Genomic DNA, 55,900 nt, shown 5'->3' with positions numbered 1-55,900 from the left:
GCGGCGCCCTGGGACGATGTCCGTGACATCCGCATCTCGGCGCCGGTTCGGTTTCGCACCAACGGCGGGGCCAAGGTCTTTGTCTCTCCGCAACTGCGGTGGGATTATGAGAACGACGCCTCGGCCTCGGATGGATTCACCTATGGTGTGTTTGCAGGCGTAACATGGCAGGTCTCGCCCAATCTGGAAATCGGTCCGGCCTTTGGTGCCTTTTCCGAACTGGAAAGCAATGACATCGATCTCTTCCCTGCGCTTCTGGTGAACTGGCAGATGACGGATCAGTGGTCGCTCGGCACCAGCACCGCTGCCGGTGCCTCTCAAGGTCCCGGCGTCTCGCTCAGGTATCAGGCGTCGCGCAGCACCAGCCTGTCGCTTTCAACGCGCTACGAACGCACCCGGTTTCGGCTGGACAACACTGGGCTGGCCCCGGGCGGCATTGGACAGGATTCCAGTGTCCCCGTTGTCCTGTCCGTGGACTACAAACCCAACCCGGGCCTGTCATTCAATGCCTTTGTTGGCATGGAGTTTGATGGCGAATTGAAGCTCGAGGAGTCATCAGGTGCAACCGTGAGCCGGCAAAGCTATGACGACGCCCTGATTGCCGGTCTGGCCTTTCGGGTCTTGTTCTGACGCTGCTTTGGCCCGCAACTTTCCAGCCTTGCTGGGGATTACGACAAAACCTGTCGCTTTCTGCCAAGTATCGCCTATCAGGCAGTTGCACTTTCCTCGCAAGCCGGGTTTCATCGTTCCCGGTCTGATGGGAGTGCAAGATGCGATTTTCGAGTTGGAAGGTTTTCACCGAAGGGCTGTCCGGGAACAAGGGTTGGAGCGCGCATTGGCGCGACGCCCAGCCCAAATCGGAATACGACTACATTATCATCGGTGGTGGCGGCCACGGGCTGTCGACCGCCTATTACCTTGCCAAGAACCACGGCATCACCAACGTTGCGGTGCTGGAAAAGGGCTATCTTGGCGGCGGCAATGTCGGACGGAACACCACCATCGTGCGCGCCAACTATTTCCTGCAGGGCAACTCTGAATTCTATTCCCACTCGCTGAAACTCTGGGAAACCCTCGAAGAAGACCTGAACTACAACGTCATGCATTCCCAGCGTGGGCTCATCAACCTGTTCCATTCGGACGGGCAACGCGATGCCTTTGCCCGGCGCGGCAACATGATGATCAACCAGGGTGACGACGCGATCCTTCTGGACCGCGAGGGCGTGCGCAAAGAGCTGCCTTATCTCGACTTCGAACAGACCCGGTTCCCGATCTACGGCGGCCTGTTCCACAAACGTGGCGGGACGGCGCGCCATGACGCCGTGGCCTGGGGCTATGCGCGCGGCGCCTCTGATCGTGGCGTGGATCTGATCCAGAATTGCGAAGTCACCGGGATCGATATCGTCGATGGCGTCGTCAAAGGCGTGCAGACCACCAGGGGACCGATCAAGGGCAATAAGGTCGCGATTATCGTCGCGGGCCGCTCCGGTCAGGTGGCCGCCATGGCCGGACGCCGCTTGCCAATCGAAAGCCACGTCCTGCAAGCCTTTGTGACCGAAGGGCTGAAGCCGGTGATCGACCACGTGATCAGCTTTGGCATGGGCCACTTCTACATGAGCCAGTCCGACAAGGGTGGTCTGGTCTTTGGCGGCGATCTGGATTTCTACGCCTCTTACGCGTCACGCGGTAACCTGCCGATGAAAGAACACGTGATGGAGGCGGGCATGACGCTGATGCCGATGATCGGCAAGGCCAAGGTGCTGCGGTCCTGGGGCGGGATCATGGATATGACGCCCGATGGCTCGCCCATCATTGACAAGATGGAGGGCATCGACGGGCTCTATATCGACTGCGGCTGGAACTATGGCGGTTTCAAGGCCGTGCCCGCGTCAGGCTGGTGCATGGCGCATCTGATGGCGACAGACACTCCCCATGACGTCGCGGCCAAGTATCGCCTCGACCGGTTTCGGACCGGCATTGGCATCATGGATGAAGAGGGCACCGGCTCTCAGCATAACCTGCACTGAGGAGAAGATAGATGCGTATTACATGTCCTCTTTGCGGCGAACGAGATCGACGCGAGTTTTATTATGTGGGTGATGCGGTGGCGCTGGAGCGCCCCGACCCGGATGCAGGCGACGTGGTCTGGGATGACTACGTGCACAACCGCGACAACCCCGCGGGCGTGACCCGCGATCTGTGGTACCACGAAAGCGGTTGCGCAGCCTGGGTGGTGATCACCCGCAACACGGTGACCCATGAGATTCTCAGCACCGAGCTGGCGTCAAAAGTGAAGGAGGCGCAGTCATGAGGGTGAATGGCAAAGGCCTTGTCGACCGCTCCGCGCCGTTGAGCTTTACTTTTGACGGCAAATCGGTCGAGGCTTACGCAGGCGACACCGTGGCCTCGGCGCTTCTGGCTGCCGAGATCAAGATGATCGCGCGGTCCTTTAAATATCACCGCCCCCGTGGCGTGATCGGCGCAGGCAGCGAAGATCCTGGCGCCCTGATCACCGTGGGCAGCGGCGCGGTGCAGGACCCCAACGTGCGCGCCACCGTGCAAGAGGTCTATGCCGGGCTGGAAACACGCTCGCAGAACTGCTGGCCATCGCTGAACGTCGATCTGCTCAGCCTCAATGACCTTGCCGCGCCTTTCCTTGGGGCCGGCTTCTACTACAAGACCTTCATGTGGCCCAAAGCTTTTTGGGAAAAGCTCTATGAACCGGTGATCCGTCGCTCTGCCGGGATTGGCGCGCTGAGTGGCAAGCACAATCCCGATACTTACGAGAAAGCCTTTGCTTTCTGTGATCTACTGGTCATTGGCGCAGGCCCCGCCGGGCTGATGGCAGCGCTGACCGCCGGCCGCGCGGGCGCCGAGGTGATCCTATGTGACGAAGACAGCGTCATGGGCGGGCGGCTCAACGGGGAGACCTATGAAATCGGCGGCCAGTCGGGTCAGGACTGGGCGGCGCGGGCCGTGGCCGAATTGTCGGCAATGGACAACGTGCGCCTGATGACCCGCACCACCGTAACCGGGGCCTACGACCAGGGCACCTATGGCGCGCTGGAGCGGGTCGGACATCATCTGGGCGGACTTGGCGACACACCGCTCGAGTGTTTCTGGCGCATCGTCGCCAAGCGGTCGATCCTCGCGGCTGGGGCCATCGAGCGCCCGGTTGCCTTCCGCAACAACGACCGTCCGGGCATCATGACCGCGAGCGCCGTGCGCACCTATCTCAACCGATATGGTGTAGCGCCGGGCAAGAAGGTGACGATTTTTGCCAACAACGACGATGCCCACCGGACTGCGCGCGATCTGGTTGCAGCCGGTGTGCACGTGGCCGGGGTCATAGACACACGACAGGACGCGCCGGATGGCGAGGGCTACGAGGTCTACAAAGGCGCCGAAGTCTGCAACTCCGAAGGCCGCAAGGCCCTGGAGGCGGTGACTTTCCGCTATCCGGATGGGCGCGAGGACAAGCTGCAAACCGATTGTCTGGCGATGTCCGGCGGCTGGAACCCCAGCGTGCACATGACCTGCCACATGAACGGTCGACCCACCTGGAACGAAGACATCCTGTCCTTTGTCCCCACCGACGGGACCGTCCCCGGTATGGTCACGGCGGGGGCCTGCAACGGGGCGTTTTCGACCCACGCGGCCTTGGCTCAGGGTGCGGCTGGTGCCGAGGCGGCGCTGGGCGACCTCGGGATCAAGATGACCAAGGCGGACCTGCCCGAGGCCGAAGATGCGCCTTATCGTCTGAAACCGCTCTGGGCGGTTGCGGGCAAGGGGCGCGCTTGGCTCGATTTCCAGAATGATGTCACCGTCAAGGACGTGAAACTGGCAGCTGCCGAGAACTTCCGCTCGGTCGAACACATGAAGCGCTATACCACCCAAGGCATGGCGCCGGATCAGGGCAAGAACTCGAACGTGGCCGCACTCGCCGTGCTGGCGGACGCCACTGGACGGGGCATTCCTGAAACCGGCACGACGACCTTCCGTCCGCCTTATGTGCCGGTGTCGATCGCCGCACTGGGGGCCGGGGCGCAGGGGGATGGCTTTGCGCCGCAACGCTTTACCACCAGCCACAAGGCCAGCGTCGATGCCGGCGCGCCGATGATCGAGGCAGGCCTCTGGTATCGCCCCAGCTATTTCCCCGCACCGGGCGAGCGCACCTGGCGGCAATCCTGTGACCGCGAGGTCAACATGGTGCGTAACGCCGTGGGCATCTGCGACGTCTCAACCCTGGGCAAGATTGATCTGCAAGGGCCGGACGTGGGCGAATTCCTCGATTTCGTCTACACCAACATGTTCTCGACCCTGAAGGTGGGCAAAACCCGTTACGGCCTGATGCTGCGCGAAGACGGCACCGTCATGGACGACGGCACCACCGCACGGCTGGGGGAAAACCACTTTGTCATGACCACCACGACGGCAGCGGCCGGGCCGGTGATGCGGCATCTTGAGTATGTGCATCAGTGCCTGCGTCCGGATCTGGATGTCTCGATGATCTCGGTGACCGAGCAGTGGGCGCAGTTTGCTGTCGCGGGACCCAAATCCCGCGAACTTCTGAACGGGCTTCTGGACGTGGAAATCGACGATGCGAGCTGGCCCTTCATGGCCTGCGGCGAAGTCACTTTGCAGGGCATCAAAGGCCGCCTGTTCCGCATCTCTTTCTCCGGCGAACATGCCTATGAGGTTGCCGTGCCTTCGCGCTATGGCGACAGCCTGTTCCGCCTGTTGGTGGCCCGCGCCGAAGCGATGGGCGGTGGGGCCTATGGCATGGAGGCGCTGAACGTGCTGCGGATCGAAAAGGGTCATATCACCCACGCTGAGATCCATGGCCGCACCAACGCCTTTGACATCGGTTTTGCCAGGATGGTCAGCGCCAAGAAAGACTGTATCGGCAAGACCATGAGCGAGCGTCCGGGGCTCGTGGGGGAAGAGCGTGCGCAGCTCGTGGGTTTGAAACCCGTGGGCGTTGTCCAGCAGATCACCGCTGGCGCGCACCTGTTCAATGCGGATGATGACCCGGTGCGAGAAAACGAACAGGGCTACACCACCTCGGTCGGCTTCTCACCGACGCTCGAGAGCTACCTGGGGCTTGCCTTTCTGCGCAATGGGCGCGCGCGCCATGGTGAAGAGATAAAGATGGTCGATCACCTGCGAGGCATCACCACCCGTTGCGTGGTGTGTGATCCGGTGTTCTTTGACCCCGAAGGAGGGCGTGTCCGTGGCTGATCTGATTGCAAAATCCCCCTGCGCGGGCCTGCTGCCTGTGACCCATGGCACCACCTCGCTCAGCGAAGTTGAGATGACCACACTGACCTCGGTCGCGCCTTACAAAGGGCAGGAGACAGGCCTGTCGGACGCATTGAAAGCGGCGCATGGCATGGCCTTGCCGGACATCAACCGCGCCACTGGCAAAGAGGGCGCGCGCGCCGTCTGGTTCGGGCAGGGGCAGGTGATGCTCATCGGGCCGTCACCGGCCTCTTCGCTGGCGGACCATGCTGCCGTGACCGATCAATCCGATGCCTGGGCCCTTGTGCGTCTCGAAGGTGAGGCCGCCGAGGATGTTCTCGCCCGGCTTGTGCCTGTCGATCTGCGCCGGGCGCAGTTCAAACGCGGGCACACGGTGCGCAGCCAGCTCCAGCACATGATGGTCTCGATCACCCGCACCGGCGACAATGCGTTCCTCATCATGGCGTTCCGGTCGATGGCAAAAACTCTGGTGCACGATCTGGAAACTGCCATGCGGGGGGTTGCAGCACGCGGCAGCGCCTGACACAAATGGGGCCTGCCAAATCGCTGCTATGGGGTGAACATATGCGTCTTTTCTATGCTGCCGGCCTTGCCACGGCCCTTTTGACCACGCCAGTTCTGGCCGACAAGAAGGCCGAATGTCAGATGCAGGCCGATATCGTGACCCGCGCGACCGAGCTGCGCCTGGACCGCACGAGCGAGAAAAAGGCACTGGAAATCATGTCCTCTGGTGAGGACGAAGCCGTGGCCGAGAAATACCTGCCTGCGGTTCCGGCATTGGTGGCCTGGGTCTACAACGACCTCAAGCGCAAGCAGCTCAGCGTTGAACCAAGCCCCGGAGAGGCCTATTTCACGGCCTGCGCCGGTCAGTAGTGGACTTAACACAACCACACCCCCATATTTAACCCATGAGCCTGCCACCCGGATTTCTGGACGAACTGCGCACGCGCACCAGCCTGACACAGGTGGTGGGCCGCAAGGTCATGTGGGACGCGCGCAAGTCCAATCAGGGCAAGGGTGACATGTGGGCGCCATGCCCCTTCCACCAGGAAAAAACCGCGTCTTTTCATGTGGATGACCGCAAGGGTTTCTATTACTGCTTTGGCTGTCACGCCAAGGGGGATGCGATTTCCTTTGTGCAGGAAACCGAAAACGTCGGCTTTATGGAGGCGATCCGCATCCTGGCTGACGAGGCCGGTATGCAGATGCCCGAGCGCGACCCCCGCGCGCAGGAAAAGGCCGACAAACGCACACAGCTCGTCGATGTGATGGAGCAGGCGGTGCAGTTCTTCCGCCTGCAACTGAAAACCGGGGCAGGGGCGGCGGCGCGTGACTATCTGGAGGGGCGCGGCCTGGGTGAGGCCGCACGAGACCGCTGGGAAATCGGCTTTGCGCCGGACAGTTGGGAGGCGCTCACTGAGCACCTAAAGGGCAAGAATGTCTCCCCCGACCTGATCCTTGCCTGTGGTCTGTCGCGTCCCTCGACACGCGGCGGCAACCCATACGACACGTTTCGAAACCGTATCATCTTTCCCATCCGCGACGCCCGTGGGCGTTGCATCGCCTTTGGCGGCCGCGCGATGGACCCCAATGACAACGCCAAATACCTGAACTCGCCCGAGACCGAGCTGTTCGACAAAAGCCGCAGCCTGTTCAACCACGGCCCCGCACGTGAGGCAGCAGGCAAGGGCCAGCCCTTGATTGTTGCCGAGGGCTACATGGATGTGATCGCGCTGGCCGAAGGGGGCTTTGGCGCTGCGGTCGCGCCGCTTGGCACCGCCATCACCGAAAACCAGCTGCAGCTCTTGTGGCGCATTGCGCCCGAGCCGATCATCGCGCTGGATGGGGACAAGGCGGGCCTGCGCGCGGCCATGCGGGTGATCGATAGCGCCCTGCCGATGCTCGAGGCCGGAAAATCCCTGCGTTTTGCCCTGATGCCCGAGGGACAGGACCCCGACGACCTGATCCGCGCCAAGGGGGCCGGGGGCGTGCAAAAGGTGCTGGATGCGGCCATGCCCATGGTTGACCTCCTCTGGCAGCGCGAAATTGAGGGCAAGGTCTTTGACAGCCCCGAACGTAAGGCCGCGCTGGACAAGACCCTGCGCGAAAAACTCATGTTGATCCGCGATCCGTCGATCCGGCGCCACTATGGCGACGCGATCAAGGACATGCGCTGGCAATTGTTCCGCCCCAAACGTGGCAGTGGTGGCTTTCAGGGCAAATGGAACGCGAAACCCCAGATCCAAACCAACACCCGCGCCTCAATGCTTGCGGCCTCACAGGGCGCGGTGGAACATCGCCTGCGCGAAGCGGTCATCCTGGCGGTGGCCATTTCCACGCCCGAAGTTCTCGACGACTTTGAACACGAGATCGAACGGCTGGACTGCCACGAGCCGCAAAACGCGCAGCTGCGTGACCAGTTGTTGCGCTTTGCCAACAGTCCCGATCCCCGCGCTGAAATCGCCGCAGCCCTGGGGCCGGATGCTGTTGAAAACCTCATGCGCCATCCCCATGTGGCGATTACGCCAGCCGTGCGTCGCCCCGGCGACGTCGACATGGCGCGGCTTACCTTAAGCGAAGAACTGGCCAAACTAAAAACCGAGCGCGGACTGAGCGCGGAAATTGCCGAGGCCGAGGAAGACATCGCAGGGGTTGCCGACGAGGCTGTGACCTGGAGACTGGGGCAGGCGGCGGAAGCACGAAACCGCGCCTTGCGCAGCAAGCAGGAAGACAGCGGAGAGTTTGAGGTCGGCCCCAACGGGGCGCCGATCGACAAAGAAGAGCGCGCCGCGCTGGACGCGCTCATGGAACGGATTAGCTCTTCCAAGGGATCCAGAGGCTGAGGCGCTGGGCATTCCGTCGAAGAGCAGGTAAAGGAATCAGGGAAAACGGGTTGCGAATCACTCTCGCTCACTATTGATTCGTTTTAATGCGAATCACCCGAACAGCCCTTTTTGCAGGAGCACCGCATGGCCGCCAAAGACACCGACGACCGCAAACCCGCCGACCAGGAGGCCGAACACTCGCTCGACATGAGCCAGGCCGCCGTCAAAAAGATGATCGGCGAGGCGCGGGAGAAGGGCTATATCACCTATGATCAGCTGAACCAGGTTCTGCCTCCTGATCAAGTGAGTTCCGAACAGATCGAAGACGTGATGTCGATGTTGTCGGAAATGGGCATCAACATCATCGAAGATGAAGAGGCCGAAGAAGAAGAACAGAAATCCACCGCCGTGGTCGACACGTCGTCGGCCGCCCGCGAGGTGGCTTTGGGCTCGGGCACCGCTGAAAAGCTGGATCGCACCGACGACCCCGTACGCATGTACCTGCGCGAGATGGGCAGTGTTGAGCTGCTGAGCCGCGAGGGCGAGATTGCCATCGCCAAACGCATCGAGGCCGGTCGCAACACCATGATCGCTGGTCTGTGCGAAAGCCCGCTGACCTTTCAGGCGATCACCATCTGGCATGACGAACTGCTGTCCGAAGAAATTCTCCTGCGCGATGTGATCGACCTCGAGACAACATTCTCGGGGCAAATGGGCGATGACGAGGACGATGCCGCCGAGCCGGTTGTCGATACATCCAACGTCAACGCGGCACCCAAAGCCGAAGACACCGGTCCTGAACTCGACGCCGATGGCAACCCGATTGCCAAGGATGACGACGACGACGAGGACGAACAGGCCAACATGTCGCTGGCCGCGATGGAAGCAGCGCTGAAACCGAGGGTTCTGGAAACACTGGCCACCATCGCCCGTGACTTCGCCCTGCTCAGCGAAATGCAGGATGCCCGGATTTCCGCGACACTGAACGAAGATGACTCCTTCTCGAACAAGCAGGAAGACACCTACCAGAAGCTGCGCCAGGAAATCGTCGACCTCGTCAACGAACTGCACCTGCACAACAACCGGATCGAAGCGCTGATCGACCAGCTTTACGGCATCAACCGCCGTGTGATGCAGATCGACAGCGCCATGGTCAAACTGGCCGACCAGGCCCGCATCAACCGCCGCGAGTTCATTGATGCCTACCGCGGGCGCGAACTCGACCCGACCTGGCTCGACGACATGAGCCAAAAATCCGGTCGTGGCTGGCAGATGTTCATGGAACGCTCTGTCGACAAGGTTGAAGAGCTGCGCGCCGACATGGCCCAGGTGGGTCAGTACGTCGGTCTCGACATCTCCGAATACCGCCGCATCGTGCAGCAGGTGCAAAAGGGCGAGAAAGAAGCCCGCCAGGCCAAAAAGGAAATGGTCGAGGCCAACCTGCGCCTGGTGATCTCGATTGCCAAAAAATACACCAACCGTGGCCTGCAATTCCTTGATCTCATTCAGGAAGGCAACATCGGCCTGATGAAGGCGGTCGATAAATTCGAATACCGCCGTGGCTACAAATTCTCGACCTATGCGACATGGTGGATCCGTCAGGCGATCACCCGCTCGATTGCCGATCAGGCGCGCACCATCCGTATTCCGGTGCACATGATCGAGACCATCAACAAACTGGTCCGCACCGGTCGCCAGATGCTGCACGAAATCGGTCGCGAGCCGACCCCGGAAGAGCTGGCAGAAAAGCTGCAGATGCCGCTGGAAAAGGTTCGCAAGGTGATGAAAATCGCCAAGGAGCCGATCAGCCTCGAAACCCCGATCGGCGACGAAGAAGATTCGCAGCTCGGCGATTTCATCGAGGACAAGAACGCTGTGCTGCCGCTGGACTCTGCCATTCAGGAAAACCTGAAAGAGACCACGACCCGCGTCCTCGCCTCGCTCACCCCGCGTGAGGAACGCGTGCTGCGCATGCGTTTTGGCATCGGTATGAACACCGACCACACCCTGGAAGAGGTTGGCCAACAGTTCAGTGTGACCCGCGAACGGATCCGTCAGATCGAAGCGAAAGCCTTGCGGAAACTCAAACACCCCAGCCGCTCGCGCAAATTGCGTAGTTTCCTGGATCAGTGATCAGAACGGCGCCTTCGGGCGCCGTTTCTTTTTGACGCGACTTGCACCCGGCCATGAATGCACCGAATATGTCGGGGTCGTTGTTCAACCCGGAGCTTGCTATGTCCTTCCTCAAGAAACTCTTTGGTGGTGGTGATGGCAGTGCAGGCGCCCCGTCCGTTGATCCCGTCGAATACGAAGGCTATGCAATCTATCCCGAGCCGATCAAAGAAGGATCGGTCTTTCGCATCTCGGCCCGCATCGAGAAAACCATCGACGGCGCGCACAAAACGCAGACCCTCGTGCGCGCGGACACCGTGAACAGTGTCGAAGCGGCCAACGATATGTCCGTGAACAAAGCCAAACAGGTCATCAACGAACGCGGCGACAAACTGTTTGACGGCCCCAACGCCTGAGTGTTTTCACCACCCATGTCGTAAACAGGCCAGACCCCCATCCATTCCCCCGGTCTCCTGCAATCAACGCAGGAGAACACCATGGCCAACCCCAGCAAATACAGTGCAGACACCCAGCGGGTCTCGGTCCACCCGGATGAGGCGTATCGCGTCATCACCGGGGTCATGGCCCATTATGGCTGTGATGCCGAGGTTTGCGAGGCGGTGGCAGAACACCTTCTGGATTCCGAGTTCAGCGGCGTGGAATCCCACGGAGTCTGGCGCATTCATCAATACGCCAAGTATTATGAAACCGGCTATCTGCGTGCGGACACACCGGCGCGGCTCTATCAGAACGACAAGGGCGCGTGGCTGGTCGATGGGGGTGGTGGCATCGGCATTCCGGCCATGACACTGGCCCTGAACAATGTGTTGGACCGCGCTGGTGACGCGGGCATCGCGGCCATTGCCCTGCATGATGTGGGCCACACCGGACGGCTGGGGCGCTTTGCCGAACAGGCCGCCGAGCAGGGCAAACTGCTCATCGTCATCGGCGGCGGCGGGCGCAAGGCCTGGCGTCTGGTCGCGCCCTATGGTGGCGCCAAGGCTCTGATGTCGACCAACCCCTACGCCATTGGCATGCCCGGCGGAGATCATGGGCCGGTGGTGATGGACTTCGCCACGTCCGCGGCAGCGGCAGGCTGGATATACGGCGCCGAAATCGCCGGTGCCACATTGCCGGACGGGGTGTTGATCGACAAAGACGGTGCGCCGACAAATGATCCGGCGGATTATTTCAAGGGCGGCGCCATTCTGACAGCCGGTGGCCCCAAGGGCTACGCCATGGCGGTGGCCGCCGAAATGATCGCCGAGGCCATGCTGGGCCCGGTGGTGACCGAATGCAACTGGCTTATGATCGCGCTCGACTGCACCCTTTACCGCGATGCCAGCGCGATGCAGATCACCGCCGAAGAAATCCTCGCCGAACTCAGAGAGTGCCCGCCCGCCAAAGGGTTTGACCGGGTCGAGGTTCCGGGCGAACGCGAACGCAACGCGCGCCTGCGAAATCGGGGCAAACCTTTTGAGCTGCCGTCGCGAACATGGGCCGAGATTCTCGAGATTGCAGAAACCGCCGGGGTGGCGTGATCTTCGGGCAGCGAGTGAAGCATCGGCTTTCCCGGCTATGGTATTGGACAAGTCGCGCGTGGCTGCCTACCTTTACAGAAACAAGCATTCACTCTGGGAGAGACTGTCATGTGGCGACGCCTTGGTATTTGGTCAGTAACCGCCCTTCTATTGTCAGCGGTAACTGCTGGAGCCTACATCAGCTGGCGGGTGAACATGCTGCCTGGAAAGGGCAACTTTGAAGTGATCGAAGGCCCAAGGTCAGGCAATCAACGCATCTGGTGCGAGGCGGCCAAGTTTGCAGCAGGCCCTCTGCGCGCCGCTGGTAACACACGCATGTACATTCTACACCCAAATGGCAAAGCCAAAACACAGGCCAACGCCTTTGGCACCGGCTTTACCATCAACCCGACGCAAGACATCCTCGATCAGGCATCGCGGCCCGGCGATGGCGGTAACTACTCGGTCTCGGTCAAGCGGGTGGGCTATAACCTGTCGGTCAGCCACGCGCGCGGCTTTTGCACGGTGAATGTTCTCTATTGATGGGCTGACGCGGCGTTTTGTTTGCGGCAGGCTTGGTGTCGCATAGGCTGCCAGCACAGGAGGATAGTGTGATGGACAAGAAACAGGTCAGCGTGAACGGTCAGGATATGGCCTACGTCGAGATGGGCGAGGGGCGCCCGATTGTCTTCCTGCATGGCAACCCGACCTCTTCATACCTCTGGCGTGACGTGATGCCGGAACTTGCGGGCATGGGTCGTTGCATCGCGCCTGACCTCATCGGCATGGGCGACAGCGCCAAACTGCCCGATCCCGGCCCCGACACCTATACCTTCCAGACCCACCGCACCTACCTCGATGGCTTCTTCGAGGCGCTGGACCTGCGCGAAGACGTGGTTCTTGTGATCCACGACTGGGGCTCGGCCCTGGGGTTTGACTGGGCCAACCGGCACCGCGGCGCAGTCTCGGGCATCGCCTTTATGGAGGGCATCGTGCAGCCGCTTGCCGGTTGGGATCAGTTCAGCCCCCAGGCCACGCCGATCTTTCAGGCCTTTCGCACCGAGGCGGGGGAAGAGATGATCCTCGACAAGAACATGTTCATTGAGCGCGTGCTGCCGGGGTCCATCCTGCGCGATCTCAGCGACGAAGACATGGCCGAATACCGTCGTCCATTCCTTGAACGTGATCACCGCTGGCCGACCCTGACCTGGCCGCGTCAGATCCCGGTCGCAGGAGACCCGGCAGACGTTTCCGAACTCGTGCGCGCCTATGCCGAGTGGCTGGCGGTCAGTGAGATGCCCAAACTGTTCATCAATGCGGAACCGGGGGCGATCCTGATCGGCAAGCCGCGCGAGTTTTGCCGCAGTTGGCCCCATACCAGCGAAGTGACTGTCGCGGGCAGCCACTTTATTCAGGAAGACAGCGGACCCGAGATTGGCCGCGCCGTGGCCCAGTGGATCACGCACAACAACATCTGACGCGACTTTCCGCTGACCCGTGCTATCCTGTTGATCGGGAGGTACGCGCATGTGGAAACATCTTCTGATCTTGTTGGGTCTTGCCAGCCCCATGTGGGCAGAGGACCGTCGCCCCAGCCATTGCATTGCGCTCGCACAGGCACCGGGTCTGGATTATGTGCAGCAAGCCTCGTTTCGCGATCCGCTGGAAAAGAACCATGTGCGGATCAGCTATATCGCCCATGCCTCGTTCCTGATTCAGGCTCATGACGGCACCTCAGCCATCACCGATTTCACGGGCTTTGTCGGCAATGTCGACTTTCTGCCGACCGTGGTCACCATGAACCACGCCCATGACACCCATTGGACACCTTACCCGGACCCCGCCATTCCCCATGTCCTGCAGGGCTGGGACGATCTGGAGGACAGGGCCGTGCATCATCTTGATCTTGGGTCGATGCTGGTCAGGAACGTGCCCACGGATATCCGTCGGTTTGACGGGGTCGAAGAAAACGGCAACTCGATTTTTGTGTTCGAGGTGGCAGGCCTGTGTATTGCGCACCTGGGCCACCTGCACCACGAACCCAATGCCGCGCAATATGCTGCCCTGGGGCGCATGGATGTGGTCATGGCCGCCGTGGATGGGGGCCGCTCGCTCGACACTCAGACCATGATGCGGGTGCTGCGCAACGTGAAGGCCCGCGTGGTGATCCCGATGCACTGGTTCGAAGGCTGGACGCTGGAAAGCTTCCTTGCGGGCATGTCGGGCGACTATGAAATCGTCATCGACGGTGCCAGCGATCTTGAATTGTCTTTGCGAACATTGCCCAGCCGCCCCGTCATCCGGGTTCTGGCCCCGCGCTTTTTGCAAGACCCCTAGACGCGCCCACCTGCCGTGGTAGGAACAAGTCATGACACTGACCTCTGCCTCACCTCTTTTCCTCGAGTCGCTTGCAGCCGCCTTGCCGACAGATACCCTGCGCCCCGCGGACCCGCGATATATGGAAGAGCCGCGTGGCCGCTATGCCGGTTTGCCCGGAACTTTCGTTGCGCGCCCGCGCACCGTTGACGAGGTTGCGACCATCATTGCCGCCTGCAATACGGCGGGCGTTCCGGTTGTGCCCTATGGCGGCGGCACGGGCCTTGTCGGTGGTCAGATCAAATATCAGGGCGCGATCCCCCTTGTGCTCTCACTGGAGCGCATGAAAGCCATCCGCGCCGTGCACCCCTTGGAAAACGTCATCGTCGCCGAGGCCGGTGCCATCCTTGCCGATATCCAGACCGCTGCGGAAGAGGTTGATCGCCTGTTCCCGCTGTCTCTGGCCGCCGAGGGGTCCTGCACCATTGGTGGCAACCTCGGCACCAACGCAGGCGGGGTGAACGTCCTGCGCTATGGCAATACGCGCGATCTCTGTCTCGGGCTTGAAGTGGTGATGCCCTCGGGCGAGATCTGGCACGGCCTCACACGTCTGCGCAAGGACAACACCGGCTACGACCTGCGCAACCTGATGATCGGGGCCGAGGGCACCTTGGGCGTCATCACCGCTGCTGCCCTGAAACTCTCACCACGCCCGGCCTCTTTGGGCACCGCCCTGATGGCGGTCGAAAGCCCCACCGCTGCTCTGCGCCTGCTGGCGCTGGCGCGCAGCCAAGTCGGCGAAGCCGTCAGCGCCTTTGAACTGATCCACCGTCAGGGGATCGCGTTTGTGGCCGAAACCCTGCCTGACATCCGCCAACCCTTTGCCACGCCACCGGAATGGTCGGTGCTGATCGAATTTGGCCTGTCACAGGGCGCAGATGCCGCCCTGGAACAGCTCTTTGCCGTGGCCTTGGACGAGGGCTTGGTTCAGGACGGGCTTATCGCTCAGAACGCGGGCCAACGTCAGGAGTTCTGGTCACTCAGAGAGCACATCCCCGTGGCCAACAAGCGCATCGGCTCGGTCTCCAGCCACGATATCTCTGTGCCCCTCGGGGCCTTGGCCGAGTTTATCGAGATCGCCGGGCAAAAGATTGCTGCCTTGGGCGATTTCCGCGTGAACTGCTTTGGTCACCTGGGCGACGGCAACCTGCACTACAATATCTTTCCGCCCGCTGGCGTCAGCCGCGATGCCTACCTGTCGCAACGCGACGAGGTCAAACGCGTGGTGCATGACCTCTTGCAGACATTTGATGGCTCTTTCAGCGCGGAACACGGGGTCGGGCGCATGAAGGTCGGTGACCTTGAACGTTATGGCGATCCGGTGCGGCTGGCGGCGATGCACAGCATCAAACAGGCGCTGGACCCCAATGGCATCATGAACCCTGGTGCGGTTCTGGCCCTGCCAGAGTAACGCGCCCCCAAAATCAAACGCCCCGCGCCATTGGGGATGGCACGGGGCGTGGATGATCCCCATAGGGATCGTGCAAGCATGACCGGTCCCACACCGGTGTGTCAGGCATACCGCCCAGAAGTTTCGAAACCGTTTACAGCCCGTCGAACTCGCACAGAACCGAGACATTCATTCCCATGTCTTCCAGTTTCTTGCGGCCGCCCAGCTCGGGCAGGTCGATGATAAACGAACAGGCCAGGATTTCGCCGCCCAGACGTTCGATCAGCTTGATGCCTGCCTCGGCCGTCCCGCCTGTGGCCAAGAGGTCATCCACCACCAGAATGGTCTCACCCGGCTGAATAGCATCGTCGTGGATTTCGACAATCGCCTCGCCATATTCCAGCGTGTATTCCTCTGAGATCGTGGTGCCGGGCAGCTTGCCTTTCTTGCGCACCGGGACAAAGCCCACCGACAACTGGTGGGCAATCGCGCCACCCAGAATGAACCCGCGCGCCTCAAGCCCGACAACCTTGTCGATGCGCTCACCGGCAAAGGGGTGCAACATCTGGTCAATCGCCATGCGAAACCCGCGCGGGTCAGCAAACAGCGTGGTCACATCGCGGAACATGATGCCCTCATGGGGAAAGTCCACGATGGTGCGGATATAGTCTTTGACGTCGTTGCTTTTGCGCATGGCCGGGTCCTCTGAAAAACTCCGGTTTCCATTTGGCCGATCCGGGCCTCTGACGCAAGGGGCGGATGCGCACATGCCCCGGCACGGCATTGATGCAGGTCATTCCAATTCTGGCATATCTCGGGTAAACATTGCCCAGCATTTGTATACCGCGTGTATATGCACGACTCTGCAAGGTTTCACGATAGGGCGCACCTCTGAATGGGTAAAAAAGACGGCAAGAATTCTGGCAAAAAAAACAGCCAGCTGGTCCTGCGGTTGGACAAGGATGAACGCGACGCCTTTGTCGACCTCTGTAAAGAGATGGACACCAGCGCGGCGCGCGAAATCCGCCACTTCATTCGCCGCTTCATGAAAGAGAACGCGCCCGACGACTGACGGGCTACGCCCGCCGCAGCGTTGCCGTCACCAACCCCATTCCCATCAATGTTACGCCGCCAAGCCGGGTCAACCCGCGCATCACCGCAGGCCGCGTGATCCGGCTGCGCAGGCGGTCTGCCAACAGCGCATAGGCCAAGGCGTTCAGCGCCGCCATGCCGACAAACGTCACCGTCATGAGACCCATCTGCACGGCGATTTGTCCTGTGGGATCAATGAATTGCGGGACAAAGGCGATAAAGAAACCAATGCTCTTGGGATTGAGCGCCGTGACCAATGCCGTATGGGAAAACACCGCGCGCGGGCTTTGCGCCGGGGTGTTCAACAGCGGCCCTGCCTCGGCTTGTTTTGCGCTGCGCAGCATACGCCACCCGAGCCAGATCAGGTAAATGGCGCCAACCCATTTCACCACCAGAAATGCGGTGGCCGAGGTCTGGATCAGCGCGCCAAGCCCCACCAGCGACGCGGTCATGGCAATGGTATCGCCCAGGGCCACACCCGCCACCGTGGCCAGCGCCACCTTGCGCCCCTGGGTCAGCGCATAGGACAAGACCAGCAACACCGTAGGCCCGGGCAACAACAACAGCGCCAGCGAGGCCGCCGCAAAGGTCAGCCAGAGATCGAAACTCATGACAAAACGCGTCCGGCAATGACCGATAGCTTCTCGACCATCGCGGGATCGCGCGCCTCGGGGGCTGTCAGAATGGCAAACTCCAGCGCCCGGTCACAGCCGTGCGGGCAGGGAGCGCGCTCGGGGCCGAGGAGGGCGGGCAAGCGCCCGACAAGGTCGCGGCCTTTTTGCGCGTTGCCCATCAGGGTCTTGATGATCTCGGCGACATCCACCTCGCCGTGATCGGGATGCCAGCTGTCATAGTCGGTGACCATGGCCACGCTTGCGTAGCACAGCTCTGCCTCGCGGGCGAGCTTTGCCTCGGGCATATTGGTCATGCCAATCACGTCACAGCCCCAGCTCTCGCGGTACATCTTCGACTCGGCCAGCGAGGAAAACTGCGGCCCCTCCATCGCCAGATAGGTCCCCCCCCGGTGCACATTGATCCCGGCGTCCCTGGCGGCGGTTTCACAGGCATCGCCGAGACGCGCGCAGGTTGGGTGGGCCACGCTCGCATGCGCCACAAGACCCGGACCAAAGAACGACTTTTCCCGCGCAAAGGTGCGGTCAATGAATTGATCTACAACAACAAAATCGCCCGGCGCCATCTCTTCGCGAAAACTGCCCACCGCAGACACCGAGATCACATCCGTCACCCCGATCTGCTTCAGCGCGGCGATGTTGGCCTGATAGGGCACTGATGAGGGCGTATGCACGTGGCCTCGCCCGTGTCTTGGCAAAAAGGCCATTCTGACCCCATCCAAAGTGCCGGTCAGAATCTGGTCCGACGGTGCCCCCCAGGGCGTGTCGACCGCGCCCCATGCCGCATCCTCCAGCCCGTCGATCTCATAGATGCCCGAGCCGCCGATCACGGCAATCATAGTATCAGTCATGGGGTGCTCCTGTTGGTCTGAGTGCGCCTATTCTTGGCGCGCAAGAGGACGGTTTGCAATGGGCCGAAAGGGTCAAAAACCGGGGTCTGTATCATGTCGGTGTAACGTCGGTATCACGTCGGTGTTTGTGCCGACATTGCCGGGGCGCTATTTCACCAGCCCGCGCGCCCGGGATTGCTGCAAAAAGACACCCCATGCAGAGTCGAACTCTGCCAGCGGCCAGGTCAGATCCTGCGCCTGCCCGTGGCGGTCGCGAAAGGTGAACCGAAAATCGCCCCCCGCCCGCATCGCATCGATCAGCACGGCCCCGCTGTCATTGGCAAAGCGACAGTCCAACCCGGTCAGGCACCCCGGCCAGTTGCTCTGCCAGACGCGCTGCCCGTCTCGCTCGATGCGAAACCGCCCCGGCGCGAACACTGTCCCGGCCTCCATGCCAAAGTCGACCTCAAAGCCGGTGCCCCCGACCTCGGGCGTCACAAACAGAAACTGGGCCGCGAACTTGGGCCGTGGTGAAAACACGTCAACATGGCGGATGTAACAGCGCCGGACCAGGTCACCCTGCTCTTCGCGTTCATCACACATCACATTCCAGATGTCGTGGATCTCGTGAAAGGTCACCCGCCAGTTGCCGGGCGTGTCGTTGCCTTCCAGATCCTGCGCCAAAAGCGGCGTGGCCAGCAGGATCGGGACAAGCCAGCGTATGAAAAATCCGTTTCGCATCTGCCAAGGGTGCGCCGGATGGGGCCGCCGGTCCACTCACAATGCCGGGACCGATGCGTGAGCACGCGCCTTGTTCAAGGTTCCCAAGGCTTCGAAACCCCTGTATTGGCCAAAGGTGCACCCGTTTGGAACCTGATGACCGATCTCATTCCAATACTACTGGCTCTTGCCGCTGCGAACATTCTGGCCGGGAACGTTTTCCTTCAGAGATATGCGCTGCAGTCCGTCGACCCGATCGCAGGCGCGTTCCTGTCGGTTGTTGCCATGGCGGGCATGTTCTGGGTTCTGTCCCCGTTTACCGTATCAGCCGAGTGGTTTCTGCATCCGGCGGTCCGCTACTTTGTCCTGGCCGGAATTCTGGTGCCCGGACTTGGGCAGTTCCTCCAGATGCAATCAGTCAGCCGCGTGGGGCCAACACTGACCGCCTTGTTGGGAAATATCACCCCCGTCGTTTCAGCTGCGGTCGCAATTGTTTTCCTGAACGAGAGCATCGGGCTGTCGATGGTGCTTGGGTTTTGCCTGATGGTCGCGGGTGTGGCACTTGCCGGGCGGGTTGTGCCGCAACATGCGCGCAGCTTTGCCTGGTGGGCGTTGCTGTTGCCAATGGCTGCTGCGGCGGCGCGAGGGGTGGCGCAGCCGGTGTCCAAGATCGGAATGTTGGAAATCCCCAGCCCGATCTTTGCAACACTGGTGATGGCGACCGCGTCGACGGCCGTTTTACTGGTGATCGTCTTTGCCACGGGGCGGCAAAACGCCTTGCGCCGCGTGGGCGTGGGCGAAGGGTGGTTTCTGCTGGTGGGGCTGGTAAACGGGGTTGGTATCCTGCTCATCAACAGCGCGGTCAAGCTGGGCAATATCACCCTGGTGGCGCCGTTTCTGGCGACCACGCCGATCTGGGTGCTGTTGATGAACTGGGCGATTTTCCGGGTGGAAAAGCTCTATTGGCGCCATGGGGCGATGGCGCTGTTCGTGGTGGTGGGGGCGATGTTGGTGGTGATCCGCTGACTGTGCGGCGTGAATGTCGCAATCTGCGCCCGGCCATGCCGCTATGTGGCAGGGCTATTGTGCAAGTGCAGCCTATCCGTTAGGGACGCGACAGCGAACACTCCCAATTTTGCAGGTACCCCGCATGAGACGCGCCGCGCTGGCCCTCTTGGCCAAGAACATTTCTCCGCCGAACCTTTCCGTGATGCAGGACGAGGGCTTTACCGTTGGCCGCATCCGGACCGAGATCCTGTCGGGTCTGACCGTCGCGCTGGCGCTGGTGCCCGAGGCCGTGGCCTTTGCCTTTGTCGCAGGGGTGCACCCGCTGGTGGGTCTTTATGCGGCGTTCCTCGTGGGGCTCATCACAGCGATCATCGGTGGCCGTCCGGGTATGATCTCGGGCGCGACCGGCGCCTTGGCCGTGGTCATGGTGGCTCTGGTGGCGCAGCACGGGGTGGAATACCTGTTCGCGACGGTTGTCCTAATGGGCATCCTGCAGCTGATTGCCGGTGCAATGCACTGGGGCAAGTTCATCCGGCTGGTGCCACATCCGGTGATGCTGGGCTTTGTGAACGGCCTCGCCATCGTGATTTTCCTGGCGCAAATGAGCCAGTTCAAAGTACCGGGCAGCATGGTCTCTGATGGTCATGGCATGACCGGTGGTGAATGGCTGACGGGCATGCAACTGGCCACGATGCTGGGCCTCGTGGTGCTGACAATGGTCATTGTCTGGGGCCTGCCCAAGGTGACCAAGATCATTCCCGCGCCGCTGGCAGGGATTGCCATCACCGCCTTCGTGGTGATCGGCTTTGGTCTGGACGTACCGCGCGTCGGCGACATGGCCTCGATCCAGGGCGGCTTCCCGACGTTCCACGTGCCCTTTGGCGAGGGGCTGGGCATCTACGGCACCCCACTGGCGCCGTTCAACCTCGAGACCTTTTGGATTATCCTGCCCTATGCCGTGATCCTCGCGGCGATTGGCCTGATCGAAAGCCTGCTGACGCTGAACCTTGTGGGTGAGATGACCGGCAAACGTGGTGGTGCCAGCCAGGAGTGTATTGCTCAGGGTGTTGCCAACGTGACCACCGGATTCTTTGGTGGCATGGGCGGTTGCGCCATGATCGGTCAGTCGATGATCAACGTGAAATCCGGTGGCCGAACCCGCATCGCAGGCATCGCAGCCGCGCTGTTCCTCTTGTTGTTCATCGTTGCCGCCAGCCCGCTGATCGAACAGATCCCGCTGGCGGCTCTGGTCGGTGTGATGTTCATGGTGGTGATCGGCACCTTCGCCTGGAACTCGTTCAAGATCATGCGCAAGGTGCCCCTGATGGACGCCTTCGTGATTGTCCTCGTGACTGTTGTGACCGTGATGGAAGACCTCGCAGTCGCCGTTGTGGTTGGTGTGATCGTCTCGGCGCTGGCCTATGCCTGGCAAAACGCGCGCCGCATCCACGCCATCACCCGCGAATCCGAAAGCGATCCGGGCGCCAAGGTCTACGAGATCGAAGGCCCGCTGTTCTTTGGTTCGGCAGACGGCTTTGTCGAGATTTTCGACATCGCCCATGATCCCGATCACGTGATTGTCGACTTCCAGCGCAGCCGTGTGGTGGACCAGTCGGCCCTGCAGGCGATCGAGGCGGTAGCCGCCAAATACGAAGCCGCAGGCAAGGCCCTGGCCCTGCGCCACCTCAGCCGCGACTGCCACCAGCTGCTCAGCCGCGCAGGCCACCTCATGGTCGACAGTGACGACGACCCCGATTACGAAATCGCGGTGGATTACTCGGTCAAAACCGGGGTATTCGGCGGCGGTCACTAGGCCGCTTGCCGCTCCGTAGGTCGGACAAATTTGTCCGACCTACAGACCCCGCTCACAGGGTCAGGGCGTTCGCGCGATGGTCTCTAACACCGCCACATCTGCGGCCATGATGGCGGGCAGGGCGGCTTCGATCCGGCTCACTGGCCAATCCCACCACGCCAGGGCGAGAAGCCGCGCGATGGTGTCTTCGTCAAAGCGCTTGCGCTCAACGCGCCCGGGATTGCCGGTCACGATGGCATAATCCGCCACCGTGCCGCGCACCACTGCACCGGCGCCAATAATGGCGCCGTGCCCGATCCGCGCGCCCGGCAGGATCAACGCGCCGTAACCGATCCAGACATCGTTGCCGATCACCGTGTCACGCGTGTCCGGCTGAAAGGCTTCCATGTTCTGGCTATCGAAAATCGGGAAAGGGTAACAGCTCAGCCCATTCGTCGCGTGGTTGGCCGAACTGGTCAGAAACCGCACCCCGTGGGCAATCTGGCAGAACGCGCCGATCCGCAGGGTCTCTTCGGAAAACGCAAACAGATAAGGCGCAAGGCGGCTGGCCCAATCCTCAGGCGGGTCAAAGTCCGAGGCATAGCTGAACGCCCCCACCTGAAACCTTGGGTGGTCAATCGCCTGGGACAGGAACACGGTGCCCGCGTGGTCAGACCCGTCCGGCAGCGTGATCGGAGTGCGGCGTGACGGGTCGGGCAGGGGCATGGTCAGTCGTCCGGGCGGGCAAGGGTAAAGGTGTTGTCCACCACAGAGTAGTCGCGATAGCCCAGCCGCGCCAGCGGGCGAAAGGTCGAGACGTCAAACATCCCATCGATGATGCAATCGTCACGCATGTGGATACCCACCACCTCGCCATGCACAACATAGTTGTTCTCACCCTTCATCTGCAGGATCTGCGTCACCTCGCATTCCATGCTGGCTGGCGCATCCTCAAGCCGGGGGCAGGCAATGGTCTCGCACGGCACCGCCGTCAGGCCTGCCCGGGCAAATTCATCCACATCCTTGTCAAACCCGGTGGTCGAGATGTTCATCGCATCCTTCATCGCCTCGGCCACGATATTGATGCAGAACACCCCCGTGCTGCGGATATTGGCCAGCGTGTCCTTGCCGTTCTCCTGATCCGGCTTGGTGCCGGTCGAGGCAAACATCACCTGCGGCGGCACATAGGCGGTGCCGTTGAAAAACGAATAGGGCGCGAGGTTCTGCACCCCCTCTGCATCCTGTGTCGAAATCCAGGCAATCGGGCGCGGCGCGATCAGCGCATTATAGGGATTGTGCGGCAGGCCGTGTCCGTCTTTCGGGCGATAGAACATCTGTTAACTTTCCTTTGGTTTGCCCAAGACCTATCTCCATGCTAGGGCGGTTTCCACGAAAAAACGAATGGGGCAGGCCCGGTGTACCGGCTGACAGTGGAACAAGACGCGGACTGGTGGGAGGTCGAAGCCCTCTATGACCTGTGCTTTGCACCGGGGCGCGAGGCCCTGTCCTCTTATCGCCTGCGCGATGGTGTGCCGCCGGTGGCGGGCCTGTCGCTGGTGGCGCGCGATGGGGATGGCGTTTTGGGTGGCGCGATTCGCTACTGGCCGGTGCATGTCGGCACCGAGGACGCGCTGCTCCTGGGCCCCGTGGCCGTGCACCCGACCCGCCAGGGCGAAGGGCTCGGCGGCCTCCTGATCCGCGACAGCCTGATGCTGGCGCAGCCCTTGGGCTGGACCCGCGTGATGCTGGTGGGGGACGAGCCATACTATCGCCGCTTTGGCTTTTCGCGGCTCTACGGCGTGGTCATGCCCCCGCCCACAAACCCCGACCGGGTGCTGGGTCAGGACCTTGCCCCGGACGCCTGGCAGGGGGTCACCGGCGACGTGATCCGCTGGGACAAGGGTTGAACAAACCCGCCACACTGCCAATCTATATGCCATGGCAGAAGATTTGATAGTACCGGCCCACAATGGCTTGGGCGTCGCAACCGAGGCCGAGCTTGAGCGCCTGATTTCACGCTACCGCAATGCCGGCGGCATTGGCTTTGAGTTGCTGAACGCCCTTGGCGGCGGGGCCGAGGGTCTTTTGGACCACCTGCCCCAACCGGTGCGCGACGGGCTTGAAGGCACAACCGAAAGGGCGCTCTTCACGGCGATGAAACTGGCGCATGGCTCGCGCAGCGTGGTGGGCGATCAGGTCGGCTGGCTGAATGCCGCCGTGGCCAGTGCCCTGGGCGCCGTAGGCGGCGTTGGCGGCGCGCCCACGGCCCTGGCCGAGATCCCGGTGACCACCACCGTTCTGCTGCGCGCAATCCAGGGCGAGGCCGTGAAGCTCGGCTTTGATCCGGCAGCGGAAAACATACAGTTCGACTGTGTGCAGGTGTTTGGCGCGGCGGGCCCCATGGCCAAGGATGACGGCGCGGATATGGGCTTTGTCTCGGCCCGGCTGGCGCTGACCAGTGGCACGATGCAGACAGTGATCGCCAAGGTCACTCCGAAACTCGCGGTGGTTCTGGGGCAGAAACTTGCGGCCCAGGCCGTGCCGGTGCTGGGCGCTGTGGCAGGTGCCACGGTGAACTACGCCTACCTCGGCTATTACCAGGAAATCGCCCATGTGCATTTCGGGCTGCGCAAGCTCTCGATCGATAGCGGCGTTTCACATGACGTGCTGGTGGCCGAACTGAAACGCAGAATGGAGCCTGCGCGCCTCTCCGGCGGCAGCGCCTGAGGCAATTGTCGGAGCCTCCGGCGGGAGTATTTTTGGCAAGATGAAGGCGCTTTCACGCTTGAATAACCCTGTTGCGGCAAACTTGAACCGCGCCACAGGCTGGAGAGCCGATGGGCGTGCAAAGCGAAGCCCCGACAGGAAAAATCCGACAACCAAGCGGTCAGGCCCGCCGGGGTAGCGCATACCCATTCTTCATCTTGCCAAAAATACTCGCGCCGCAGGCCCTGCGCCCAACCGGGCGCATGTCGTCAGTTCGGCCCGCGCAGGTATTCCATCACGGCAGGACGTACTGATTGATCGCCGCGCTCGCGGGCGTCCACGATCACCTGCCGCAGCTCGCCCAGATTGGTGCGCCGGATCAGGCTCTTGACCGGGCCGATTGATGCCGGACGCATCGACAGGGTGCGCAGTCCCATGGCGGCCAGGCAGATCGCCTCGATCGGGCGGCCAGCATCTTCTCCGCAAAAGCTGAGCGGGGTCTGCCGCGTAGTCGAGTTGCAGCGGTTCACGATGCCTTCAAGGAATGTCAGGAAGCTGACGTTCAGCGTGTCATAGCGCTTGCGCACCCGTTCATTCTCGCGGTCGGCGGCAAAGAAGAACTGCTTGAGGTCATTGCCCCCGATCGACAGGAACCCGACCTCTTCAAAGAACTTCTGCGGCGCAAACCCAAGCGACGGCGTTTCCAGCATCGCGCCCAACTCCAGCGTCTCGGGCAGGGGGTGGCCCAGCACCCGCTCACGTTCCTTGGCCTTTTCCATTTCGGCCACAGCTGCGAAATACTCTTCCGACTGCGCCACAAAGGGGAACATCACCGTCAGGGGGCGCCCGTTGGCGGCGCGCAGCAACGCCTGCAGCTGCATCCGCATGACGCCGGGCTTGTCGAGGCCCACGCGAATGGCGCGCCAGCCAAGCGCCGGGTTGGGCTCGTCCTGCGCCGTCATATAGGGCAGCACCTTGTCCGAGCCGATATCGAGCGTGCGAAACACCACGCGCTTGCCGCGGGCCGCATCCATCACGCTGGAATACAGCTGGGCCAGCTCCATGCGTTTCGGCATCTGGTTGCGGATCAGGAACTGCAATTCGGTGCGGAACAGGCCGACGCCCTCGGCGCCCGATCCGTCCAGGCTGGGCAGGTCCGCCATCAGCCCGGCGTTCATGTGCATGGCGATGGTGATGCCATCCAGCGACGTCGCGCTCTTGTCGCGGATCGAGGCATAGCGCTCTTGTGCCTTGGCCTGCATCGCCATCTTGTCGCGAAAGGCGGTGACGACGTTTTCGTCAGGCCGAAGGTGCACGCTGCCTGCGTCACCATCCACCATGATATGGTCGCCGTTCAGCGCCTCGGTGGTCACGCGGTCGGCATGGATCACCAGGGGGATCGCCAGGGCGCGGGCCACGATGGTGGCGTGGCTTCCGACCGAGCCTTCTTCCAGCACGATGCCCTTGAGGTTGCGGCCATATTCCAGCAGTTCGGCAGGCCCGATGTTGCGGGCAATCAGGATCGGGTCGGCAGGCAGGTCCGCGCCGGTTTCCGCGCCTTGTCCGGTGAGGATCCGCAACAGCCGGTTCGACAGGTCATCAAGATCGTGCAGCCGGTCGCGAAGATAGGCGTCGGTCACCTGCTCCATGCGGGTGCGGGCGGTGTTCTGCTCTTTTTCGACCGCCGCTTCGGCGGACAGGCCTTGCGAGATGTCCTGTTCCATGCGCCGCATCCAGCCCTTGGAATTGGCAAACATGCGATAGGCTTCGAGCACCTGCAATTGTTCTTTGTCGCCGCCCGCGGCCCCGTCCAGCATCCGGTCAACGCCCACGCGCAGCTGATCGGTGGCGTCGTGCAGGCGCTGCAGCTCGGCGTCCGGGTCGTCGGCGATGGGATTGGTCACCACCACCCGCGGCTCGTGCAGCCAGACATGGCCCTCGGCGGCACCTTCTTGGGCACAGGCCCCCTGGAACAGCACCGACTGCTGGTGCAGGGCGCCCATGGCGGCATTGTCACCGATAAAGGCGCCCAGTTCGGTCATCTCGGCCAGCACCATGGCGACCACTTCCAGCCCGTAGATCTCGTCTGCCAGGTAATCGCGCGCCTCTTTCGACTGCACCACCAGCACGCCGAGGTTTTCACCAAGCCGTTGGATCGGCACGCCGCAGAACGAGGAATAGATCTCTTCCCCCGTTTCCGGCATGTAGCGGAACCCCTTGGCCGAGGGCGCATCCGCCGTGTTCACGATGCGCGAGGTCTTGGCCACGCGGCCCACAAGACCTTCGCCAACGCGCATGCGGGTCTGGTGCACGGCCTCTGGGTTCAACCCTTCGGTGGCGCAGAGCTCCAGCGTTTCCGAGTCGCGAAACAGGTAGATCGAGCAAACCTCGGTCCCCATTGAATCCGCAATCAGATGGGTCACGTTGTCGAGACGTGCTTGACCGGCGCTGTCCTCAGCCAGCGCCTCGCGCAAGCGGCCCAGCAGCTTGCGGCTTTCAGATCCGGTACGTTCGGCCATGGCCCCCCGCGAATTCCCTGATGGGTTGTGTTCGCTGTGAATAGATCACATGCGCGCCTGAATCGAAACGCGTTTTTCAGACTGATTTGTCGGAACCCTGCCCTGGGGCAGGTTTTCGCCTTTTTCATAGGCAAAAAAAAGCGCCCCGGTCGGAGGCGCATTCTTTTGTGTCATCAGCGAAACGGGTCAGCCAGTTTTTTCCAGCTCAAAGGCATCGTGCAGCGCCTGCACGGCCAGTTCCATGTACTTGCGGTCGATCAGTACCGAGATTTTGATCTCCGAGGTGGTGATGACCTTGATGTTGACGCCATCGTCCGACAGCACCTTGAACATCTTGGCCGCCACGCCCGACTGCGAGCGCATGCCAATGCCGACCACTGACACCTTGGCGACATCCATGTCGACGTCGAGGTCGGCAAAGTTCAACCCGCCCGAGTCCTTCAGTTCCGCCAGCGCCTGTTCGGCGCGCTTTACCTGATCGGTGGGCAGGGAATAGGTCATGTCGGTGCGACCCTCTTCCGAGATGTTCTGCACGATCATGTCGACATTCACACCCGCATCCGACAGGCAGCCAAAGATGATCGAAGCGATCCCCGGACGGTCAGCGACCGAGATGAGGGTCATTTTGGCTTCGTCGCGGCTATAGGCGACACCGGCAACTACGTTGGATTCCATAATTTCCTCCTCATCGCAGACCAGGGTGCCTGCCTCATCGGTTTGTTCTTCGAACGAGCTTAGCACCCGCAGTTTCACTTTGTAGCGCATTGCCAGCTCGACCGAGCGGGTTTGCAACACTTTTGCCCCCAGTGAGGCCAGTTCCAGCATCTCTTCAAAGGCAATTTTTTCCAGCTTGCGGGCTTTCGAACAGATGCGCGGGTCAGTGGTGTAAACCCCGTCCACATCGGTGTAGATGTCGCAGCGTTCGGCCCCAAAGGCTGCGGCAAAGGCCACCGCCGTGGTGTCAGATCCACCGCGCCCCAACGTGGTGATGCGGCCCTCGGGGCTGATGCCCTGAAAGCCCGCGACCACGGCAACACGCATGCCTTCGCCAAACTTGGCCATGATGTTTTCCGGCGGGATGTCTTCGATCCGGGCAGACGAGTGGGCGCTGGTGGTCATGACCGGCACCTGCCAGCCCTGCCAGCTGCGCGCCGGGACGTCCATTTCCTGCAAGGTCAGCGCCATCAGGCCGGCAGTCACGTTTTCGCCCGAGGACACCACCGCGTCATATTCGCGGGCGTCAAACAGGGGCGAGGTCTCGTTCACCCAGCCGACCAATTCGTTGGTCTTGCCGGACATGGCCGAAACGATGACGATCACGTCATAGCCCTTGGCCACTTCGACGCCGACACGTTTGGCGGCGCGCTTGATGCGGTCGAGATTGGCGACCGAGGTGCCGCCGAATTTCATCACGAGAACGGGCATGGGACTTCCTTGCTCTTGGTTCGCAGCGGGGTTTACGCGCAAGGGACGAAAGAGGCAAGCGGGGTGGCGTGTCGCAGGCCGGTTTCGAAGCGATTTCCAACCCGGAGCGCATGGCGCCGCTCCTTGTCCGACGGCAAGCCGATGACGTGTCGCTGAATCATGGCGCGATCAGGCTGATGACACGCGATCACCCCCTGCGACAAATCAGTGTCTTTTTTTCAACCCAGCCGAAACCTATGTTTCCAAGCGGGGTGTCACGCAATGACTCTCTTCCACACAAAAAGGAGATAGAGATATGACGCGTTTTCAGTCGCAATTTCTGGTGGCGTTGACGTTTGCACTTGGCCTGGGTCTGGCACTGCCATCCCCGGTTGAAGCCCAAAGCCAGCGTACGAAAAACACCGTGGGTGGTGCTGTCGTCGGGGCCGGTGTCGGCTACATTGTTGGCGGCAGCAAGGGGGCCCGGGCCGGGGCAGTGGTCGGCGCAATCGCTGGCGCAACCAAGTGACGGCTAACTGCCTCAGAAACACTTTCAACGCTTAGAAAACGGACGTTTTGACATGAAAAAACTTTTGGGAAGCCTGGCAGTTTCCGCCGCCTGCACTTGCGCATTCAGTGGCGCGGCACTCGCTGACGAGGAAATGGACAAGATTATCAATCTGGCGATGCCGCACATGCACCACAGCTGCGAAAGCGTGATCGACATCTACAGCGATGACGATGCTAAAGTCGCTGACATCGTGCGTCTCATGGCGATGGTGTCACTGTACAATCGCCAGATAGACGTGGTCAAAACTATACCCGACGAAGCGGATCAGGCGCGGCTTGCAGATGAGTTCACAGAAGAACTCGAGGACGCCTGTGACGATGATCCGGGTATGCTGCTGGCCGGCGCGGTCGACATTGCCATCCGGGAAACCATCGACGCTTTTGAGTGACACTGCTCACGGCACGGGTGCGCGGTGACCTGACCGCGCACTTGCGGCAACACGGCCTGCCTCAGTAGGGATGCGGGCGACCGTCCCATGTCAGAAAGCAGCCGGTGCTGTTCATATCCAGATCGGCAAAGCGCGCGACCAGCCCGTCGGCGCTCTGGTCGACCGTGATGTCGGCGGCCCCGGTGCCCATGTCGGTCTTCACCCAGCCCGGGTGATAAATGCCCACGGCGATGCCGATGTGGCGCAGGTCCTGCGCGAGGTTGCGCCCGACGTTCAGCACCGCCGCCTTGGAGGCGCGATAGATATACGAGCCACCCGGCGCGCGTTCCTGGCTCGCCATTTGTGACGAGATGATCGCGATCTTCGGGGCCTGCGCCATCTGCAGGTTCGGCAACAGCGCCTGCACCGTCTGAAACACGCCGGTGACATTGGCGGCAAAGGTCTGGGCCCACATCTCGGCCGGATAGCCATCCGCCAGGTTCTCACCCTTGTCGAGGTAGACGCCCGCGTTGCAGATCAACAGATCCACCGCACGGCTGTCGAGCGCCCGCGCCATGGCACTGTGGTCTTCGGGCTTGGTCACGTCCAGCTGCAGGAACTCGCCGCCAGAGCGGGCCGTGCCGGTCACATCATGGCCCGCCGCGCGGTAACGGCTGTCAAGCGCCTGACCAATCCCCCGGTTCGCGCCGGTAATCACCACATGCATGTGTCTGTTTCCCTAGTTGGTTTTGCGCCCCGGACGAAACGGCAGCGGCGCGACGGGAATACCGTCTTCGATCAGGGCCTTGGCCTCGTCCAGCTTGGCCTCGCCATAGATCGCGCGTTCGGGCGTGTCGCCAACATGCATGGCGCGGGCCTCTTTGGCAAAATTCATGCCCACATAGTCCGAGTTGTCCTCGACCTGCTTTTTCAGATGTGCCAGCGCCTGCTCCACATCATTCGACGGCTGGCTCAGCGGGCCGGGGGCCGGGGCCTCGGCCTGTGGCGCGGCGGCCTTGCGCGCCGGGCGCACCCGTGGCGCCATCATCGCCTTTTCCACCGTGTTGTCTCCGCAGATCGCACAGGTCACCATGCCCGCGGCCTTCAGCTTGTCAAAAGCTTCAGCCGACTGAAACCAGCTATCAAACCGGTGATCTTCAGAGCATTTGAGCGTGTATTGGATCATGGCTGCCTTGCGCCTCTGGGGTCTACCATAAATAGGGCGGCTCCCGACCACGATCAAGCAAATTGCCAAGGGGCCCGCGCGGTTACCGCAGGCGGCGCGGATCAAAGTTGCGCAAAATCTGCGCCAGTTCCGGTTCGCGCACCGCAAAGGCCGCCTTTTTCGGGCTCATCCACTTGCGTTTGCGCTGGTCGCACTCGGGAAAGTCGTCCAATACCTCCTGCGCAGCCAGCGGGTAGACAGCCACAAAGATCGGCAGGGGCATCTCGCCGCCCCGCGTCTCGACGACCTTGGAATAGGTGTAATAGCCCAGCGGCTGATCATGGGTCACGCCCTTGACCCCGGCCTCTTCCCAGGCTTCCCGGGCGGCGGCCTCGGCAGGGGTTTTGCCGCTCATCGGCCAGCCCTTGGGAATCGACCAGCTTTGGGTGCGGCGTGTGGTGATCAACAGGATCTGCAGCTTGTCTTTCTTGACACGATAGACCAATGCCCCGAATTGCGTGCGCAAATCGGTCTTGTGGCCTTTTCTCAGGCGGATCGGTCTGGATTTGCTCATGTGAACGGTCATGCGACCCGCCCGTTTGCCTGCAGTCTTACGCTTCATTTGCCGACAGAATAGCCAATGTGGCCGCGCCTGAGCAACCGCGTTTCACAGAAACTTCACAAAATATGGGGGGCTGGCGGCAGAGGTGCACCACATCCGCACCCCTGCATGTGTTACCCGGTATAGTGCCGGTCGGCGATTTCCAGCGTGCGATCCAGGATTTCAAGCCCTGTCATCATGTCGTCCTGGCTGATGTTCAGGGGCGGGGTCAGGCGGATCACGTTTGAATAAAAGGACAGGTAGAGACCGTTGGTCATGGCAAAGCCCATCATGTCGCTCATCGGCTGGGCCGCTGCGCCCTTGGCCGCAAAGGGCACCAGCGGCTCGCGGGTCTCGCGGTTCCTGACCAGCTCGATGCCGTTGAACATGCCAAGCCCCCGGATATCCCCGATCGATGGGTGTTTCTCGGCCAGCTTGGCCAGTTCTGCCCGCAGCTTTTCCCCCATCGCCGTGGCATGGGCCAGCGTATCCTCTTCCTGCATGGCGCGGATCGCGGCGACACCGCTGGCACAGGCCAGCGGGTGGCCCGCATAGGTCAGCCCTCCGGGCAAAGGATAGTCGCGCATCCAGTCATGCAGTTCTTTGGAGACTGACATGGTGCCCAAGGGAACATAGCCCGAGTTGATGCCCTTGGCGCTGGTGATGATGTCGGGTTCGATCCCCCAGTGATCCAGCGCGAACCATTTGCCGGTGCGGCCAAAGCCCGCCATGACCTCGTCACAGATCAGCAGGATGCCGTGTTTGCGGCAAGTTTCGGCGATGGACTGCAGGTAGCCGTCCGGGGGCACGATGATGCCATTGGTGCCCACCACGGTCTCAAGGATCACCGCCGCTACGGTCTGCGGGTTCTCGTACATCAACAGCTCTTCCAGATGCGGCCCCCCCTGGCAGACCGGGCATTTGGTCTGGTCCGCGTGCCCCATCGGGCAGCGATAGTGATAGGGGTCCAGCATGCGCACCACGCCCGGCATGTCTGCGCGCGTGAGGTGGTGACGCGGGTCTCCGGTCAGGCTCAGTGTGCCGCCCGTGGCGCCGTGATAGCTGCGATAGCGGGCAATGATCTTGCTGCGGCCGGTGTAGTGGCGGGCCAGCCGAATGGCGGTCTCATTGGCGGCGGAGCCACCGGTGGTGAAAAAGGTCGAGGTGATATTGGGCGGCGTGATCTCATTCATGATCGCCGCCAGCTCACTGCGCACGTCCGACCCCATCGCAGGGCCGATGTAGCAAAGCTTGTCGGCCTGATCCTTGATCGCCTGCACGATTTTCGGGTGCTGGTGGCCGAGGTTGGCATTGACCAGTTGCGATTGGAAATCGAGATACCGCTTGCCGTCGCTGTCCCAGAACCACGAGCCGCTGGCGCCGGTGATGACGCGCGGGCGGCCACCCTGTTTTGACCAGCTTTGCAGATAGTGGTCGGCGTGCATGTCGCGCACCCAGTCGGGATCGTGGGTTGGGTACGTGTTGGAAAGATCGCTCATTTGGGTGCCTCCGGCGGGAGTATTTTTGGCAATACGAAGATTTAGTCGAAAATGGCCGCGGGCGGGCCAAGCCTGTCGGGGTCCGGTGCCACGCCCAGTCCGGGGCTTTCGGGTGGCGCGATGCGACCGTTTTGACGGCTGGGAGCCATGGGATCGAGACGCGGGCCGACATAGTGGCTGAGGTCGCAGGTGTTCATCAGGCCACGCGCGGGCGTGGCCGCGGCCAGATGCAGCACGGCGGCGGTGGTGATGTCGCTGCCCCAGGTGTCCTCGATACACATCTGCGTGCCAAGCGTGAGACAGAGGTCGCGGATGCGGCGCATGTTGGAAAGCCCACCCATCTTCGAGAGTTTCAGCGCGGCGGCATCCATGCATCCCGCCTGATGCCCGGCAATGACCGAGGCCATGTCATGCGCGCTTTCGTCCAGTTTCATCGGCAGGCCGGTAGCGGCGCGCACATGGGTGCATTCCTGCAGCGTGGCGCAGGGCTGTTCCAGCATCACGTCGAGATGCGCCACCGCGCGGCCCACGCGGGTCGCGGTCAGCGCATCCGCGCCGCAATTCCAGTCGCCATAGACCCGCGGGCCGGGGCCCACCTCTGCGCGCACCCTGGTCAGGCGTTCCACATCGGCCTGCCAATCGGTGTCAGCGCCCAGTTTGACCTGAAACTGCCGCATGCCCTGTTCAAAAGCCTCGCGCGCCATGCGCGCCATCTCGTCCGGGGCCACACAGGTGATCGAGTGATAAAGCGGCATGTCCCTGACGGCGCGCCCTCCGAGCAAGGCATAGAGTGGCAGGCTGGCGGCTTGCGCGGTCAGATCCCACAGGGCCGTGTCCAGCGCGGATTTGGCGTATTCGTGGCCGATCAGATGCTTGTTGAGCCGCTCCATCAGCGCTTCGGGACCAATGGGGTCAGCGCCGATCAGGACGGGCAGCATCTCTTGGATGGCCGGGATCACGCCCTTGGCATAGGCGGGCAGATAGTGCGGGATCGGGCAGACCTCGCCCCAGCCCGTCAGGCCCGCGTCAGTGTCGAGGCGGACGATGACCGAGAGCGTCGTGTCACAGGTTTTGCCATCTGCCATGTAATAGGTTTCATGGCTGGTCAGCGGCACCTCCCAGGCGGTGATGCGGGTGAGTTTCATGGGGCGTCTCCATGGGGTTGCGCCGCCTTCGGCGTCGCCTGGGGCAGGGGGGCCTTGCCCCCCTCTGGACCTTTGGTCCATTCACCCCCCAGGATATTTTTGGCCAAAAGAAGCATCAGGGGGTCTCGTAACACGCGACGGGGGCGCCAAGAGCGTCTTCGTCAGGGGCTACGCCCAGGCCTGGCGTTTCCGGCAGGTGCAGGTGGCCATCGATGTTTCGAGGACCGCGTCCGCCCGCGATGTCCACGGTCAGCATGTCCTGACAGGCCCAGACCGCGTGGCAGTTGGCGTCGGGGATGGTGGCGGCCAGATGCAGCGCCTCGGTGTCGGCCAGCGCCGAGCCACCGGTGGCCATCACGAACATGTCGATGCCGTGGGCCAGTGCAATGTCACGCATGCGGGCGGCCTTGGTCAGACCGCCGACGCGGTTCAGTTTGATGCCAAAGACCTCGGCCAGCCCGTCGCGTGCAATGCGCGCGGCGTCCTGCAGGGTGACAAGGCTTTCATCGACGCTGACCGGGGCGCTGTGCAGCGGGCGGATGGCGGCGATGTCGTCCAGCGTCTCACCGGGTTGTTCGAACATCACCTGCAGGTCTTCGGTCGCCTGCATCACGCGCAGCGCTTGTTGGCGGGTCCAGCCACGATTGACGTCATAGAGCACGATTTCCCCCGGCAGGCGGATCGATTCCACATCGCGGATGCGGGCGATGTCGCGTTCCACGTCGCCGCCGATCTTGACCGAATGGGCGACATAGCCGCGCTGGCGGTAGCGGTCCATCACGGCGCGGGTCTCGTCCACGGTCTTGGCCCCGACGGACGAGGCAATGGCGCGCGGCGTGCGGCTGCCACCGCCCATCAGGTCGGCAATCGGCAGGCCCGCCGCCTGTCCGGCAATGTCCCAACAGGCCATGTCGATGGGGGATTTGGCATAGAGGTGCCCGGGCAGGGCAAGGTCCATGGCGCGTTCCACATCCAGCACCCGGCGCGGGTCCAGCCCGAGGACAAAGGGGGCCATGGTTTCAATCCCAGCGCGGATGCCGGGGCCATGCGCAGGCACATAGGTGTGGCCCCAGGGCGTGCCTTCGCCCCAGCCGGTCAGACCTGCGTCGGTCTCGACCTTGACCAGCGTGGCATCCAGCACCTCGAACTTCAGCCGTCCACCCGACAGCCAATAGGGATGCTCGAGCGGCAGATCGACGTGGAAAACGGTGATGCGGGTGATTTTCATTTCAGCTCAACCTCGACAAAGGACATGGGGGTATCGCCTGCGTTGATGACATTGTGTTCAACGCCTGCTTCGCGGCGGTAGGCGGTGCCTGCGGGCACGGTCACCTCGGTCACCTCGCCCCCCGGCAATTCCAGCCGCATGTGGCAGTCGGTGATCGCGGTGATGACATAGTCGAACGCATGCACGTGCCAGCCGGTTTCCTCGCCGGGGGCAAGGTCAAAGCGGCTGACCCGAACGCGGGCATCGTCAATCATTTGGGTGGCATTACAGGTGCACATCAGGGGGCCTCGTAGGTTGCGATCGGGGGGCCAAGGCTGTCGAAATCCGGCGTCACGCCCAGCCCCGGCGTGTCGGTGGCAAAAAGCTTGCCGTCTGCCACGGTGGGCCCGCCGATCCCGGTACTGGCCGTGTTATAGTTCATCAGGTCGGTCGAGTTGATCAGCATCTCGGGTGGGGTTGAGGTGGCAAAATGCGCCACGGCGGCGGTGGTGATCTGTCCGCCCCATGTGTCCTCGGCGACCACCGGAATGCCGTGATCGATCAGGAAGTCGCGCACCCGGCGGGCCTTGGACAATCCACCAAGGTTTGAGATTTTCAGGCAGCAGATCTCGGCGCCACGGTCATTTACAATGCGTCGGGCCATGTCGATGCCCGTGACGCATTCATCCAGCTTCATCGGCTGTTCGGCCACGCGCCGCACCTGCTGGCATTCTTCGTATGTGTGGCAGGGCTGTTCGAGGATAAAGTCCAGATCGCGGGTGGCGCGCGCCACGCGGATGGCATTGTCGACCCGCCAGCCCTGATTGGCGTCTGCCATGGCCTTTTCACCCGGTTTCAACAGCGGCACGACCTCGCGAATGCGGTCGATGTCGGTGACCCAGTCGCCGCCCACCTTGATCTGGAACTGCCGATAGCCGCTGGCCCGGTGCTCTTGCAGTTCGGCAATGGTCTCGGCCACGGATTTCTGCGGCGCCACGCGGTACATCGGCGCGCCATCCGTCAGCTTGCCGCCCATCAGCATCCACACCGGTTGCGCGCAAGCCTGCCCGAGGATGTCCCAGAACGCCGCATCAAACGGCGCCTTGGCATAGCCATGCCCCTGCACGATGTGATCCATCAACCGCTCCATGCGGCCCAGCTGGCGCGGGTCCTCGCCCAACAACTGCGGGGCCGCGAGACGGGCAAAGGCTTCGACCCCTTCGGAATGCGCCACCATATAGTTCTCGCCACAGGGCGTGAACTCGCCGCACCCCTGCACCCCGGCATCCGTATCCACCACCACGACACTGGCCATGGCGGTGGCAATCGCATTGCCCGCACCCCAGACATAGGTGCCGCCCACATAAGGCAGCGGTGTCTTGTAGAGGCGGATGCGGGTGATCTTCATCTGTCGCCCTCGGGGTAGGTCAGCACCGGCTTTACGCCCATATCGCCGCGCCACAACACCAGCGCCATAAAGGGCGTCTCGTGGGTTTGGGTGGCGTGGGGGCGGTTGGACGGGTGGAACACATGGCTGCCCGCGCCCAGGGTTTTGGGCGCTGCACCGTCCATCAGGAACTCGGCCTCCCCGGCAAGGATGTAGTAAATCTCTTCCGCCGGATGGTGGTGATAGGGGTAATAGAGCCCCGGCGGCATGTAGACGACATAGGCGCCCATTTCGGGGGCCGCGAAGGGTCCGCCACCCCCGATCAGGCAGTAACAGGCAAAGCGCTGCATGAAATCCGCCCCCATGCGCGTGCCCTTGTAGGTCTCGCGCCACTGGGCGACCGGGCTGGCGGCGATAAAGGCGTCGCGCAGGGCCGCCGTGCTGGGCAGGGCGGACAGGTTCGGGTCCTCTTCCATCAGCGTGGCGGCGGGGATGTGGTGGGGGATGACCTCTTGTGGGGTCAGCACCTCGGGCAGATCGCAAAACGCCTGCAGCGCAGGCTCCGCGCCATGCAACACGCGAAATTCTTGTAACAGGGTCTGAAACGCGGGGTGGGTCATCTGTCCATCCTCGGCAGGTCTGCCAATCCCGGACCGCGCCACAGCACAAAGGTCAGGATGGGCTGGTCATGAGTTGTCATGGCATGGCTTTGCCAGCTGTCATGCGCCCGTGTCTGCCCCGGCTCCAGCGTGACAGACCCGTCGGCGCGGTGAAATTCGGCCCCGCCCGCCAGACAGAGGTACAACTCTTCGGCCTCGTGACTGTGCCAGTCATAGGTCAGGCCTTCGCCCCAATAGGCGATATAGCCGCGCAAGGTGGTGCTGTGGAAATGACCCGTTGGCCCGAACAACTCGAAATAACCATAGCGGTTGCGGAAGTCGGCGCCGACCTCTTCCTCGGTGTAGGTGCGCTTCCAGGATGCCAACCCCGAAGCCGCGCGCACCGCGTCAATCAGCGGCTGGGTCCGTTCGCTGCCCTGAAATGCCGTGTCGGCGATGATATCCGTGGCTGGAATGGCGCGGGCAGGCAGGTTGGCCGGGGTCAGATCCCCGGGCCAGGGCGCATAGGTGCCAAGGGCGTCATGATCGGCGTGCAGGGCCTGCGCCGCCTCCAGAACTGCGACGAGCCCGCTCATGGCAGCACCACGATATTGCCGGTGTGTTCCTTGGCGATAAAGGCGGCCTGGGCTTCGCGCAGCTCGGACAGCGGGTAGGTGGCTGCCAATGCTGGCTTGATCTCACCTGCCTCGATGTATGTCACCAGGTTTTGCGTCACGGCCGGATCAATCACAGTCGAGCCGGTGAACGTCAGATCGCGCAGGTAAAACGTGCGCAGATCGAGATTGACCATTGGCCCCGCGATGGCCCCGGAACAGGTATAGCGTCCGCCGCGCTCAAGAATGTCGATCAGATTGGGCCAGTAATCGCCGCCCACGACATCGGCCACAACGGTGATCTTCTCATCCCCAAGCGCGGCCCGCAGGTCTTTCGGCCCGCGCGGCAGGATACGATCCGGGCCCAATGCGGCCACATCCGCGTGTTTCGCCTCGGAGGCCAGGGCAATCACCCGTGCGCCGCGGCGCTTGGCCAGCTGCACCAGCGCGCCGCCCACACCGCCCGAGGCACCGGGCACCAGCACCGTATCCTCTGCCCCGACATTGGCGCGGGTCAACATGCCCTCGGCGGTCGAGTAAGAGCAGGAAAATGTCGCCAGTTCTGCATCGCTGAGGTCGGATCTCACCGCGATCACGTTGGTCGAAGGGATCACCGTGTACTCGGCATAGCCGCCATCCATTTCCGAGCCGAAATAGCCGGTCTTGTCCATGTTGCCCGGATCGTCCGGGTCGCGCAGCCAGTTGTCGGTGATGACGCGTTCGCCGATGCGGGCAGGGTCAACGTCCTCGCCCACGGCAACAATCTCGCCACAGACATCCGCGCCCTGAATGCGCGGAAAGGTCAGCGGGCGGCCCCCCCATGTGGGGTCTTCGTCGTTCACCTCGTCAAAAGCGCCCCCCGTGGTCGCCTCGTCCACCGCCTTGGAGTACCAGCCCGAGCGGGTGTTGACGTCGGTGTTGTTCATGCCACAGGCGCCAACCCGGATCAGAACCTCGCCCGGCGCCGGGCTGGGGGTCGGCCAATCGGTGCGCCAGTGATATTGGTCAAGATCACCGTGGCCCATCAGAACCATGGCTTTCATCGTGGCAGGGAGTGTCATGCGCGTTGTCCTTTGTTGCGGGCCGGGGAGGGGGCGCTGCCCCCGCCGTCGTTTTTTGCAGGCAAAAAGCGACGACTCCCCCGGGATATTTTTGGCCAAAAGAAGCCGGGTTTACTCTGCCGCCTCCATCACCGCGTCTGTTCTTGGGCGTAGGGATTTGGGGTCATAGGCGGCCTCAGCAAGAATGCGGCCCGAACGCGGGTCTCCGGCGATGATTACCGTGACCTCAGTGCCGGGAATTGCGGCATGGGGCTTGAGGTAAGCAAAGGCGAGAATTTTGCCGACGGAATGCCCGTAGGCGACAGAAGCTGTCGAACCGACGACTTTTCCGTCCAGCATCACGGCCTCGCCGCCGTGGCCGTCTTCGACCCCATCCGGGTCGATTTCCAGATAGGCGCAGACCCATGGGCGTTCCGGGTTTTCGGCGCTGGCGCGGGTGGCTTGGGCCCCGAGGTAGTCTTTTTCGAGTTTGACAAACCGCATCACATTGGCTTCGGGCAGGGTGACTTCGTTGGTGAGTTCGCCGGCCCCCGGAAAGGCCTTTTCCATGCGCAGGCTGTTCATCGCGAAAGAGCCGTAGTTCTCGATGCCATGCGCCTCGCCTGCCGCCCAGAGGGCATTGTAGACGTCCACGCAGGCCGCATCCGGCATGTGCAGCTCCCAGCCGAGTTCCCCGGCATAAGACATGCGGAACGCCCAGAGTTTATACCCCGCCACGGTGATTTCCTGCGCCGACAGCCAGCGGAACCCGGCATTCGTCAGGTCCGCATCGGTGCACTGCGCCAGCACATCCCGCGCGCGGGGACCGTTCAGCGACAACGCCGACCAATCCTCGGAGAGGGTGGTGATGGTGGCGTCTGCGCCATTGAGGTTGTGGCTCAGGTGATCCACCAACCGCTGTTCAAAGAAGGCCGCACAGACGAGGTAATAGCGATCCTCGGCCATCCGCACGATGGTGGTCTCCAGCTCGACCCGCCCCCGCCGGTTCAGCATATGCGTCAGCGTGATCGAGCCATCCTTTTGCGGCATGCGGTTGGCCGTGAGCCGGTCGAGCAGCGCATAAGCCTCGGGGCCTTCAACCAGCACCTTGGTAAAGGCGGTCACATCCATGATGCCAACCCGCTCGCGCACCGCGCGGCATTCGGCAGCCACCATGTCAAAGACCGCATTACGGCGGAACGAATAGTGATCCTGTTGCGCCACGCCATCGCGGGCAAACCAGCGCGGGCGTTCGTGGCCGAATACCTCCTCATAAACCGCGCCCTTTTCCTTCAGCAGCTCATACAAAGGCGACGGCTTGATCGGTCGCCCCTCCAGCCGGTTGAAATGCGGAAACGGGATCTCGTGGCGCAGCTTGTAATCCTCATGCGCCTTGATGACCTGCCAGTCCTTTTTGGCATAAGCGCCAAAGCGGCGCGGATCATAGTCCCGCATGTTGATGTCGGCGGCCCCATGTACCATCCATTTCGCCAGCTCGCGGGTCAGCCCCGGCCCCCAGCCAATGCCGATCTGCGTGCCGCAGCAGCACCAGTAATTCTGCACGCCCGGCGCAGGCCCCACCATCGGGTTGCCATCGGGGGGGTGCGAGATCGCGCCATGCACCTCGCGCGTGATCCCCAGGTCGGCAAAGATCGGCATCCGCTCCAGCGCGTTTTCCAGCCAGGGCATCACCCGGTCATAATCCGCCTCGAACAGCCAGTTTTCATAGTCCCACGGACATGCGTCATGCCAGACCGAGTTCGAATTCTCTTTCTCGTAAATCCCGATCAGGCCCTTTTTCTGCTCCATCCGGATATAGCCCGAAACCTGTTTGTCATCGCGGATCACCGGCAACTCGCGGTCAAGGTCCTGAAACTCTGGCACCTCTTCGGTGACAAAGTAATGGTGCGTCATCGAGGTCATCGGCAGTTGCAGGTCCGACCATTCGCCCATCTGCCGGGCATAGGTGCCGCCCGCGTTGACCACATGTTCGGCAACAATCGTGCCCTTTTCGGTCTCAACCACCCATTTGCCCGCATCGTTCTGCGTGATGTTGGTGGCGCGGCAATGGCGGAATATCCGCACACCTTTCTGACGCGCGCCCGTGGCCATCGCCATGGTCACATTCGACGGGTCCACGTGGCCATCATCCGGCGTGTAGAGCGCGCCCAACACGCCCTCGAGATTGTAAAAGGGGTGCTTTTCAGCAATGAACTCCGGCCCCACCAGTTCGATGTTGAACCCCAGCGCACGTCCCACGGACAGAGTGTGCCGCAGCCAGTCCATCTCATCGTTCGTATAGGCCAGCCGGAACGATCCGCAGCCATGCCATGTCACGGCTTGCCCGGTCTCAGCCTCCAGCGCGCCGGAATAAAGGCCGATGTTGTAATCCACCATCTTGCCCAGGCCATAAGAGCTGGTGGAATGGGTGATCTGCCCCGCCGCATGCCATGTGGAGCCGCTGGTCAGCTCGGCCTTTTCCAACAGCACAGTGTCCTCGCCCCAACCCTCGTGGGCCAGATGATAGGCAAGGCCGCAGCCCATCACACCGCCGCCAACAATGACAACGCGCGCGGTGGCGGGCAGGTCTTTTTTCGACATCTCAAAGTTCCTGTTAATCGAGTCGCATTTCTTCTCGACAGGCTAAGCAATCATTTGTACCATCGTCAATCATGAATGACACAAATGTATCAAATACCGTCCTGACCCGCCTGTCAGACGAATACGAAGACCTCACCCCCGAGGCGCAAAAGGCCGCGCGCTATGTGCTTGAAAACCCTCGGGATGTGGGGGTCTCGACCGTGCGCGAGATTGCCGAGGCCGCGCAGGTCAAACCCAACACCGTGGTGCGCATGGCGCGGCAAGTGGGATTCGAAGGCTACGACGATTTCCGCGAACCGTTCCGCGAAGCGATCCGGCGCGGGCAGGCCTCGTTTCCCGACCGCGCCCGCTGGTTGCAGGACATTCGCGCCCAGGGTGCGCTGGGCGGGCTTTACGCCGATATGGTCACGTCAGCCTTGCGCAATATCGAGGAAACATTCGCCGGTATCTCCGAAGAAGACCTGCGCACCGCCGCCGAGGCCATCTGGGGCGCGCGCCGGGTCTTTACGTTGGGGGTCGGGGTCAATAACTCCAACGCCCGCAATTTCACCTATCTCGCCTCGACCGGCATGGTGCAGTTCCACGCGATCCCGCGCGCTGGCTCAACGCCCATCGACGACATCGCCTGGGCGGACGAACGTGACGTGCTGATCGCCATCACCTGCGCCCCCTATCGACAAGAGGTGGTTTCGGCGGTCCAGGTCGCAAAAGAACAGGGGATGCGCGTGGTCGGCATCTCGGACTCCCTGGCTTCGCCCATCATCCGGGCGGCGGATTTCGGATTTGTGGTGGCTGCGGACACGCCACAATTCTTTCCCTCGTCGGTCTCGACCATCGCACTACTGGAAACGCTTCTTAGCTTCGTCATTGCCACGGCCTCACCCGAGATCGTGACCCGTGTCGAAAAGTTCCACCAGCGCCGCCATCAGCTCGGCATTTACCATGAGGAACCGTCATGAATGCACCTTTGACCCATTCACTGGACGCCCGTTACTACACCGACCCCGCGATCTATGAAAACGAGATGCGAGGGCTGCTTTCGCGCAGTTGGCAATATGCCCTGCACCTGTCGCAAATCCCCAATGTTGGCGACTATCAGGCCTTTACCATTGCCGACCAAAGCCTCTTTGCTATCCGCGGCCGGGACAAAGTTGTGCGCGTCTTTTACAATGTCTGCCAGCACCGCGCGCATGAAATGGTGACCGGCGCGGGCAACACCCGCGTAGTGGTCTGCCCCTATCACGCCTGGACCTATGAGCTGACCGGCGGCCTGCGCGCCGGGCCGAACATCAAATCGGTTCCGGGGTTCGACACCTCAGAGATTTGCCTGACCGAAGTGCGAAGCGAGGATTTTCACGGCTTCCTCTTTGTCAATCTCGACGACGACGCCGCACCCATGGACGACTGGTACCCCGGCGTGCGCGCAGAGATTGCCGACTACGTGCCACACATCCGTGATCTGGCGCCGCTCGAATGGGTCGAATGCCCCGAGAAATGCAACTGGAAGGTCTCGGTCGAAAACTACTCTGAATGCTACCACTGCCCGATGAACCACGCGACCTTTGCCGAAGGCGTCATCAAACCCGAGACCTATGACATCCAGCCCGACGCAGGCGGCGGCTACGTGCTGCGCCATGTCACCGAATGCCAGCCGCCCGAAAAGATGACCTATCCCATCGATCTCAGCGTGCCCCATGCGGGCGATTATCAAAGCTGGTTCCTGTGGCCGATGTTCTCGTTTCAATGCTATCCGGGCAATGTGCTCAACACCTACCACTGGCGCGCCGACAGCCACGACACCTGCACCGTCTGGCGCGGCTGGTTCACGGTGGATGGTGCCGAAGACCCGGTGATCCGCGGTCTCGCCGTGCAGGATCGCGAAACCACCGTCGCCGAGGACATCCGCCTCGTCGAAAGTGTTCAGCGCGGGCTGAAATCCAAAGGCTACAAACCGGGGCCGCTGGTGGTCGATCCCAACTGTGGCGTCAGCTCCGAGCATTCAATCAAGACCCTCCAGCAATGGATGCGCGAAGCGGTTGACTGACGCCATGAATACTGTTCGCTGGTCGCATTGGTTTTGTTCAGGAGTTTTTTATGACCACAGTAAAGATGTGCGACCGCGAACTTTGTATCGAGATGTATCGGGCCTATCGCGAAAAGGTGACGCACGAAGACAACCTCGTGCATCAACGGACCATCTGGTTCGTCACCCTGCAGGCTCTGCTCTTCACGGCCTTTGCCATCCTGTTGGGAGAGGCGATCAAGATCAAATTGCCGGTGCCCCGGGTGGCGCTCTACGACATCGACTTCAGCCAGAGCGAACTCGGGCATGTGTTTCTCATCATCGGCGGCGTCGGGATCGCGTCGTCACTGGCGACCTTCATGAGCATACTGGCGGCCTTTCGCGCGATCGACCGCACAACAGAGCGATGGAAAAACCTGCCGAAAACCAACGCCACGTTCCGCGAACATTTCAACCCGGACGATTGGCCACCCATTGTCGGGGCCACACCGGTACCGGGGCCGTACCGAAATGCCCCCTATGGCATGGGCAAGTTTGCCGGACTGGTCTTTCCGCTTCTGGTCGCCGGAGCCTGGGCGCTCATCCTGACGGAAATCTATTCGAAATCCTTAATACCGGCTTAAGAAAACGGGACTCTCCAAGTTGTACAACTTGGAGAAACCCCCTCAAAAATGTTGTACAACTTGGTCATTTTGACCCTTTGGGACAGGAAACGCGCAAATGTTAATGCCAAGTGAATGGCGCCCCGAACACAAGTTGTTCCCGCATCAGGTGGGCTTTACCTGCCCGCCGTTTGACTATGATGCCGCGCCTTCGGACTTCCTGCGCATGGCCCCCGAAAGCGTTGGCGTGCATGGCTGGATGTTGCATGCACCCGACTACAAGCACGGATTAGATCAACGAAAACAGAACTTTGGCATGTTGGACGACTTTGTGCACTGCATGTCCCGCAACGGTGTCGACGTGGCCGGGCAGGTGGGGTCGAACTGGGTGCATGCCAGTGGTCTCGGCGTCGAAGGCATCCGCGAGCACTGCGAAAAACTGTCGGAAAAACATGGGGTTAGGTTCCATATGGCCGGGTACGCCATGGTGGAATCCTTGCGCGAAATGGGCGTGGAAAAGGTGGCGCTGAACGCCGCCTACCACTGGCCCGCATGGTGGCAGGGCACGGTTGGTTTCCTGAAAGAGGCCGGGTTCGACGTGCTTTGGGCGGGCAATTTTCACGACCAGGGATGGTTCAAATCACAGGACGAAGTGAACAGCTATCGTTGGGTGTTCGACGGTGATCTTGCAATGAAATCATTCACTTACGTCGCCGAGCAAGCCCCGAATGCCGACGCCTACCTGATCAACGGCATGTGCAATTTCCGCTCAGGTCCCGGCGGGCAACCGCAACGCCCCGTGCATCTGACCCGCGAGCTCGAGGCCGCGCTGGGAAAACCGGTCATCGGCCACGACACCGCGCTTTATTGGCGTATTTTCAAGAGCTTGGGCCTTGGCCCCACCACCCCGCAAGGCCAGTTGTTGGAGAGCCTCAATGCATAAGATTGTCGCCCTCTGGGCCGTCCCCCGCTCCACCTCGACCGCCTTTGAGTGGATGATGCGCCAACGCGGCGACCTCGATTGCCTGCACGAACCTTTTGGCGAAGCCTGGTATCAGGGCGAGGACCCGATGTGGCATCGTTACGCGCCCGGAGAGGTCACAACGCCCGGCCTGACGCTCGACTCCGTGTGGGTGGATATTCAGGCCCGCGCCCAGAGCGGGCCGGTCTTCATCAAGGATTTTCCTCATTATATCAATCACATGTGGACGCCTGAGTTCCTGTCGAACTTCACCCATGCCTTCCTGATCCGCGACCCGGCGCTGACAATCACGTCCATGTTTGCCAAGTGGCCGGACTTTCACGAAGGCGAGGTCGGCTTTCCGGAACAACGCGCCCTGTTCGACCTTCTCTGGGCGCTCAACGGCACACCACCCCCGGTGATCGACAGCGGTGATCTGCTGGAAAACCCCCATGACATGACGCAAGCGTTCTGCGACGCGGTCGGAATTCCCTTTATCCCACAGGCGCTTAGCTGGGAGCCCGGCGGCGATCCCTCGGCCCATAGCTGGTGGGACGGTGGGTCCTTTCACGCCAATCTGGCGCAATCCACCGGCCTCAAACCGCAGAAACGGAAATACGTAGACCTCGACAACACCCCGGATCGTGTCCGGCAGGTGCATCGCCGCATGAAACCGCACTATGATCACCTCTATGCGCACCGCATAACCTTGTAATCAAAGGGGGAATTCATGGCGGATCAGTACGAATTACACTATTGGCCCATCCCGTTTCGCGGCCATTTCATCCGCTATGTGCTGGCCCATGTCGGCGCGACGTGGACCGAGCCGGATTTCGCGGAGATGGCAACCTTCAAGGATTTGCCGGTGGCCGAGAAACCCTATGCCTTTTTTGCCCCTCCGGTGCTGCATGATCTGGAAAATGATAAATGGATCAGTCAGTTACCAGCGATCATGATGTATCTGGGCCGCAAACACGAACTGCTGTCGAACCCCGATCAGACCCTGCGGCTGATTTGTGACGGCTCGGACGTTCTGTTCGAAATCACCCGCGGCCACGGCGCGCAGATGTGGGACCGCGCCGGTTGGCAGGCTTTCCTGCCGCGGCTCGACACTTGGATGCAGTTGCACGAGCGTTTGGCAGTAGAAGCCGGTGTCACCGCCGCACAAGGTTACATGTTCAACGCCCCGCATCCGATGCTTGCCGATCTCACGCTTGCGGCACTTTGGCAAAACATGGTCGACCGCCTGCCGCCCCTGCGTGCCCGCCTGCATGAACACGCACCAACCGTCGAAGGATTGGCGGACCGCGTCGCCGCAAGCCCTGCGATTGCTGCCCTTTGCGACCAGTGGTCCGAAAGCGACTGGCGTTACTGCGCGGGGCAGATTGAACATTCTCTTCTTGAAATGCTGGAGTAAGGAAACCCCATGAGCCTGTTTGATGAAGACCTGTTTCTAAAGGGTCTGGAGCAACGAAAATCCACCCTGGGTGGCGACTACGTTGAAAAGAACCTCGCCGCCGCCGACGAGTTTACGCGACCCTTTCAAGAGGCGATGACCGCCTGGTGCTGGGGCTTCGGCTGGGGTGATGACGTGATCGATGCCAAGACGCGCTCGATGATGAACCTCGCCATGATCGGGGCGTTGGGCAAGATGCACGAATGGGAGATTCACTGCAAAGGCGCGCTGAACAATGGCGTCTCAAAAGAGGAAATTCGCGCCATTATCCATGTTGTCGGCATTTACTGCGGGGTGCCCCAATCTCTTGAATGCTTCCGTGTTGCGCGCAAGGTTCTCGAGGAACGCGGGCTGCTCTAGGCAAAAAAATATCGTCGTATTTGATTAGGAGGGTGCAGGGGACTGCGCCCTCTCTTTTTCTGGGGGACCCATGTCATGGGAATTCATGGTCTCAAGCAGTGCGCTTGCCGAACCCAGATCGAATCACAACGAGAATTTTGATACCCACTCGCCTGTTTTTTCCAGGATTCCTGCCGATTTTTGACGCATTGCTAAAAATTGTGGGAAATTGCGGGACGACGAGGAGAGGTCACTTGTTGCGCCAAATGTGGTCATTGTTTCCGGATGGAGCACAATATTTTGTGTTTCTGGTGGGTTAGATCACCACTAAACCTTGTTTTTCGGGTAAGAGCAGAACAAGATATTGTGTGATTTCCCAAAGATTTCTGTTGTTTCCCATCAATTCCCATGTCATACCTAATCTACACGATGAGGACGGGATCAAAGAGGGGCGCTAAAGACCCCGAAAGAACTCCCAAGTCAGGTTTCATACAGGCACCCGCTTTCATCGAACCAAGAGATCCGGCGCGCGGGCGAGCAGACATCCCCCCAGGTGGCGCGCGCAGCTGGACACCCCGCTAGACGGGACGAGGGCGGCGGATTGATCAGTGGCAGCAGATCAATCCGCCGTTTCCCGTCTAGGGGACCGAAACATGACACGGGGACAGGAAAGGGACCGGCAGGACAGTGGCACGCAGGTTCAGAGGCGAAAGCGACCACAAGGTCGATACGAAGGGCAGGGTGTCTATCCCGGCCTCGTTTCGTCGTGTGATCGAAGCCTGTGACCCGGACTGGACCGAAGGTCTCCCGCCCCGATTGATCCTTGTCTATGGCGGGATCACCCGTGATTACATCGAAGGCTTTACCATCGAGGCGATGGACGAGGTCGACGACAAGATTTCCAAATACCCCCGCGGCTCGGCCAAGCGTAAGGCGATGGAACGCCTTTATTCGGCGCAATCGGTTGAGATCGTTGTGGATGACACGGGCCGCATTGTTCTCCCGGCCAAGCTGCGCGAAAAGATCGGGCTTGATGCCATGGCCCGTTTCGTGGCGTCGGGCGACACATTTGAGATCTGGCAGCCCGAGGCATATGACGACTCGATTGCTGCATTGGACGAAGACGGGTTTGACCCCGATCTCGATCCATCGGTTTATCTCGATGGAGATCTAGGCTGATATGGCCGAGGACCAAGCACATATCCCGGTGCTTATCGACGCAATCCTGAAACAATGTGCGCCCATCCAGGGCGTTTGGCTGGACGGCACGTTTGGGGCGGGTGGGTACACCCGCGCGCTGTTAGAGGCCGGAGCCGACAAGGTGATCGGGGTGGATCGTGATCCGCTGGCCTTTGAAATGGCCGCGGATTGGGTGGGCACCTATGGTCGCCGCATCGAAATGGTGCAGGGCGTGTTCTCGCGTCTCGACGAATACGCCAGTGACCTTGACGGTGTGGTGCTGGACCTGGGCGTGAGCTCGATGCAGCTGGATTTGGCTGAGCGCGGGTTTTCCTTTCTGCGGGACGGGCCGCTCGACATGCGCATGTCGCAGGACGGAATGACCGCCGAAGACATTGTCAATCAGGCGACCGAAGAAGAGCTGGCCGATATTCTGTTCCACTACGGAGAAGAGCGTGCCAGCCGTCGGATTGCCCGTGCAATTGTGCGTAACCGTGCAGAAAGTCGCATCACCTCTACATTGCAACTGGCTGAAATTGTTGAAGGATGCCTGCCGCGGCCGAAGCCCGGGCAATCCCATCCGGCAACCCGCAGTTTTCAGGGTTTGCGTATCGCGGTGAACGACGAATATGGCGAGTTGTTTCGCGGCATGATGGCAGCAGAACGGGCGCTGAAACCCGGTGGGTTGCTGGCGGTTGTCACATTTCACTCTATCGAAGACCGCATGGTCAAACGCTTTATGCAGGCGCGCGCGGGACGTACCGGAAACGCCAATCGATATGCGCCCGACGTCGAAAAGGAACAGCCCGCGTTTGAGCTGATCACCCGCAAGGCGGTTGGGCCGGACGAAGACGAGCTTGCGATCAATCCACGGTCACGTTCAGCCAAGTTGCGCGTGGCGCGCCGCACCGGGGCGCCCGCAGGGGCCGTGGGTGAAAAACAATTGGGAATGCCGACACTTGGAGGGCGTCGCTGATGCGGAGCATGATGTTTCTTCTGACCGTTCTGGCGGTGATTGGCCTGGCCGTCTGGGCCTATCGCGAGAATTACCGGACGCAAGATGTGATCAGTCAAAGTGAGCAGATCCAGCGGGAAATCGGCGAGGCGCGATCTCGGCTTGCGGTTTTGCGCGCCGAATGGGCCTATCTCAACCGCCCGGACCGGTTGCGCGACTTGGCAGAGCTGAACTTTGAACGCCTGCAGCTTTTGCAGCTGCGCCCGGATCAATTCGGCAAAGTGGATCAGGTCAGCTATCCTCCGGCCCAAAAGATCGACTTTGACGGCATCGTCGATGTGTCCTCGCAGCCTGACGGGGAGAGTTTCCCATGATCCGTGCCCCCTTGCGCCCATTGGCCCGTATCCTGCGCGCCCGCGACACCGGCGAAAATCCGGATGCAATTGAACGTGAGAATATCCGCCTGCGCCATGAAGAGATGCGCGACAAGGCAAGGTATCGTGCCGAGGGCCGGCTGCTGGTTCTGTCGGTGGCCTTTCTGGCTGGTTTCATCACGGTGGGCACCCGCATGGGTGCTCTGGCCTTTTCCGAAGCACAAGAGCCCCGCGCCAGCGCGGCGGGGTCACGCATCGTGGCGCAGCGTGCCGATATCGTTGACCGCAAGGGGCGCATTCTGGCGACCAACCTGGAAACGCATTCGCTGTATGCCCAACCGCAGCACATGATCGACAAGGAACGCGTCGCCAAAGAACTGGTGAGCATCTTTCCCGACCTGGAAGAAGACCGGTTGATCAAGGATTTCACCGGCAAGCGCAAGTTCCTGTGGATCAAGAAGAAGATCAGCCCTGAACAGAAACAGGCGGTGCATGACATCGGGGATCCGGGGCTTTTGTTTGGCCCACGCGAGATGCGCCTTTATCCCAACGGCAAACTGGCAGCGCACGTTCTGGGCGGCGCCAGCTTTGGCAAGGAAGACGTGCGCGCGGCCGAGTTGATTGGTGTGGCAGGTGTTGAGAAATACTTTGACGATGCCCTGCGCGACCCGGCCAATGGTGGCAAGGCGCTGACGCTGTCGATTGACCTTACTGTTCAGGCTGCGGCTGAGCGCGTGCTTTATGGCGGCATGAAGCTGATGAACGCCAAGGGCGCGACTTCGGTGTTGATGGATGTCCATACGGGCGAGGTGATCTCGCTGGTGTCGCTGCCCGATTTTGACCCCAACGACCGACCCCGCCCACCGACCGAAGGCAACCCGTCGGACAGCCCGCTGTTCAACCGCGCGGTCCAGGGTCTGTACGAGCTAGGGTCGACGTTCAAGATTTTCACCGCCGCGCAGGCCATGGATCTGGGGCTGGCCCATGCCACCACCAAGATCAAGACCGCCGGTCCGCTGCGGTGGGGCAAGTTCAAGATCCGCGATTTCCGCAACTACGGCTCCGAGCTGACACTGACCAAGGTGATCGTGAAGTCGTCGAACATCGGAACCGCGCGTTTGGCCCAGGTGATCGGTGCCGAACGGCAACAGGGTTTCCTGCGTGATCTGGGTTTCTTTGATCCAACCCCGGTTGAGCTGGTCGAGGCCAGAGGGGCCGAGCCGCTTTTGCCAAAGAATTGGTCCGAGCTTTCGACCATGACGATTTCTTATGGTCACGGATTGTCCTCCAGCCCCTTGCATCTGGCGGCGGGCTACGCGGCCATTGCCAATGGTGGCAAACGCGTCGTGCCAACCTTGTTGCGGCGCGATACCCCGCAGGATGGTGCCCGCGTCATGTCCGAAGCTTCGGCGCGCGAGGCCCGCGCTATGCTGCGCAAGGTGGTGACCGAGGGCACAGCGTCCTTCGGCGAGGTTCCGGGCTATGCGGTGGGTGGCAAGACCGGCACCGCCGACAAACCCAAGGAACGCGGCGGCGGCTATTACGAGGACAAGGTCATCGCCACCTTTGCTTCGATGTTCCCGGCGCATAATCCGAAATACGTGCTGATCGTCACGCTGGACGAACCGGTGGAAACGTCCGGCCCCGAACCGCGTCGCACCGCCGGTTGGACCGCTGTCCCCGTGGCTGCCGAAATGATCGGACGTGTTGCCCCGCTTTTGGGCATGCGACCCGAAGTTGAACCCGGCACGTTGGCTGGTATAACCCTGACATCGAATTAAGCCGAACAAAGGCAGAGGCAGATGGCAGCGACGGCACGACCTTTAAACGACCTGGGGCTGACCGCTGCCCAGGGGCGCAATCCCACCATTACCGGCCTCGCCGTGGACAGCCGCGCGGTCAAGGACGGGTTCCTGTTCGCCGCCCTTCCGGGCACGCGGGTGCATGGGGGCGCGTTCATCCAATACGCCCTGCGCATGGGGGCGTCAGCGATCCTGACCGATGCCGAAGGCGCAAGAATTGCCGAAGCCGAACTGGCCGCGTCAGATGCGGCTCTGATCATTGCAGAAGACCCGCGCCAGGCGCTTGCCTATACGGCGGCCCTTTGGTTTGGCGAGCAGCCGGGCATCATGGCTGCGGTGACCGGCACCAACGGCAAAACCTCGGTCGCCACCTTCCTGCGCATGATCTGGCAAGAGCTGGGTCTCGAGGCGGTGAACCTTGGCACAACCGGTGTCGAAGGTGACTTTCAGGCCCCGCTCCAGCACACCACACCCGAGCCGATCACACTGCATCGCACCCTTGCCGCTGCCTGCGAGGCCGGGGTAGAGTTCGCGGCGATGGAGGCGTCATCGCACGGCTTGGAACAGCGCCGGCTTGATGGGGTGCAACTGCGCGCCGCCGGGTTCACCAATTTCACCCAGGACCACCTCGACTATCACGAGACATTTGACGACTACTTTGCCGCCAAGGCAGGTCTTTTTGCACGTGTCCTGCCGGAAGAGGGCGCAGCCGTGATCAACATCGACGACGCGCGCGGCGTGGATATGGCCGCGATTGCCAGGGCGCGCGGTCAGGACCTGATCTCCGTTGGCCGCGATGGCGCCGATCTGAACCTCGACGCGCAACGGTTCGATGCCACGGGGCAGGACATTCGCTTTGGTTTTCGTGGCAAAGCCTACATGGCGCGGCTCAACCTGATTGGCGGGTTTCAGGCGGAAAACGTGTTGCTGGCCAGTGGGTTGGCAATCGCTTGCGGTGCCGATCCGGAACGCGTGTTCGAAGTGCTGGGCGAGCTGAAAACCGTGCGGGGTCGGATGCAACTGGCGGCCACGCGTGAAAATGGCGCGGCGGTGTTTGTTGATTATGCTCACACACCGGACGCGGTCAAAACCGCCCTGCAGGCGATGCGCCCTCACGTGATGGGGCGCCTGATTGCCGTTGTGGGCGCAGGCGGTGACCGGGACGCGGGCAAACGGCCCTTGATGGGGCAAGCGGCGGCGCAGAATGCGGATGTGGTCTTTGTCACCGACGACAATCCCCGCAGCGAAGATCCTGCCAGCATTCGAAAAATGGTGATCGAGGGCGCGCCGGAGGCCACCGAAGTGGGCGATCGCGCCGAGGCCATCCTGCGCGCTGTGGACGCCTTGCAGCCGGGGGACGCCCTGTTGATTGCGGGGAAAGGCCACGAAAGCGGGCAGATCATCGGCGACGACGTACTGCCTTTTGACGATGCAGAGCAGGCCAGTGTGGCCGTTGCCGCGCTGGATGGAGGGATCGCATGAGCCTTTGGACCGCGACCGAGGCCGCCACCGCGACCGGAGGGCAGGCCGTCGGAGACTGGGCCGTCAACGGCGTGTCCATCGACACCCGGACGATTGAGCCGGGCGATTTGTTCGTGGCGTTGAAAGCGGCGCGTGATGGCCATGATTTCGTGGCGCAGGCCCTGGAAAAAGGGGCCTCTGCAGCCTTGGTGACGCATGTGCCTGACGGCGTGGCCTCCGACGCGCCCTTGTTGATCGTCGACGATGTTCTGGAGGGGCTGGAGCGGCTTGGCAAAGCCGCGCGGGCCCGCACCAATGCCCGAGTTGTGGCGGTCACTGGCTCGGTCGGCAAGACCTCGACCAAGGAGATGCTGCGCGCCATTCTGTCGGGGCAGGGCAAGACCCACGCCAGCGTGGCCAGCTACAACAATCACTGGGGTGTGCCATTGACCTTGGCACGGATGCCGGCGGATACCGATTACGCCGTGATCGAGATCGGCATGAACCACCCCGGAGAGATTTCACCCCTGGCGAAACTGGCACGGCCGCATGTGGCGATGATCACCACCGTGGCGGCTGTGCATCTGGAAGCATTTGAAAACGTTGAGGGAATTGCGCGCGAGAAAGCCGCGATCATGGATGGGCTGGAGCCCGGTGGCACCGCCGTTCTGCCCAGCGATATCGACACCACCGCGATCCTTGTGGGCACGGCAAACGCTGTCGGTGCCGAAGTCATTGCCTTTGGTGAAACCGCCAGGGATTGGGTGCTGGATCAGGTGACCCTGAAGGGGGACACAACAATTGCCAAAGCCTCGGCCAAGGGAGAGGCCTTGGTGTTCAAAATCAACTCGGCCGGCCGTCACTTTGCCATGAACGGTCTCGGTGCGCTGGCCGCGGCCCAGGCGTTGGGCGCGGACCTGGCGATTGCCGCTGCGGACCTTGGGCGCTGGGTGCCCTTTACGGGCCGGGGCGCGCGCGAGGTGATCTATCTCGATCCTGTCGAGACGGACCAGACACTCGACCTGATCGACGATGCCTACAACGCCAACCCGACCTCGCTGGGGGCCGCGCTGGAGGTGTTGGCAGCTGCTGAGATCAAGGATGGCTTAGGGCGTATCGGCAAGGGGCGCCGGATCGCCTTTGTCGGAGACATGAAGGAACTGGGGCCCGCGGAAACCGCCATGCACGCAGAGATGGCCGATCACCCGGCCATGGCGTCCATTGACGTTGTGCACTGTGTGGGCCCGCTGATGCGCCATCTGCACGCGGCCTTGCCGCTGAACAAGCGCGGGCAATGGGCTGAGACCAGTGAAGAAATGGCCAAAAACATCAGGAATCTGGTGGATTCCGGCGATTCTGTGCTGGCCAAGGGCTCATTGTCGATGGGATTGGCCAAGGTGGTTGACGCGATCCGCAAACTGGGTCATCCCGCCCCGCAATCAAATGACGAGGACGCATAATGCTCTATTGGCTCACCGCTCTGTCGGATGGCGGCGACTTTTTCAACCTGTTCCGCTACATCACCTTTCGTGCGGGCGGGGCGTTTCTGACGGCATTGCTGTTCGGCTTTGTGTTCGGGCGGCCGCTGATCAACGTGTTGCGCAAGCGGCAGGGCAAGGGCCAGCCGATCCGCGAGGACGGCCCGGAGGGGCATTTCGAGAAGGCCGGAACCCCCACGATGGGCGGCCTCTTGATCGTTGGCGCGCTGGTCACGTCGACGCTTTTGTGGGCGCGATTGGACAACGGATTCGTGTGGCTGGTGCTGTTCGTGACACTGACCTACGGGCTGATCGGATTTGCCGATGACTATGCAAAAGTCAGTAAGCAAAACACCGATGGTGTATCCGGTAAGATGCGGTTATTGCTGGGTTTTATCATTGCAGGCATCGCCGCGTGGTGGGGCACCTCGTTGCAGCCCGAAGCCATGCAACTGCGCCTTGCACTGCCGTTTTTCAAGGACGTTTTGTGGAACCTCGGGTTCTTCTTTGTGCCCTTTGCGATGATCGTCATCGTGGGTGCTGCGAACGCCGTGAACCTGACCGACGGGCTGGACGGATTGGCCATCATGCCAGTGATGATCGCGGCGGGCACTTTGGGCATCATTGCCTATGCAGTGGGGCGGGTGGATTTCACCCAGTACCTGGATTTGCATTATGTGCCCGGAACCGGCGAAATCCTTATTTTTACAGCAGGAATCGCGGGTGGGGGCCTTGGGTTCCTGTGGTATAACGCGCCGCCTGCGGCTGTGTTCATGGGCGACACGGGATCGCTGGCCCTCGGGGGTGCCCTGGGCGCCATCGCAGTGGCCACGAAACACGAGTTAGTGCTTGGAATCGTTGGAGGATTGTTCGTTCTCGAGGCGCTTTCGGTGATCATTCAGGTGCTCTATTTCAAACGCACCGGTAAGCGGGTTTTCCTGATGGCGCCGATCCACCACCACTATGAGAAAAAGGGGTGGAGTGAGCCGCAGATCGTGATCCGTTTCTGGATCATTTCCCTGATCCTCGCCATGATCGGTCTGGCCACGCTAAAAATCCGATAAGCGCCAAACTGACCATTTTGTACATCTTTTTTCGGGGAGACTCTCCAAGTTGTACAACATGGAGAGGCAACCCTTTGGCAAGATTTTCGTGAACTGCACGGGGTAACGTCGCGGTGCGGTAAGGCGATTTAAAGGGAGGTTAAGGGTTTCCTGAAGTACACATTGCCACCCGAGACCGCCGCCAGTGGCTCCAGCCCCAGCCAGACATACTCGGTTAACAGCGCGCCGGTGCTGCCGTCATACTCGGCAATCCGGTAGCCGCTGGGCTCGACTATTATTAACCTTGTTTTTGGGCCATCATTCAGAAAGAAGTTTCTCCAGTTCCTTTGCACCAAGCAGCCGCGATAGCTCTATTGGAGTTTGACCGTCGTCATTTTTTAATGCCGTTTTCGCACCCGCTTCAAGCAGGATTATTGTCGCCTCGAGATGCCCCTGCTCTACTGCGCTATGCAGAGGGGTGTAGCCGTGCTCACCTTTTTGATTAACATTCGCGCCAGCTTGAAGCAGAATTACAATCTCATCGACAATTCCTCGCGTCGCCGCAACATTTATTGGAAAATCTCCAAAATGGGTCCGAGAGTAGATGTTTGTTGGCCCTGTTTCGGGCCACTCTGGAATTTTGGAATACTCTTCAAGCACTTCTTGCAGTGTTTTCGTCATCTTCAAAAACCCTCATTAGTCCAGTGGGCAAATACCACACTCATCCAGCAGCGGCTGCTTTTTGTTATTTGCACGAGTTTTCCAACCCCGGCTTTCTATCTGGTGGCCTTGATCTGGCCCTCCATGCCATCTCTCACTAAATTGATCCCGCAACTCGTAGCATTTTTTTGCATGGTGGTACTCGTTCAGCAAGTCAGTGCACCTGTCACCCGTTGGGGGTGGAGGGTTGGAACAATGAGTTTTGTACGCCTTGCGCTCTTGGGCCTTTGCAGCTTTTGGTGAAAGACCATCGCTTGCTTCATTCGGTGTGATCGCAACAGAGATTCCGATTGCTATCGCGAACCCCGTTCCAGCTCCAGCAAACGCTCCTGATCCAGAACTGCCACCAATAATACCGTAAAGAATTGGCACGACCCAAGCGAGTTCCCCCCGCGGATCTACGGTAAGCGGTGCGCCGCCCCCACACTTACGACATGACGCCTGATCTGCGATTCAGGGGCTTCTTTGGTTTGAGGGGAGTTTCTGTATGGGAGCTACAAGCGAGTTTCTGGCAAATGCGCCG

56 protein-coding genes (1 of these 56 cut by a window edge) are annotated in these 55,900 nt (G+C 61.4%); 35 read left to right on the top strand and 21 right to left on the bottom strand.

The window, feature by feature from the left end; all coding sequences use genetic code 11:
- The 14 genes from EK369_RS10285 to EK369_RS10220 all read left to right on the top strand — a co-directional run.
- Positions 1–630 carry the 3' portion of a DUF6268 family outer membrane beta-barrel protein gene (locus tag EK369_RS10285; protein WP_235871396.1) on the top strand. It extends 264 nt beyond the left edge of the window, so only the last 630 of its 894 coding nucleotides appear in the window; the start codon falls outside the window, past its left edge; it ends in the stop codon at positions 628–630.
- A 140-nt stretch (positions 631–770) separates the two neighbouring features.
- Positions 771–2,027, top strand: coding sequence for a sarcosine oxidase subunit beta family protein (locus EK369_RS10280; RefSeq protein WP_127114159.1), 1,257 nt, complete (start codon positions 771–773; stop codon positions 2,025–2,027).
- A gap of 11 nt (positions 2,028–2,038) precedes the next feature.
- Positions 2,039–2,311: a sarcosine oxidase subunit delta gene (locus EK369_RS10275; protein ID WP_127114158.1), complete on the top strand. Its 273-nt coding sequence runs from the start codon at positions 2,039–2,041 to the stop codon at positions 2,309–2,311.
- Entirely contained in the window at positions 2,308–5,241 is a 2,934-nt protein-coding gene (locus EK369_RS10270; RefSeq protein ID WP_127114157.1) for a sarcosine oxidase subunit alpha family protein, read from the top strand. The genes EK369_RS10275 and EK369_RS10270 overlap by 4 nt, the downstream gene beginning before the upstream one ends.
- Positions 5,234–5,785: a sarcosine oxidase subunit gamma gene (locus tag EK369_RS10265; RefSeq protein WP_127114156.1), complete on the top strand. Its 552-nt coding sequence runs from the start codon at positions 5,234–5,236 to the stop codon at positions 5,783–5,785. Before EK369_RS10270 ends, EK369_RS10265 begins: the two co-directional genes overlap by 8 nt.
- 41 nt (positions 5,786–5,826) lie before the next feature.
- The gene (locus tag EK369_RS10260) at positions 5,827–6,135 is read left to right on the top strand and encodes a hypothetical protein (protein WP_127114155.1); all 309 of its coding nucleotides are present in this window, start codon (positions 5,827–5,829) and stop codon (positions 6,133–6,135) included.
- 35 nt (positions 6,136–6,170) lie between these two features.
- On the top strand, positions 6,171–8,105 hold the full coding sequence (gene dnaG / locus EK369_RS10255) for a DNA primase (protein WP_127114154.1): 1,935 nt from the start codon (positions 6,171–6,173) through the stop codon (positions 8,103–8,105).
- Between the two features lie 126 nt (positions 8,106–8,231).
- Complete coding sequence (gene rpoD, locus EK369_RS10250) at positions 8,232–10,220, top strand: RNA polymerase sigma factor RpoD (protein WP_127114153.1); 1,989 nt, start codon at positions 8,232–8,234, stop codon at positions 10,218–10,220.
- Between the two features lie 53 nt (positions 10,221–10,273).
- A complete protein-coding gene (locus EK369_RS10245; RefSeq protein ID WP_235871395.1) occupies positions 10,274–10,615 on the top strand; it encodes an HlyU family transcriptional regulator in 342 nt (113 codons plus the stop codon).
- 81 nt (positions 10,616–10,696) lie between these two features.
- Positions 10,697–11,740, top strand: coding sequence for an Ldh family oxidoreductase (locus EK369_RS10240; protein ID WP_127114152.1), 1,044 nt, complete (start codon positions 10,697–10,699; stop codon positions 11,738–11,740).
- Positions 11,741–11,935: 195 nt separating this feature from the next.
- Positions 11,936–12,262: a hypothetical protein gene (locus EK369_RS10235; RefSeq protein WP_127114151.1), complete on the top strand. Its 327-nt coding sequence runs from the start codon at positions 11,936–11,938 to the stop codon at positions 12,260–12,262.
- A gap of 71 nt (positions 12,263–12,333) precedes the next feature.
- Positions 12,334–13,197: a haloalkane dehalogenase gene (locus tag EK369_RS10230; protein ID WP_127114150.1), complete on the top strand. Its 864-nt coding sequence runs from the start codon at positions 12,334–12,336 to the stop codon at positions 13,195–13,197.
- Between the two features lie 49 nt (positions 13,198–13,246).
- Positions 13,247–14,056, top strand: coding sequence for an MBL fold metallo-hydrolase (locus EK369_RS10225; RefSeq protein WP_127114149.1), 810 nt, complete (start codon positions 13,247–13,249; stop codon positions 14,054–14,056).
- A 31-nt stretch (positions 14,057–14,087) separates the two neighbouring features.
- Positions 14,088–15,506 (top strand): FAD-binding oxidoreductase, encoded by a 1,419-nt coding sequence (locus tag EK369_RS10220; protein ID WP_127114148.1) that lies wholly within the window; start codon positions 14,088–14,090, stop codon positions 15,504–15,506.
- 133 nt (positions 15,507–15,639) lie between these two features.
- On the opposite strand, the gene EK369_RS10215 is transcribed toward EK369_RS10220, so the two are convergent.
- A complete protein-coding gene (locus tag EK369_RS10215; protein WP_127114147.1) occupies positions 15,640–16,179 on the bottom strand; it encodes an adenine phosphoribosyltransferase in 540 nt (179 codons plus the stop codon).
- Positions 16,180–16,380: 201 nt separating this feature from the next.
- On the opposite strand from EK369_RS10215, the gene EK369_RS21775 reads away from it, so the two are divergent.
- On the top strand, positions 16,381–16,557 hold the full coding sequence (locus EK369_RS21775; RefSeq protein WP_164726960.1) for a hypothetical protein: 177 nt from the start codon (positions 16,381–16,383) through the stop codon (positions 16,555–16,557).
- Positions 16,558–16,561: 4 nt separating this feature from the next.
- Here EK369_RS21775 and EK369_RS10210 read toward each other — a convergent pair whose 3' ends face one another.
- The 3 genes from EK369_RS10210 to EK369_RS10200 all read right to left on the bottom strand — a co-directional run bounded on the left by EK369_RS10210 (position 16,562) and on the right by EK369_RS10200 (position 18,780).
- On the bottom strand, positions 16,562–17,188 hold the full coding sequence (locus tag EK369_RS10210) for a LysE family translocator (protein ID WP_127114146.1): 627 nt from the start codon (positions 17,186–17,188) through the stop codon (positions 16,562–16,564).
- The gene (locus EK369_RS10205) at positions 17,185–18,060 is read right to left on the bottom strand and encodes an S-methyl-5'-thioadenosine phosphorylase (protein ID WP_127114145.1); all 876 of its coding nucleotides are present in this window, start codon (positions 18,058–18,060) and stop codon (positions 17,185–17,187) included. The genes EK369_RS10210 and EK369_RS10205 overlap by 4 nt, the downstream gene beginning before the upstream one ends.
- A 147-nt stretch (positions 18,061–18,207) precedes the next feature.
- A complete protein-coding gene (locus tag EK369_RS10200; protein WP_235871394.1) occupies positions 18,208–18,780 on the bottom strand; it encodes an invasion associated locus B family protein in 573 nt (190 codons plus the stop codon).
- A gap of 135 nt (positions 18,781–18,915) precedes the next feature.
- On the opposite strand from EK369_RS10200, the gene EK369_RS10195 reads away from it, so the two are divergent.
- Both EK369_RS10195 and EK369_RS10190 read left to right on the top strand, forming a co-directional pair.
- Positions 18,916–19,785 carry an EamA family transporter gene (locus EK369_RS10195; protein ID WP_164726959.1) on the top strand — a complete coding sequence of 290 codons (870 nt, stop codon included), beginning with the start codon at positions 18,916–18,918 and terminating at the stop codon, positions 19,783–19,785.
- A 124-nt stretch (positions 19,786–19,909) separates the two neighbouring features.
- Entirely contained in the window at positions 19,910–21,580 is a 1,671-nt protein-coding gene (locus EK369_RS10190; protein ID WP_127114143.1) for a SulP family inorganic anion transporter, read from the top strand.
- 60 nt (positions 21,581–21,640) lie between these two features.
- On the opposite strand, the gene EK369_RS10185 is transcribed toward EK369_RS10190, so the two are convergent.
- Both EK369_RS10185 and EK369_RS10180 read right to left on the bottom strand, forming a co-directional pair.
- The gene (locus EK369_RS10185) at positions 21,641–22,285 is read right to left on the bottom strand and encodes a CatB-related O-acetyltransferase (RefSeq protein WP_127114142.1); all 645 of its coding nucleotides are present in this window, start codon (positions 22,283–22,285) and stop codon (positions 21,641–21,643) included.
- Between the two features lie 2 nt (positions 22,286–22,287).
- Positions 22,288–22,893 (bottom strand): flavin reductase family protein, encoded by a 606-nt coding sequence (locus EK369_RS10180; RefSeq protein ID WP_127114141.1) that lies wholly within the window; start codon positions 22,891–22,893, stop codon positions 22,288–22,290.
- 81 nt (positions 22,894–22,974) lie between these two features.
- Between EK369_RS10180 and EK369_RS10175 the strand changes: the two genes are divergently transcribed.
- Together EK369_RS10175 and EK369_RS10170 are read left to right on the top strand one after the other, a co-directional pair.
- On the top strand, positions 22,975–23,466 hold the full coding sequence (locus EK369_RS10175; protein WP_127114140.1) for a GNAT family N-acetyltransferase: 492 nt from the start codon (positions 22,975–22,977) through the stop codon (positions 23,464–23,466).
- 31 nt (positions 23,467–23,497) lie between these two features.
- Positions 23,498–24,286, top strand: a complete 789-nt coding sequence (locus tag EK369_RS10170; RefSeq protein WP_127114139.1) for an EcsC family protein — start codon at positions 23,498–23,500, stop codon at positions 24,284–24,286.
- Positions 24,287–24,534: 248 nt separating this feature from the next.
- On the opposite strand, the gene ptsP is transcribed toward EK369_RS10170, so the two are convergent.
- Positions 24,535–26,784 (bottom strand): phosphoenolpyruvate--protein phosphotransferase, encoded by a 2,250-nt coding sequence (ptsP, locus tag EK369_RS10165; RefSeq protein ID WP_127114138.1) that lies wholly within the window; start codon positions 26,782–26,784, stop codon positions 24,535–24,537.
- 186 nt (positions 26,785–26,970) lie between these two features.
- Positions 26,971–28,209, bottom strand: a complete 1,239-nt coding sequence (locus EK369_RS10160) for an aspartate kinase (protein WP_127114137.1) — start codon at positions 28,207–28,209, stop codon at positions 26,971–26,973.
- Positions 28,210–28,504: 295 nt separating this feature from the next.
- On the opposite strand from EK369_RS10160, the gene EK369_RS10155 reads away from it, so the two are divergent.
- Together EK369_RS10155 and EK369_RS10150 are read left to right on the top strand one after the other, a co-directional pair.
- Positions 28,505–28,717, top strand: a complete 213-nt coding sequence (locus EK369_RS10155; RefSeq protein WP_127114136.1) for a YMGG-like glycine zipper-containing protein — start codon at positions 28,505–28,507, stop codon at positions 28,715–28,717.
- A 52-nt stretch (positions 28,718–28,769) separates the two neighbouring features.
- Positions 28,770–29,147, top strand: a complete 378-nt coding sequence (locus tag EK369_RS10150) for a YmgD family protein (RefSeq protein WP_127114135.1) — start codon at positions 28,770–28,772, stop codon at positions 29,145–29,147.
- 61 nt (positions 29,148–29,208) lie between these two features.
- On the opposite strand, the gene EK369_RS10145 is transcribed toward EK369_RS10150, so the two are convergent.
- The 12 genes from EK369_RS10145 to EK369_RS10090 all read right to left on the bottom strand — a co-directional run bounded on the left by EK369_RS10145 (position 29,209) and on the right by EK369_RS10090 (position 40,984).
- Positions 29,209–29,853 (bottom strand): SDR family NAD(P)-dependent oxidoreductase, encoded by a 645-nt coding sequence (locus tag EK369_RS10145; RefSeq protein ID WP_127114133.1) that lies wholly within the window; start codon positions 29,851–29,853, stop codon positions 29,209–29,211.
- Positions 29,854–29,865: 12 nt separating this feature from the next.
- Positions 29,866–30,312 (bottom strand): DUF1178 family protein, encoded by a 447-nt coding sequence (locus tag EK369_RS10140; protein ID WP_127114131.1) that lies wholly within the window; start codon positions 30,310–30,312, stop codon positions 29,866–29,868.
- Positions 30,313–30,394: 82 nt separating this feature from the next.
- Entirely contained in the window at positions 30,395–30,865 is a 471-nt protein-coding gene (locus EK369_RS10135; protein ID WP_235871393.1) for an NUDIX hydrolase, read from the bottom strand.
- Between the two features lie 161 nt (positions 30,866–31,026).
- Positions 31,027–32,391: an aminotransferase class III-fold pyridoxal phosphate-dependent enzyme gene (locus tag EK369_RS10130; protein WP_127114127.1), complete on the bottom strand. Its 1,365-nt coding sequence runs from the start codon at positions 32,389–32,391 to the stop codon at positions 31,027–31,029.
- 41 nt (positions 32,392–32,432) lie between these two features.
- Positions 32,433–33,536 carry a mandelate racemase/muconate lactonizing enzyme family protein gene (locus EK369_RS10125; protein WP_127114125.1) on the bottom strand — a complete coding sequence of 368 codons (1,104 nt, stop codon included), beginning with the start codon at positions 33,534–33,536 and terminating at the stop codon, positions 32,433–32,435.
- Positions 33,537–33,651: 115 nt separating this feature from the next.
- A complete protein-coding gene (locus tag EK369_RS10120; protein WP_127114124.1) occupies positions 33,652–34,764 on the bottom strand; it encodes a mandelate racemase/muconate lactonizing enzyme family protein in 1,113 nt (370 codons plus the stop codon).
- Complete coding sequence (locus tag EK369_RS10115; RefSeq protein WP_127114122.1) at positions 34,761–35,018, bottom strand: cupin domain-containing protein; 258 nt, start codon at positions 35,016–35,018, stop codon at positions 34,761–34,763. Before EK369_RS10115 ends, EK369_RS10120 begins: the two co-directional genes overlap by 4 nt.
- A gap of 23 nt (positions 35,019–35,041) precedes the next feature.
- Positions 35,042–36,151: a mandelate racemase/muconate lactonizing enzyme family protein gene (locus tag EK369_RS10110; protein ID WP_127114120.1), complete on the bottom strand. Its 1,110-nt coding sequence runs from the start codon at positions 36,149–36,151 to the stop codon at positions 35,042–35,044.
- Positions 36,148–36,750 (bottom strand): dimethylsulfonioproprionate lyase family protein, encoded by a 603-nt coding sequence (locus EK369_RS10105; protein ID WP_127114118.1) that lies wholly within the window; start codon positions 36,748–36,750, stop codon positions 36,148–36,150. The genes EK369_RS10110 and EK369_RS10105 overlap by 4 nt, the downstream gene beginning before the upstream one ends.
- Positions 36,747–37,325 carry a dimethylsulfonioproprionate lyase family protein gene (locus EK369_RS10100; protein WP_127114116.1) on the bottom strand — a complete coding sequence of 193 codons (579 nt, stop codon included), beginning with the start codon at positions 37,323–37,325 and terminating at the stop codon, positions 36,747–36,749. Before EK369_RS10100 ends, EK369_RS10105 begins: the two co-directional genes overlap by 4 nt.
- The gene (locus tag EK369_RS10095; protein ID WP_235871392.1) at positions 37,322–38,404 is read right to left on the bottom strand and encodes an alcohol dehydrogenase family protein; all 1,083 of its coding nucleotides are present in this window, start codon (positions 38,402–38,404) and stop codon (positions 37,322–37,324) included. The genes EK369_RS10100 and EK369_RS10095 overlap by 4 nt, the downstream gene beginning before the upstream one ends.
- Positions 38,405–38,515: 111 nt before the next feature.
- On the bottom strand, positions 38,516–40,984 hold the full coding sequence (locus tag EK369_RS10090) for an FAD-dependent oxidoreductase (RefSeq protein ID WP_127114114.1): 2,469 nt from the start codon (positions 40,982–40,984) through the stop codon (positions 38,516–38,518).
- 71 nt (positions 40,985–41,055) lie between these two features.
- Between EK369_RS10090 and EK369_RS10085 the strand changes: the two genes are divergently transcribed.
- The 14 genes from EK369_RS10085 to mraY all read left to right on the top strand — a co-directional run bounded on the left by EK369_RS10085 (position 41,056) and on the right by mraY (position 54,678).
- On the top strand, positions 41,056–41,943 hold the full coding sequence (locus EK369_RS10085; RefSeq protein WP_127114112.1) for a MurR/RpiR family transcriptional regulator: 888 nt from the start codon (positions 41,056–41,058) through the stop codon (positions 41,941–41,943).
- Complete coding sequence (locus tag EK369_RS10080; protein ID WP_127114111.1) at positions 41,940–43,028, top strand: aromatic ring-hydroxylating oxygenase subunit alpha; 1,089 nt, start codon at positions 41,940–41,942, stop codon at positions 43,026–43,028. The genes EK369_RS10085 and EK369_RS10080 overlap by 4 nt, the downstream gene beginning before the upstream one ends.
- A 50-nt stretch (positions 43,029–43,078) precedes the next feature.
- On the top strand, positions 43,079–43,630 hold the full coding sequence (locus EK369_RS10075) for a hypothetical protein (protein ID WP_127114109.1): 552 nt from the start codon (positions 43,079–43,081) through the stop codon (positions 43,628–43,630).
- 103 nt (positions 43,631–43,733) lie between these two features.
- Positions 43,734–44,552, top strand: coding sequence for an aspartate racemase/maleate isomerase family protein (locus EK369_RS10070; RefSeq protein WP_235871391.1), 819 nt, complete (start codon positions 43,734–43,736; stop codon positions 44,550–44,552).
- Positions 44,545–45,285, top strand: a complete 741-nt coding sequence (locus EK369_RS10065) for a sulfotransferase-like domain-containing protein (RefSeq protein WP_127114105.1) — start codon at positions 44,545–44,547, stop codon at positions 45,283–45,285. Before EK369_RS10070 ends, EK369_RS10065 begins: the two co-directional genes overlap by 8 nt.
- 15 nt (positions 45,286–45,300) lie before the next feature.
- Positions 45,301–45,987 (top strand): glutathione transferase, Atu5508 family, encoded by a 687-nt coding sequence (gst, locus tag EK369_RS10060; protein WP_127114103.1) that lies wholly within the window; start codon positions 45,301–45,303, stop codon positions 45,985–45,987.
- A gap of 9 nt (positions 45,988–45,996) precedes the next feature.
- Positions 45,997–46,386 (top strand): carboxymuconolactone decarboxylase family protein, encoded by a 390-nt coding sequence (locus tag EK369_RS10055; RefSeq protein WP_127114101.1) that lies wholly within the window; start codon positions 45,997–45,999, stop codon positions 46,384–46,386.
- A gap of 666 nt (positions 46,387–47,052) precedes the next feature.
- Positions 47,053–47,544 (top strand): division/cell wall cluster transcriptional repressor MraZ, encoded by a 492-nt coding sequence (mraZ, locus tag EK369_RS10050; RefSeq protein ID WP_127114099.1) that lies wholly within the window; start codon positions 47,053–47,055, stop codon positions 47,542–47,544.
- A gap of 1 nt (position 47,545) precedes the next feature.
- A complete protein-coding gene (gene rsmH, locus EK369_RS10045; RefSeq protein WP_127114097.1) occupies positions 47,546–48,520 on the top strand; it encodes a 16S rRNA (cytosine(1402)-N(4))-methyltransferase RsmH in 975 nt (324 codons plus the stop codon).
- The gene (gene ftsL, locus EK369_RS10040; RefSeq protein WP_127114095.1) at positions 48,520–48,873 is read left to right on the top strand and encodes a cell division protein FtsL; all 354 of its coding nucleotides are present in this window, start codon (positions 48,520–48,522) and stop codon (positions 48,871–48,873) included. Before rsmH ends, ftsL begins: the two co-directional genes overlap by 1 nt.
- A complete protein-coding gene (locus EK369_RS10035; protein WP_127114093.1) occupies positions 48,870–50,654 on the top strand; it encodes a peptidoglycan D,D-transpeptidase FtsI family protein in 1,785 nt (594 codons plus the stop codon). Before ftsL ends, EK369_RS10035 begins: the two co-directional genes overlap by 4 nt.
- Before the next feature lie 21 nt (positions 50,655–50,675).
- Positions 50,676–52,157 (top strand): UDP-N-acetylmuramoyl-L-alanyl-D-glutamate--2,6-diaminopimelate ligase, encoded by a 1,482-nt coding sequence (locus EK369_RS10030; RefSeq protein WP_127114091.1) that lies wholly within the window; start codon positions 50,676–50,678, stop codon positions 52,155–52,157.
- Positions 52,154–53,596 carry a UDP-N-acetylmuramoyl-tripeptide--D-alanyl-D-alanine ligase gene (locus EK369_RS10025; protein WP_127114089.1) on the top strand — a complete coding sequence of 481 codons (1,443 nt, stop codon included), beginning with the start codon at positions 52,154–52,156 and terminating at the stop codon, positions 53,594–53,596. Before EK369_RS10030 ends, EK369_RS10025 begins: the two co-directional genes overlap by 4 nt.
- Complete coding sequence (mraY, locus tag EK369_RS10020) at positions 53,596–54,678, top strand: phospho-N-acetylmuramoyl-pentapeptide-transferase (protein ID WP_127114087.1); 1,083 nt, start codon at positions 53,596–53,598, stop codon at positions 54,676–54,678. Before EK369_RS10025 ends, mraY begins: the two co-directional genes overlap by 1 nt.
- Before the next feature lie 297 nt (positions 54,679–54,975).
- Here mraY and EK369_RS10015 read toward each other — a convergent pair whose 3' ends face one another.
- Positions 54,976–55,338 carry an ankyrin repeat domain-containing protein gene (locus EK369_RS10015; RefSeq protein ID WP_127114085.1) on the bottom strand — a complete coding sequence of 121 codons (363 nt, stop codon included), beginning with the start codon at positions 55,336–55,338 and terminating at the stop codon, positions 54,976–54,978.
- Between the last annotated feature and the right edge of the window lie 562 nt (positions 55,339–55,900).

The organism is Shimia sediminis, assembly GCF_003990645.1.
GTDB lineage: Bacteria > Pseudomonadota > Alphaproteobacteria > Rhodobacterales > Rhodobacteraceae > Shimia > Shimia sediminis.
Note: the sequence above shows the minus strand (reverse complement) of the source record. Positions and strands in the feature narration are given on the sequence as shown.

What these genes read in the sequence shown, in the direction of transcription:
- EK369_RS10280 (WP_127114159.1), top strand. Translation starts at nt 771, where the DNA reads ATGCGATTTTCGAGTTGGAAGGTTTTCACCGAAGGGCTGTCCGGGAAC.
- EK369_RS10275 (WP_127114158.1), top strand. Translation starts at nt 2,039, where the DNA reads ATGCGTATTACATGTCCTCTTTGCGGCGAACGAGATCGACGCGAGTTT.
- EK369_RS10270 (WP_127114157.1), top strand. Translation starts at nt 2,308, where the DNA reads ATGAGGGTGAATGGCAAAGGCCTTGTCGACCGCTCCGCGCCGTTGAGC.
- EK369_RS10260 (WP_127114155.1), top strand. Translation starts at nt 5,827, where the DNA reads ATGCGTCTTTTCTATGCTGCCGGCCTTGCCACGGCCCTTTTGACCACG.
- dnaG (WP_127114154.1), top strand. Translation starts at nt 6,171, where the DNA reads ATGAGCCTGCCACCCGGATTTCTGGACGAACTGCGCACGCGCACCAGC.
- rpoD (WP_127114153.1), top strand. Translation starts at nt 8,232, where the DNA reads ATGGCCGCCAAAGACACCGACGACCGCAAACCCGCCGACCAGGAGGCC.
- EK369_RS10245 (WP_235871395.1), top strand. Translation starts at nt 10,274, where the DNA reads ATGAATGCACCGAATATGTCGGGGTCGTTGTTCAACCCGGAGCTTGCT.
- EK369_RS10240 (WP_127114152.1), top strand. Translation starts at nt 10,697, where the DNA reads ATGGCCAACCCCAGCAAATACAGTGCAGACACCCAGCGGGTCTCGGTC.
- EK369_RS10235 (WP_127114151.1), top strand. Translation starts at nt 11,936, where the DNA reads ATGCTGCCTGGAAAGGGCAACTTTGAAGTGATCGAAGGCCCAAGGTCA.
- EK369_RS10230 (WP_127114150.1), top strand. Translation starts at nt 12,334, where the DNA reads ATGGACAAGAAACAGGTCAGCGTGAACGGTCAGGATATGGCCTACGTC.
- EK369_RS10225 (WP_127114149.1), top strand. Translation starts at nt 13,247, where the DNA reads ATGTGGAAACATCTTCTGATCTTGTTGGGTCTTGCCAGCCCCATGTGG.
- EK369_RS10220 (WP_127114148.1), top strand. Translation starts at nt 14,088, where the DNA reads ATGACACTGACCTCTGCCTCACCTCTTTTCCTCGAGTCGCTTGCAGCC.
- EK369_RS10215 (WP_127114147.1), bottom strand. Translation starts at nt 16,179, where the DNA reads ATGCGCAAAAGCAACGACGTCAAAGACTATATCCGCACCATCGTGGAC.
- EK369_RS21775 (WP_164726960.1), top strand. Translation starts at nt 16,381, where the DNA reads ATGGGTAAAAAAGACGGCAAGAATTCTGGCAAAAAAAACAGCCAGCTG.
- EK369_RS10210 (WP_127114146.1), bottom strand. Translation starts at nt 17,188, where the DNA reads ATGAGTTTCGATCTCTGGCTGACCTTTGCGGCGGCCTCGCTGGCGCTG.
- EK369_RS10205 (WP_127114145.1), bottom strand. Translation starts at nt 18,060, where the DNA reads ATGACTGATACTATGATTGCCGTGATCGGCGGCTCGGGCATCTATGAG.
- EK369_RS10200 (WP_235871394.1), bottom strand. Translation starts at nt 18,780, where the DNA reads ATGCGAAACGGATTTTTCATACGCTGGCTTGTCCCGATCCTGCTGGCC.
- EK369_RS10195 (WP_164726959.1), top strand. Translation starts at nt 18,916, where the DNA reads ATGACCGATCTCATTCCAATACTACTGGCTCTTGCCGCTGCGAACATT.
- EK369_RS10190 (WP_127114143.1), top strand. Translation starts at nt 19,910, where the DNA reads ATGAGACGCGCCGCGCTGGCCCTCTTGGCCAAGAACATTTCTCCGCCG.
- EK369_RS10185 (WP_127114142.1), bottom strand. Translation starts at nt 22,285, where the DNA reads ATGCCCCTGCCCGACCCGTCACGCCGCACTCCGATCACGCTGCCGGAC.
- EK369_RS10180 (WP_127114141.1), bottom strand. Translation starts at nt 22,893, where the DNA reads ATGTTCTATCGCCCGAAAGACGGACACGGCCTGCCGCACAATCCCTAT.
- EK369_RS10170 (WP_127114139.1), top strand. Translation starts at nt 23,498, where the DNA reads ATGGCAGAAGATTTGATAGTACCGGCCCACAATGGCTTGGGCGTCGCA.
- ptsP (WP_127114138.1), bottom strand. Translation starts at nt 26,784, where the DNA reads ATGGCCGAACGTACCGGATCTGAAAGCCGCAAGCTGCTGGGCCGCTTG.
- EK369_RS10160 (WP_127114137.1), bottom strand. Translation starts at nt 28,209, where the DNA reads ATGCCCGTTCTCGTGATGAAATTCGGCGGCACCTCGGTCGCCAATCTC.
- EK369_RS10155 (WP_127114136.1), top strand. Translation starts at nt 28,505, where the DNA reads ATGACGCGTTTTCAGTCGCAATTTCTGGTGGCGTTGACGTTTGCACTT.
- EK369_RS10150 (WP_127114135.1), top strand. Translation starts at nt 28,770, where the DNA reads ATGAAAAAACTTTTGGGAAGCCTGGCAGTTTCCGCCGCCTGCACTTGC.
- EK369_RS10145 (WP_127114133.1), bottom strand. Translation starts at nt 29,853, where the DNA reads ATGCATGTGGTGATTACCGGCGCGAACCGGGGGATTGGTCAGGCGCTT.
- EK369_RS10140 (WP_127114131.1), bottom strand. Translation starts at nt 30,312, where the DNA reads ATGATCCAATACACGCTCAAATGCTCTGAAGATCACCGGTTTGATAGC.
- EK369_RS10135 (WP_235871393.1), bottom strand. Translation starts at nt 30,865, where the DNA reads ATGAGCAAATCCAGACCGATCCGCCTGAGAAAAGGCCACAAGACCGAT.
- EK369_RS10130 (WP_127114127.1), bottom strand. Translation starts at nt 32,391, where the DNA reads ATGAGCGATCTTTCCAACACGTACCCAACCCACGATCCCGACTGGGTG.
- EK369_RS10125 (WP_127114125.1), bottom strand. Translation starts at nt 33,536, where the DNA reads ATGAAACTCACCCGCATCACCGCCTGGGAGGTGCCGCTGACCAGCCAT.
- EK369_RS10120 (WP_127114124.1), bottom strand. Translation starts at nt 34,764, where the DNA reads ATGAAAATCACCCGCATCACCGTTTTCCACGTCGATCTGCCGCTCGAG.
- EK369_RS10115 (WP_127114122.1), bottom strand. Translation starts at nt 35,018, where the DNA reads ATGATTGACGATGCCCGCGTTCGGGTCAGCCGCTTTGACCTTGCCCCC.
- EK369_RS10110 (WP_127114120.1), bottom strand. Translation starts at nt 36,151, where the DNA reads ATGAAGATCACCCGCATCCGCCTCTACAAGACACCGCTGCCTTATGTG.
- EK369_RS10105 (WP_127114118.1), bottom strand. Translation starts at nt 36,750, where the DNA reads ATGACCCACCCCGCGTTTCAGACCCTGTTACAAGAATTTCGCGTGTTG.
- EK369_RS10100 (WP_127114116.1), bottom strand. Translation starts at nt 37,325, where the DNA reads ATGAGCGGGCTCGTCGCAGTTCTGGAGGCGGCGCAGGCCCTGCACGCC.
- EK369_RS10095 (WP_235871392.1), bottom strand. Translation starts at nt 38,404, where the DNA reads ATGACACTCCCTGCCACGATGAAAGCCATGGTTCTGATGGGCCACGGT.
- EK369_RS10090 (WP_127114114.1), bottom strand. Translation starts at nt 40,984, where the DNA reads ATGTCGAAAAAAGACCTGCCCGCCACCGCGCGCGTTGTCATTGTTGGC.
- EK369_RS10085 (WP_127114112.1), top strand. Translation starts at nt 41,056, where the DNA reads ATGAATGACACAAATGTATCAAATACCGTCCTGACCCGCCTGTCAGAC.
- EK369_RS10080 (WP_127114111.1), top strand. Translation starts at nt 41,940, where the DNA reads ATGAATGCACCTTTGACCCATTCACTGGACGCCCGTTACTACACCGAC.
- EK369_RS10075 (WP_127114109.1), top strand. Translation starts at nt 43,079, where the DNA reads ATGACCACAGTAAAGATGTGCGACCGCGAACTTTGTATCGAGATGTAT.
- EK369_RS10070 (WP_235871391.1), top strand. Translation starts at nt 43,734, where the DNA reads ATGCCAAGTGAATGGCGCCCCGAACACAAGTTGTTCCCGCATCAGGTG.
- EK369_RS10065 (WP_127114105.1), top strand. Translation starts at nt 44,545, where the DNA reads ATGCATAAGATTGTCGCCCTCTGGGCCGTCCCCCGCTCCACCTCGACC.
- gst (WP_127114103.1), top strand. Translation starts at nt 45,301, where the DNA reads ATGGCGGATCAGTACGAATTACACTATTGGCCCATCCCGTTTCGCGGC.
- EK369_RS10055 (WP_127114101.1), top strand. Translation starts at nt 45,997, where the DNA reads ATGAGCCTGTTTGATGAAGACCTGTTTCTAAAGGGTCTGGAGCAACGA.
- rsmH (WP_127114097.1), top strand. Translation starts at nt 47,546, where the DNA reads ATGGCCGAGGACCAAGCACATATCCCGGTGCTTATCGACGCAATCCTG.
- ftsL (WP_127114095.1), top strand. Translation starts at nt 48,520, where the DNA reads ATGCGGAGCATGATGTTTCTTCTGACCGTTCTGGCGGTGATTGGCCTG.
- EK369_RS10035 (WP_127114093.1), top strand. Translation starts at nt 48,870, where the DNA reads ATGATCCGTGCCCCCTTGCGCCCATTGGCCCGTATCCTGCGCGCCCGC.
- EK369_RS10030 (WP_127114091.1), top strand. Translation starts at nt 50,676, where the DNA reads ATGGCAGCGACGGCACGACCTTTAAACGACCTGGGGCTGACCGCTGCC.
- EK369_RS10025 (WP_127114089.1), top strand. Translation starts at nt 52,154, where the DNA reads ATGAGCCTTTGGACCGCGACCGAGGCCGCCACCGCGACCGGAGGGCAG.
- mraY (WP_127114087.1), top strand. Translation starts at nt 53,596, where the DNA reads ATGCTCTATTGGCTCACCGCTCTGTCGGATGGCGGCGACTTTTTCAAC.
- EK369_RS10015 (WP_127114085.1), bottom strand. Translation starts at nt 55,338, where the DNA reads ATGACGAAAACACTGCAAGAAGTGCTTGAAGAGTATTCCAAAATTCCA.